Here is a 56,189-nt window from a genome sequence, read left to right on the forward strand (position 1 = left end):
GGCGGCACCCTGGCCGAGCACCTGGCCCGGGAGGAGAACGACATCACGGTGGTGGACACCGACGGCGAGCGCCTGCGCGAGCTGCATACCCGCCTGGACATCCGCACGGTCTCCGGGGCCGGCTCCTACCCCATGGTGCTTCGCCAGGCCGGCTGCGAGGACGCCGACATGCTGATCGCAGTGACCAACTCCGACGAGGTCAACATGATCGCCTGCCAGGTGGCCCACACCCTGTTCCGCACGCCGACCAAGATCGCCCGGGTGCGTGCCACCGCCTACCTGACCCGCAAGGGCCTGTTCGCCCACGAGGCGGTGCCCATCGACGTGCTGATCAGCCCCGAGCAGGTGGTCACCGACCATATCCGCCGGCTGATCGAGCATCCCGGCGCCCTGCAGGTGCTGGAGTTCGCCGGCGGCCTGGTGCAGCTGGTGGCGGTGAAGGCCTTCTACGGCGGCCCGCTGGTCGGCCAGGAGCTGGGCTTCCTGCGCCGCCACATGCCCAGCGTGGACACCCGGGTGGCGGCCATCTACCGCCAGAACCGGCCGATCATTCCCCGCGGCGACACCGTGATCGAGGCCGACGACGAGGTGTTCTTCATCGCCGCCCGGCGCGACATCCGCGCGGTGATGAGCGAGCTGCGCCGCCTCGACCGCGACTTCCGCCGGGTGATGATCGCCGGCGGCGGCAACATCGGCGAGCGCCTGGCCGAGCACCTGGAGCACAGCCACCAGGTCAAGATCATCGAGCACAACCTCGAGCGCTGCACCCAGCTCTCCGAACGCCTCGACCGCACCGTGGTGCTGCACGGCAGCGCCACCGCCAAGCGGCTGCTGGAGGAGGAGAACATCGAGGACTGCGACATCTTCTGCGCGCTGACCAACGACGACGAGGTCAACATCATGTCGTCGATGCTGGCCAAGCGCATGGGCGCCAAGAAGGTGCTGACGCTGATCAACAACGCCGCCTATGTCGACCTGGTGCAGGGCGGCGAGATCGACATCGCCATCTCGCCCCAGCAGGCCACCATCGGCAGCCTGCTGACCCACGTGCGGCGCGGCGACATCGTCAACGTCCACTCGCTGCGCCGCGGCGCGGCCGAGGCCATCGAGGCCATCGCCCACGGCGACACCCAGTCGTCCAAGGTGGTGGGGCGCGCCATCGGCGAGATCGACCTGCCCCAGGGCACCACCATCGGCGCCGTGGTACGCGGCAAGGAGGTGCTGATCGCCCATGACGACGTGGTGGTGGAGTCCGGTGACCACGTCATCCTGTTCGTGATCGACAAGCGCCGGCTGCGCGACGTGGAGCGGCTCTTCCAGGTCGGGTTGACGTTCTTCTGATGGCCTGTCACGTGACCACCGGCGACCCGAGGAGGGCCGCCCGATGAGCCTGCGCATGATCCTGCGCATCCTGGGCCTGCTGCTGATGATGTTCAGCCTGACCATGGTGCCGCCTATCCTGATCTCGCTGCTGTTCGCCGACGGCATGTGGGAGGCCTTCGCGGTGGCCATCGCCATCACCGTGGCCACCGGGGCGGTGATGTACCTGCCCAACCGCCATGCCCGCAAGGAGCTGCGCACCCGCGACGGCTTCCTGATCGCGGCGCTCTTCTGGAGCGTGCTGGGGCTGTTCGGCGCGCTGCCGCTGATGCTCACCGGTGACACGGCCCTGGCCCCGACCGACGCCGTCTTCGAGTCCTTCTCGGGCCTGACCACCACCGGCGCCACGGTGATCACCGGCATCGACTTCCTGCCCAAGGCGGTCCTCTACTACCGCCAGCAGCTGCAGTGGCTGGGCGGCATGGGGATCGTGGTATTGGCCGTCGCCATCCTGCCGACCCTGGGGGTCGGCGGCATGGCCCTCTACCGCACCGAGATCCCGGGGCCGCTGAAGGACTCCAAGCTCACCCCGCGCATCACCGAGACGGCCAAGGCGCTATGGTACATCTACGCCAGCCTGACCCTGGCCTGCATGCTGGCCTACATGGCGGCCGGCATGGACTGGTTCGACGCCCTGGGCCATAGCTTCTCCACCGTGGCCATCGGCGGCTTCTCCACCTACGACGCCAGCATCGGCCACTTCGACAGCGCACTGGTCGAGATGATCTGCGTGTTCTTCCTGATCGTCTCGGCGGTGAGCTTCAGCCTGCACTTCCTGGCCTGGCGCCAGCGCAGCGTGACGCACTACTTCCAGGACCCCGAGGCGCGGTTCCTGCTGCTCTTCCTGCTCGGCCTGACCGTGATCACGGTGCTCTCGCTCTGGCTGACCGACACCTACGGCACCGAACTGGGGCTGCGTCACGGCCTGTTCGAGGTGGTCTCGGTGGCCACCACCGCCGGCTTCGCCGTGGCGGACTTCTCCACCTGGCCCGGCGCCCTGCCCTTCCTGCTGTTCGTCGCGGCCTTCGTCGGCGGCTGCTCGGGATCGACCGGCGGTGGCATGAAGGTCATCCGCATCATCCTGATCCTCAAGCAGGGCATGCGTGAGGTGATGCGCCTGATCCACCCCAATGCGGTGATCACGGTGAAGATCGGCAAGGTCAGCGTGCCGGACGGCATCGCCCAGGCGGTGTGGGGCTTCTTCTCCGTCTACGTGATGCTGTTCTTCATGATGCTGGTGGGCGTGATGGCCACCGGCGTCGACCAGGTCACCGCCTGGTCCACGGTGGGGTCGGCGCTCAACAACCTGGGCCCGGCGCTGGGCGAGGCCTCCGCCCACTACGGCGACCTGCCGGACCTGGCCAAGTGGATCCTGGTGGTGGCCATGCTGCTCGGCCGCCTGGAGATCTTCACCGTGCTGGTGCTGTTCACCCCCGCATTCTGGCGCAAGTGAATGATCGAAGGCCGCGCCGAGCCTCGTGCGGATTGGCCGGGCCTCGTCCTTCATGGATAATCGCCCTTTCACTCCTACTGCCCGAGCGTCCATGACCGACTCCCAGGATTCCGTGATCACCGCCCGCCAGGACGACACCACCAGCGGCCCCCGCCGCGTCCTGCAGGTGGGCGAGACCCGCTACACCCTGCTGGGCACGGCCCATGTCTCCGCCGAGAGCGCCGCGGACGTGCGTGCGCTGATCCGCTCCGGCGAGTTCGATGCCGTGGCCATCGAGCTGTGCGACTCGCGCCACCACAGCCTCACCAACCCCGATGCCCTGGGCGAACAGGACCTGTTCCAGATCTTCCGCCAGGGCAAGGCCGGCATGGTGGCCGCCAGCCTGGCGCTGGGGGCCTTCCAGCAGCGCGTGGCCGAGCAGTCGGGCATCGAGCCCGGTGCCGAGATGCGGGCCGCCCTGGAGGAGAGCCGTGACGCCGGCCTGCCGCTGCTGCTGATCGACCGCGACGTGGGCATCACCCTCAAGCGCATCTACCACAATGTGCCCTGGTGGCAACGCTTCTCGCTGTTCTCGGGGCTGCTCGGCAGCGTGCTGTCGCGCCAGCAGGTCTCCGCCGAGGAGATCGAGCGACTCAAGGAGGGCGACGTCCTGGAGTCCACCTTCAGCGAGTTCGCCGCCGAATCGGAGTCTCTCTTCATCCCGCTGATCAGCGAACGGGACCGCTACATGGTCCTGCGCCTGGCCCAGGACGCCGGTCCCGGACGCTATCGCCACGTGCTGGTGGTGATCGGCGCCGGCCACATGAAGGGCATGGCCGAGCAGCTGGAACAGCCGCTGCCTGCCGACCCCGCGCCGGAGCGCGAGCGCCTCGAGGCCACCCCGCCGCCGTCGCGCCTGTGGCGGGCGCTGCCCTGGTTGGTCACGCTGCTGGTGCTGACCGGCTTCGCCATCGGCTTCTCGCGCAATACCGAGCTGGGCTGGCAGCTGGTGGGGGAGTGGTTCCTGATCAACGGCGTGCTCTCGGGGGCGGCCACCCTGGCGGCCCTCGCCCATCCGGTCACGGTGGCGGCGACCTTCTTCGCCGCCCCGCTCACCTCGCTCAACCCCACCATCGGCGCCGGCTTCGTCGCCGCCGGGGTGGAGCTGTGGATGCGCAAGCCCAAGGTGCGGGACTTCTCGACCCTGCGCCACGACGTCACCGAGCTCAAGGGCTGGTGGCGCAACCGGGTATCGCGCACCCTGCTGGTCTTCCTGACGGCTACCCTCGGCTCCGCTGCCGGGACCTGGATCGCCGGCTTCCGCATCGCCGGGGCCCTGTTCGGCGGCTGACCGCCCGATGGGCGCCCGCCGTCATCGCGCCAGAACGCGCGCGCGGGGTGATGGCGGACATCGGCATGAGACACGCTGAGCCCCGGCATGAGAGAAAGCATATCCCGCGCCCTGTCCCTCTGACCTATGTTCAAGGCAGCTGCAATGGTGGCGCCCCATTGGGCGCCATCGTTGCAGTCCTGTACGACCACCAAACTTGGCAAGCATCCGGAAGAAGGCCTCCGGATGAACAGGGGGAGCGAGGACATGAAAACGGCCATTGCATCCATGGCGCTGGTCGGCCTTTTGCTGGGTGCCTCCTCGGCATCTGCGGAGTCCGATGCCATCCAGCAGCTGGCAGAGGAGAAGCAGTGCCTGAGCTGCCACGCCCGGGACGATGACACCCCGCGGGCGCCGGGCTTCAACAGCATCGCCGCAAAGTACGCGGGGGGAGAGATGAGGGGCTACCTGGTCGAGGTCGTGATGACGGGGGGCGAGGATCACTGGGGGTCGGCGACCATGCCGGACGCCGACGAGCGTGTCGAGGTGAGCGAGGAGGAGGCCGGGCAGCTGGTCGACTGGATCCTGAGCAAGCACGAGGAGTGAGGCCGACGCCCGCCACGCGGCCACGCGGTCGCCCCAGCGGGAAAGGACGCAGGCTTAGCGGCCGGCCTTGGCCAGCAGACGCCGCATCGCCGCCGTCGGTGCCTCGAGCTTCTCGTGGCGCCGACTGGCGGCGTAGCTGTCGTTGAAGGCATCGAAATAGTCATCGAGCACCTCGGCCGCCCCCGTGTCTCCGCCCTGGCGCAACAGCTCGATGGCGACCTCGGCGGTACAGAGGTGGGCGGCGGAGGCCGGCTTGCGCAGCCGATAGCGGGTGAGCCGCTCGGTGGCCAGGGGCAGCACCGGCAGGCGGTCGAGGTAGGGGCTCTTGCGGAAGATCCGCCGTGCCTGCCGCCAGGTCCCGTCGAGGATGATAAAGACGGGGGTCCTGTTCGCGACCTGTTCCGACCTGACCCGCGCCATGCCCACCACCCGATCGGCATAGTCCGGCTGGTCGTCGGGGAAGATCACGAAGGGCGCGTAGCGGTTATCCTCGAGCAGCGCCAGCAGTCGCTCGTCGGGTGCCGTACGGTACCAGGTGAAGACCTCGGTGTCGGGCAGAACGTCCCCGATGAGCCGCCCGGTGTTGGTGGGCTTGTGGTGCTCCAGGGGGTGGGTGAGCAGCCATACCCTCGCCTCGCTCGTGGCGGTGACCCGGTAGGGGCAGAGGCAGTTGAGCACCGGCAGGTTGCAGCCCGCGCAGCGGGAGACGAAGCTGCCCCGTGCCTTGAACTCGCGGCGCGGCGGCCGCGGATGACCGGTAGCAGGGTCGCGATCGATGAGGGCGTCGTGGAAGGTGTCGTCCTGCATGTGTGCCATGGTCCCGGAGCCGAAGGGGCCGGCATTCTAGCATGCCACGCCTGTCACGCCTCACGCAGGAGCGTCTCCGGCAGCCAGAGCCGTCCCTCACGCTTCCAGTGGCGTACCAGCGCCGGCACCCCCTTCCCGGCCGACTGGCAGAGACGGGTGACGCCCGGCGGGGCAAGGACATCGGCCTCGGGGTCGACCAGCACGCAGGGGGCGTCCAGGGGCGCATGATCGAGCAGCGAGGCCGCCGGCATCACGGCAAGCGACGTCCCCACCACCAGCAGCAGATCGGCCTGGGCGGCGATCTCGCAGGCGTCCGCGAAGTGCGGCACGCTCTCACCGAACCACACCACGTCCGGACGCAGCTGGCTGCCCTTGTCGCAGATATCCCCCAGGCGGATGCCCCCGCGGGGCAGCGGGTAGTGCATGCGCGGGTCGACCGAGGAGCGCGCCTTGAGGATCTCGCCATGCAGGTGCAGCACGTGGCGCGACCCGGCGCGCTCGTGCAGGTCATCGATGTTCTGGGTGATGATGCTGACCCGGAAGCCCTGCTTCTCCAGCGCCGCAAGGGCCTTGTGGGCGGCGTTGGGGCGGGCCCGGCGTACCTGGTCGCGGCGCTGATCGTAGAAGCGCAGCACCCGCTCGGGATCCTGCCGCCAGGCCTGGGGCGTGGCGACCTCCTCGACGGGGTGATCCGCCCACAGGCCATCGCTGGCGCGGAAGGTCTGGATACCGCTCTCGGCGCTGATCCCGGCACCGGTGAAGACCACCAGGTGGGGGCATCTCGGGTCACCCATGGGGCCGCCTCCTGCTTGCTGTGCCTGTCGCGCCTCGCTCAGTAGGTCAGGCCATTGTCGTCGTCACCGGCGAAGCGCCGCTTGTTGCGATAGGGATAGACGTCGATGACCCGGCCGTCGAGGATCGCCTGCTGCAGCCCCTTCCAGTAGTCGGCATCGAACAGCTCCGGGTGGAGTTGATAGCAGAGCTTGCGCAGCCTGACATCAGCGAACAGGAAGGGACCGAATTCCTCGGGGAAAATATCATTGGGCCCCACCGAGTACCAGGGCTCGTCGGCCAGCTCCTGCTCGGGATAGAGCGGTTCAGGGATATGCCGGAAGTTGCACTCAGTGAGGTAGCACACCTCGTCGTAGTCGTAGAAGACCACCCGGCCATGGCGGGTCACCCCGAAATTCTTGAGCAGCATGTCGCCGGGGAAGATGTTGGCCGCGGCCATCTGCTTGATGGCGTTGCCGTAATCCTTGAGCACCGCCCTTGTCTCCACCTCGTCGCACTGCTCCAGGTAGAGGTTGAGCGGGGTCATCATGCGCTCGGTGTAGCAGTGCTTGATGATCACCTTGTCGCCGCGCAGGTAGACGGTCGAAGGGGCCACCTCCAGCAGGTGCGCCAGGCAGTCGGGATCGAAGTGGTCCTGGCGGGCGATGAAGTTCGAGAACTCCTGGGTATCGGCCATGCGCCCCACCCGGTCGTGGCGCTTGACCAGACGATACTTCTCGCGCACGTTCTCGCGGCTCATTGCCTTGGAGGGGTCGAAGCGGTCCTTGATGATCTTGAACACGGTGCGGAAGGAGGGCAGCACGAAGACCGCCATGACCATGCCACGCACCCCCGGGGCGATGATGAACTTGTCCTCGCGCCGGGCTACCTGGTGGTTGAGGGCGCGGAAGAACTCGGTCTTGCCGTGCTTGAAGAAGCCGATGGCGGCATACAGCTCGCCCTGGGGCTTGTCGGGCATCAGCTCCTGAAGGTAATGCACGAACTCGCTGGGCACCACCACCTTGACCTGGAAGTAGGCGCGGGTGAAGGAGAAGATGATCGATACCTCGTCGGGCTCGATCAGCACGGTATCCAGGTGCAGCCCCTCGCCCTCCTCATGCAGTACCGGCAGCACAAGCGGCACCTGCTGGCCGCCGCCCAGCACCCGGCCGACCAGGTAGGCGCCCTTGTTGCGGTAGAAGACGCTCTTGATCAGTTCGATCTCGGCCTCGGGATCCTCGAGGATGGCGCCGGGCAGCAGCCGCTGGAGCACCTCGCTGCCCAGGGCCACATCCCGCTCCAGGTCGACGAAGGGCGTCTCGAAGCGTGCCTCGCTCAGGGCCCAGCGCAGTCCCCCCGCCCAGTCGCCGTCCACCCGCTGGTGGCGGCAAAGCTCGAGGCCGGAGTGGTGCGCCGCCCGCTCCCGGGAGCTGTACACGAACATCCAGTCGTTGCGGATGTGCCGGTGATGGAAGAGCGAGCAGAACATCGAGTTGAAGAAGGTCTCGGCCAGTTCGTAGTCCAGCCGCTGGTCGATCAGCTCGGCATAGTGCCGCCGGGCCTCCCCCCAGCACTCGCAGTGGGTCAGCAGGTCATCGTCGAAGGTACGTCTCAGCCGTGCCAGCGTCTCCTGCACCTTCTCGTCATAGAGGTCGATGCGTTCCGCCGAGGCCTGCTGGGCCTCACGCCAGGCGGCATCCCGGAAACGGCGGCTGGCATCCGCGGTGATCTGCTTGAAGCGCGAACGGTACTCGTCGAAGCCATGCAGCACGGTGGCGGCGAGATGATAGGCGGGCGAATGCTTCATGATCGGGCTCCAGGCAGCGAGACGCCCAGCATGACGACTTGTGCACCGCAAGGCGAGCCGACCAAGGTGGCGTCCACCAGGCCTGCCATCGGCCTCATTCGCCCTCGCCCAGGGCCAGCACATGCACCAGCGCACGCCACAGGCCCCAGCCGTCCCGCCACCCGGGCGACACCGCCACATGCTGCAGCGCTCCGGCCTCGAAGAGACGCGCCTGACCCGGCGGCAGCGCATCGTGCAGGCGTCGGCTGTGGCTGAACGGGATCACCCGGTCCTGCGGGCCGTGGATCAGTACCAGCCTGGCTTGCAGGCTGTCGAGCGAGCGCCGCGAGGGGTCCAGCGCCTCGAGCTCCCTCACCAGCGATGACGGCAGCCTGCCGATCAGCGCCTCCACGCGACCCGGGTCCTGGTTGGTCACCAGATCAAAGAGCGCCCGGCCCGACGTCCCCAGCCGGCGGGCCTCCCCGGCCACCGGCGCCTCGGGGTCCGCCAACCGGCGCCGGGCGATGGTCTCCAGCAGCGCTCGATCCCGTTCATCATCCAGCCAGTGCAGCTGGCTCAGCAGCACGGCCCAGCGCGCCTCCCGCTGCGGTGGGGGTACCGCCCGGCCTGCCCCCCCGCGGTCCTCGCCGGTGGTCACATAGCGCAGCATGTCCGTCATGTCGTAGTAGCCGCCCACGGCCACCACGAAGCTCACCGCCGAGGCCACTTCCTCGTCCATGGCGGCGATCAGCGTCGGTCCCACGGCGAAGCTGACCGCCGCCACCGCCGTGTGCGACGGCGCCCCGGGCGCCGACCGGGTGGCATGGCGGATGGCATCGACGATCGCCTCCACCTCGCGAGTACTGATGGAGTAGTCTCGCAATCCGTCGAGTTCCGGCACCATCACCCTGAAGCCTACCCGGCCGAGGGTCTTCGCCAGCGCCACCAGGCGCGGGTCGCGACGGCCCTGTTCGGTGAAGCCGTGCACCAGGATCAGCGACCCCCGGCTGGGCACCCGGGGGTGGTAGAGATCCGCCTGATAGGCGCGGCCCTGGCGCACATAGTGGAGCCCCTCCCGGCGGGGCGGCTCGGTACGACGCTTCAGCCGGCTCTCCCCGCTGCCCGCCGACAGGTCACCCAGCACCAGCAGGGCCTGGTGGTGGCGTTCCAGGCTGGCACATCCCGACAGCAGGACGGGCAGCAGGCTCAGCGCCATCAGCAGGGTCCCCAGGCGTAGACGCGTTCTCATGTCGACCAGACTAGCGGCCATGTCGACCTCCCGCCGGACTTTCGCGGCCGCGACGGGGCACGGACGGGATGACAGCACGCTACCGGCCGGCGACAATGGCGCCCCCTTGACCCCGTGACGGTGCCCCGATGACGCCATCGCTGAGCCTTCTCCATCAGGATGACCACCTGGTCGCCGTGCACAAGCCGGCCGGCCTGCTGGTGCATCGCAGCCCGCTTGCCCGCGGCGAGCGTGAGTTCCTGCTGCAACGGCTCCGCGACCAGCTCGGTCGTCGGGTCTACCCGGTCCACCGCCTGGATCGCCCGACCTCCGGGGTAATCGTCTTCGCCCTCGACCCCGAGACCGCCGCGGCCCTCCAGGCGGCCTTCGCCGCTCGCCGGGTGGAGAAGCGCTACCTGGCGGTGGTGCGGGGCATCGGCCCGCACCAGGAGCGGCTGGACTACCCGCTGCGCGAGGAGGAGGGTCGCCGCCCCAAGGCCGAGATGCCGGCGATGGAGGCGGTGACCGAGGTCCGCCGGCTCGATAGCGTCGAGCTGCCCGTGCAGGTGGATCGCTACCCCCGGAGTCGCTACTCGCTGATCGAGGCACGGCCGCAGACCGGTCGCCGCCATCAGATCCGCCGCCACCTCTCCCGGCGTGGCTACCCGATCATCGGCGATGCCAAGCACGGCAAGGGCAACCATAACCGCTTCTTCGCCGAGCGCCTGGAATGCCCGCGCCTGCTGCTGGCGGCGGTGGGCCTGGCCTTCGACCACCCGGCGAACGGCCGACGCCTCGACCTCTGCTGTCCCCTGGATGCCTGCATGACGACGCTCTTCGAGCGCTTCGGCTGGACGGGCCACCTGCCGGCGCCACCCCGGCGCCACGACCGCCCGAGCGAGATGCCATGACCGATTCCGCTATCTCCACTGCCCCCACCGCTGTCCCGGACGACTACGATGCCCGTTTCGGCGGCATCCGCCGCCTTTATGGCCGACGTGCTGCCGAGCGCTTCCGCCGCGCCCATGTGGTGGTGGTGGGCGTGGGCGGCGTGGGCAGCTGGACGGTGGAGGCCCTGGCGCGCTCCGGCATCGGCAAGCTGACGCTGATCGACCTCGACGACGTCTGTGTCTCCAACGTCAACCGCCAGCTGCACGCCCTGGATGGCACCATCGGCCGCCCCAAGGTGGAGGTGCTGGCCGAACGCTGCCGGGCCATCCAGCCGGGCATCGAGGTGGTGGCCGACACCGCCTTCGTCACGCCCGCCAACCTGGCCAAGCGTATCCCCACGGATGCCGACCAGCTGGTGGACGCCATCGACAGCGTGGTCGCCAAGGCGGCGCTGATCGCCTGGTGCAAGCGTCGCAAGCTGCCGATCGTGGTGACCGGTGCCGCCGGCGGCCAGACCGATCCGACCCGCATCCGGGTGGCCGACCTGACACGCACCGAGCACGACCCGCTACTCGCCAAGGTGCGCGCCCGGCTGCGTCGCGACTTCGGCTTTTCCCGCAATCCGAAGCGACGCTTCTCGGTGGAGTGCGTCTACTCGGACGAGCAACTGGTCTACCCCGGCAGCGACGGCGAGGTGTGCTTCCAGAAGCCCGCCGACGGCGAGGCCACCCGACTCGACTGCGCCTCGGGCTTCGGGGCGGCGTCCTTCGTTACGGGCAGCTTCGGCTTCACCGCCGCCTCCCGGGTGCTGGCCCGGCTGGCGAAACAGGCCAGCGCCACACCCTGACACCGCGGTTCAGACCATGCCCTCGAGACCATGACCTTGTGACCTAGGAGCAGCCCCATGGAACATCACTCCCCTCGCCCCGGCATCTACCGCCACTACAAGGGCCCGCTCTACGAGGTGCTCGGCGTCGCCCGACACAGCGAGACCGAGGAGCCGCTGGTGGTCTATCGCGCCCTCTACGGCGACTACGGCCTCTGGGCGCGCCCGCTGGACATGTTCCTGGAGACCGTCGAGGTCCAGGGCGAGCCAGTGCCACGCTTTGCCCTGGAGAAAGCGTTCCCCTGACGCATGAGCGCCCCGTGGCTAGGCCACAGGGCGCTCATCTAGGCACGGGTCGGTGAGGGTTTGCGCGTTACTCCTCGCCGGCTTCCTGCATCTGCTTCTGCATGTAGTTCTCGATGCCGACCTTGTCGATCAGGCCGAGCTCGGTCTCGATATGGTCGATATGATCTTCCTCGTCGGCGAGGATGTCCCGGAAGAGGTCACGGCTGACGTAGTCCTTGACCTGCTCGCAGTAGGTGATGGCCTCGATGTAGTCGTTGCGGCCCTCGTGCTCGATCTTCAGGTCGCACTCGAGCATCTCGCGCACGTTCTCGCCGATGTTCAGCTTGCCGAGGTCCTGGAGGTTGGGAATACCCTCGAGGAAGAGGATGCGCTCGATCAGCTTGTCGGCGTGCTGCATCTCCTCGATGGACTCGTCGTACTCCCACTTGGCCAGCGCTTTCAGGCCCCAGTCCTTGTACATCTTGGCATGCAGGAAGTACTGGTTGATGGCCACCAGCTCGTTGCCGAGCGCGGTGTTCAGGTGTTCGATGACCTTGCTGTCGCCTTTCATCTCATTACCTCGATCAGGGTTGTCAGGGGGCTGGCTGCCAGCTTGGCACGGCCACCAGAGCCTGGCCAGCCCGCACCCCCACAGTCTAGGCAATGCTATAGATAACTCAATCGAATCATGGACTTGTTAAGGCAAAGACGAACGATAGCGATTGCCATCAGACGGCGTAGGCGAGCCCCTGGGCCGCTGCGCTCAACTCGTCCCTGATCGCCTCGCGGGTGATGTCCTTGCCGGTGCAGGCGCACTTGCCGCACTGGGTCCCGCAACCCGTCACCTGCTGGACCTCACGCCAGCTCCGCGCCCCGTCCTCGACGGCATGGCGGATCCGGTGGTCGGTCACGTTCTTGCAGAGACACACGTACATGTCATCACCTCACGCTGGTCATGAAGTAAATGTAAATGATTCGCATGGGTAATCGCAAGCGGATCCCGCAAAAACCTGACCGAGGTCAGGCCTGGCGCATCACGCCCCCTCAACGGCACTTGGGAAGGACCACGACCCGGGTGCCGGAGGCGATGTCCGGCCAGCTGCGTTTCTCGCCGTCGACGAGGATCCAAAGGTACCCCAGGCCGAAGGCAGCCAGCGAGATGCCGGCCACCAGGAAACGCTGCAGCGCCTGGAGACCCGTGATCGAGCAGCCGTCGAGGGTCTGCACCCGCAGCCGCCAGGCCTGCATGCCCAGGGTCATGCCGCCACGGGTCCAGAAGAAGGCAAAGAAGGCGAAGGCACTGACCGCCAGCAGCAGGCGCAGCGAAAGCACCTGGGCGAGCCCCGTGCCCACCTGCTCCGCCGGCACTTCCAGCACCAGCCGCACCACGGCCAGATGCGCCGAGACCATCACGATCCAGATCGCCAGCACCAGCAGGCCATCATAGAGCATGGCGCCCAACCGCCGGCCGAGGCCGGCCGGCCACACATCGTCGAGTTGGTCGAAACGTCGTTGCATCAATCCCTCGGCTCAGCCTGTACGGCGCAATAGATAGAACCCCAGCCCGGCACACAGCAGGGTCGGTGCCAGCACCGCCCAGGCCGGGGAGAAGCCGAACACCGTGGAAGCCGGGCCCAGCAGGTCCTGAAGGTACTTGAAGACCAGGCCGGTGATCACCCCGTAGAAGACCCGGGTACCGGCAGCCACGGTGCGCAGCGGGCCGAACACGAAGGAGGCGGCCACCAGCACCAGCGACGCCATGGTCAGCGGCATCAGCATCTTCTGCCAGAAATAGAGCAGCGGCTGGGTCGCCAGCTGGTCCTGATCGCGCAGGTAGCGGGCATAGGCCCACAGTTCGCTGGGTGCCTGGCTCTCCACGTCACGCAGCAGCCGGTTGAGCTGGGCCGGCGTCATGGCGGTCTCCCAGCCCAGGGTGTCATGGCGCTCGACCTCGGTGCGCGCCTCGAGAAAGCGGGTCACCGCCACATCCTCCAGTTCCCAGCGGTCATCGCGCCACACCGCCCGCCGGGCGCTCGTCGCCTCGCGCAGGGCCTTGTCCTCGAATCGGTAGCGGGTCAGGTCAAGCACGGTGTCATCGGCACGGATGGCACCGAAGCGATAGAAGCTGTCTCCCTCGCGCTGCCAGCCGCCGCGTTCGGTGAGCACCGCGCCCTCGCCCTGCATCTGCTCGAGGCGCCAGGCACTGGCGAACTGTTCGGTGCGCGGGCTGACGAACTCGGCGATGGCGAGCACGATCAGGACCACCAGGATAATGGGCTTCATCACGCCCCAGAGGATCCGTACCAGCGAGCGCCCGGCGGCGCGCATCACCGTCAGCTCATTGCTCGAGGCCATGCTGCCAAGGCCGATCAGCGCCCCGATCAGCACCCCCACCGGCGCGTACTGGAAGAAGCGCCAGGGCAGCCGCATCAACAGGTAGAGCAGCACCTGGAAGGCGCCATAGTCGCCCTCCACGTCGCCGAGGTCGTTGATGTAGGTGATCACCAGGTCCAGGCCCAGCAGCACCACCTGCACCACGACGATGGCGCCCAGCACGTTGCGGGCGATATAGCGATCGAGCCGGTCGGTGATCATCCGCTCATTCCCTTGTGCTGGGCCCGGGCCATCATCGCCAGGCCGATGGCCAGGAAGCCGCCATGGATCGGCCACATCCCCACCGCCACCGGCCAGCTGCCCCGGCCGATGGCGTCCAGGGCCGCCAGCAGCAGGCTGAGATAGGCCACGTAGAGAAAGATGGCCGGCAGCAGCTTGGCGAAGCGCCCCTGGCGCGGATTGACCCGGGAGAGCGGCATGGCCAGCAGGGTCAGGATGAAGACCATCAGCGGCAGGCCCAGCCGCCACTGCAGCTGGGCCCGCGCCGGCAGGGCGTCATCGGCGAACAGCGTGGGGGTGGTGGCGTACTCGGGCGCATCGAGCTCGGGGCTCTCGGCCGCCCCCGAGAGGCGCACCGCATAGGTGCCGAACTCCAGGCGCTCGGCCTCGGCCCGCCCGGGGTCGACGCTGTAGCGCTCGCCGTCGGCGAGCACCAGGAAGCGGCTGCCGGTCTCCGGGTCGACGGTCTGGTAGCCGGATTCGGCCCGGGTCACCACGCTCTCCGGGGTGCCGTCGCCGCGCGACTGTCGCTCGCTGATGAAGACCTCCTGCATCCGGCGCTGGTTCTCGTTCATGGCCTGGGTGTAGGCCGTGCGTCCGCCACCGAAGTCCTGGAAACGCCCCGGCGCCAGGGCGGAAAAGTCGAGCTGGCTGCGCTGCTCCTCGAGCAGCACCTCGTTGTGCAGGGCCCCGGCCGGCGTCAGCCAGAGGCTGCACGCCCCCACCAGGATCGCCACCACAGTCGCGGGCACCAGGCTGACCTGCAGCAGGCGGTTGGGGCTGGTGCCGCAGGCCACCAGCACGGTGATCTCGCTGTTGAGATAGAGCTGGCCATAGGCCAGCAGGATGCCCAGGAAGAACGCCAGCGGCAGGATCAGCTCGAGGAATCCCGGAAGGTGGAAGAGCATCAGGGTGCCGAGGATGCTCGCCGGGATCTCCCCTTCGGCGGCATTGGAGAAGTAGCGGATGAAGCGACTGCCCATGATCACCAGCAGCAGAACGCCGGCCACGGCGGCCATGGTCAGCAGGATCTCGCGGGTCAGGTAACGGAATATGATCAACGCTGTCTCCTGGCCCGGCACCCCGCGGGGCCCGGCCATCTTCCATGCAATGACGCCTTGCCTTGGGTACACTGGGATGACTCGGCAACGTGCCGGCATTATCCAGAATCCCCCATCGCTTGTCTTGTGGAGACACCATGGAATTCCCCGTTCAGACGGCCAATCCCGCCAAGGCCGAGACGGCCTGCCTCGTGGTACCGGTGTTCAAGGATGGCGAGCTGCTGCCCGCTGCCGCCAAGCTCGACGATGTCAGCGAGCGGCTGATCGGCCAGCTGATCGAGCGCGGTGATTTCGATGCCAAGCTGGGCAATGTGCTGATGGTCCCCTTCGCCCCGGGGCTCAATGCCGACCGCCTGATGCTGGTGGGCCTCGGCGAGCGCGAAAGGTGCCGGGAAGGCGCCTTCCGCAAGGCGCTCGATGCCGCCTTCACCGCCCTGGCAGCGCTGCCCGTCGAGGACGTCGCCGTGGCCTTCACCGACGTGCCGGTGCCCGAGCGCGCCTGCGACTGGAAGGCCCGAATGGTGGCCGAGGCCGCCCATCGCGCCGTCTACCGTTTCGATACGTTCAAGTCCGAGAAGGCCCCCGCACCGCAGCTCGCCCGCGTCACCCTGCTGGTCAGCGAGCAGGGCGATGCCGAAGCGGCCCGCCAGGGCGGGCGCATCGGCGACGCGATCGGCCAGGGGGTGGCCACCACCCGCACCCTGGGCAACCTGCCCGGTAACATCTGCACCCCGAGCTACCTGGCCGAGCAGGCCGAGGCGCTTGGCCAGGGCTCCGGCGGGGCGCTCTCCGTGGAGATCCTCGACGAGGAGGCCCTGGAACGCCTGGGCGCCCACAGCCTGCTCTCCGTCGGCCGCGGCAGCGAGCAGCCCTCGAGGCTGATCGTCATGACGTACCAGGGCGCCGAGGACCCCGACGAGTCGCCCCACGTGCTGGTCGGCAAGGGCATCACCTTCGACACCGGCGGCATCTCGCTGAAGCCGGGCGAGGCCATGGACGAGATGAAGTTCGACATGTGCGGGGCGGCCAGCGTGTTCGGCACCGTCACCGCGGTGCTGGCCATCCGGCCGAAGATCAATCTGGTGGCCATCGTCGCCGCCGCCGAGAACATGCCAGACGGCCGTGCCACCAAGCCCGGCGACATCATCAGGACCCTCAAGGGACTCTCCGTGGAGGTGCTCAACACCGACGCCGAGGGCCGCCTGGTGCTGTGCGACGCCCTGACCTACGCCGAGCGCTTCGAGCCGGCAAGCGTAGTGGACATCGCCACCCTCACCGGCGCCGCCATCATCGCCCTGGGCCACCATGCCACCGGCCTGCTCGCCAACGACGACGACCTGGCGCTGGACCTGCTGGATGCCGGCGAGACCGCCTGGGACCGCGCCTGGCACCTGCCGCTGTGGGACGAGTACCAGGAGCAGCTCGACTCCAACTTCGCCGACCTGGCGAACATCGGCGGCCGCCCGGCGGGCACCATCACCGCCGCCTGCTTCCTCTCCCGCTTCGCCGACAAGTTCCCGTGGGCGCACCTGGACATCGCCGGCACGGCCTGGACCTCCGGCAAGGAGAAGGGCGCCAGCGGCCGCCCGGTGGGACTGCTGACCCAGTACCTGCTGGACCGCGAGACCGATAACGAGGTCGAGATCACCGACGACTGATTTCGCGCCCGGCAGGGTTGCCTTTTTGCGGTGGTGACCTTTTCATGTGGGATGTCGACTTCCATGCACCGGGCCCTCGCCGGCCCGGTAACCTGTTTCGTGCCGCGGGCGCCCGGATGCGCCCCGCCAGTAGCGGAGACCTCTTGCCGTGTCCCTTGAACGCTTTTCCGTGAGCCCCTCCACCCGCCCCACCGCGGAAACGATCCGCAATGACATCCTCGACAACCCGGGCTTCGGTCGCTACTTCACCGACCATATGGCCCATGTCCGCTGGACCCTCGATGCCGGCTGGCACGGCCATGAGGTGCGCCCCTATGGCCCCCTGACGCTGGACCCGGCCGCCGCGGTGCTGCACTACGGCCAGGAGATCTTCGAGGGCATCAAGGCCTACCGCCACGCCGACGGCTCGGTCTGGACCTTCCGTCCGGAAAAGAACGCCGAGCGCTTTCGCCGCAGCGCCCGTCGCCTGGCCCTGCCGGAGCTCTCCGACGAGGACTTCATCGACTCGCTCAAGGCCCTGCTCGCCCGGGACCACGCCTGGGTGCCGACCCCGGCCAGCGAGGCCGAAGAATCGAGCCTCTACCTGCGCCCCTTCATGATCGCCAGCGAGACCTTCCTCGGCGTACGCCCGTCCCATGAGGTCGACTACTACGTCATCGCCTCGCCGGCGGCCGCCTACTTTCAGGGCGGCGTGAAGCCGGTATCCATCTGGCTCTCCTCGCACTACAAGCGCGCCGCCCCGGGGGGCACCGGCTACGCCAAGTGCGGCGGCAACTACGCCGCCTCGCTGGCCGCCCAGAAGGAAGCCGCGGCCCATGAATGCAGCCAGGTCGCCTTCCTCGACGCCGCCGAGAACATGTGGGTCGAGGAGCTGGGTGGCATGAACCTGTTCTTCGTGTTCCGCGACGGCCGCATCGTCACCCCCCGCCTCACCGATACCATTCTCGAGGGCGTGACCCGCGACTCGGTGCTGACCCTGGCCAGGGACGAGGGGCTGACCCCGGAGGAGCGCCCGATCAGCATCGAGGAGTGGCGCGAGGGCGCTGCCTCCGGCGAGATCACCGAGATCTTCGCCTGCGGTACCGCCGCGGTGATCACCCCGGTGGGCGAGCTGGTCACCGAGAGTGACCGCATCCGCCTCTCCGCCCAGGGCGACAACGAGGTGGCCAAGCGCCTGCGCACCCGCCTGCTCGACCTGCAGTACGGCCGCAGCGAGGACACCCGCGGCTGGCTGACGCGCCTGGCCTGAGCCACCCGAGTTTACGCCTCCTTCCGCTCAAGGGGCGCCGGGGACAGGGCGAAGAGGGGGTCCGATGCCAGGGATGGCATCGGTAGCGCCCAGGGAAGGGTTCACAGCGCCCCCTCGTGCCCTGTCGCCGGATCAGCCCCGCGACGAGTTGCTCTGCGATAACCCATGACCCAAGTTGACTTCTATATCCTCCCCGATACCACGCTCGAGGCCCGGCTGCTCTTCGCCTGCCGGCTGGCCGAGACGATCTATCGCAAGGGCTACCGGCTGCACCTACATGCCGAGGACGAGGCCATGGCCCGGGAGCTGGACGACCGGCTCTGGACCTTCCGGGACGATGCCTACGTGCCTCACGCACTGGCGGGAAGCGAGACAGCGGACGGCGTGCCGGTGACCATCGGCTGGCAGGACCTGCCGATGGACGGCGAACCGCCCCAGGCGCTGCTCAACCTGCATCCCGGAATCCCCGAATGGTTCTCGCGCTTCGAGCGGGTCGCCGAGATCATCAACCAGCACCAGGACGTGCTCACCGCCAAGCGCGAGTGCTGGCAGACCTACCGAAAGCGCGGCTATCCGGTCACCCCGCACCAGCTCAAGGGCCAGGCGGGCTGACGCCTCCCCCGGCATCACGCTATAATCGGGCCCATTTTTCAGCATCCCCGGCACCCTGGCAGCACCCTCGAGGCGCCCTGCCATGGGTCGGTGCCACCTCCTCGACCCGGAATGCCCATGGACAAGACCTACCAACCCGAGCAGATCGAATCCCGCTGGTACGAGCGCTGGGAAGCCGACAACCGCTTCGCCCCCTCGGGCGAGGGCGAGCCCTACTCCATCATGATTCCGCCGCCCAATGTCACCGGCAGCCTGCACATGGGCCATGCCTTCCAGGACACCATCATGGACACCCTCATCCGCTGGCGGCGCATGCAGGGGCACAACACCCTCTGGCAGGTGGGCACTGACCACGCCGGCATCGCCACCCAGATGCTGGTGGAACGCAAGGTCGCCGCGGAAGAGGGCAAGACCCGCCACGACCTGGGGCGCGAGGCCTTCATCGACAAGGTATGGGAGTGGAAGCAGGAGTCCGGTGGCCATATCACCCGCCAGCTGCGCCGCATGGGGGCGAGCGTCGACTGGTCGCGCGAGCGCTTCACCATGGACGACGGCTTCTACAGGGCGGTGCAGGAAGTCTTCGTGCGCCTCTTCGAGGAGGACCTGGTCTACCGCGGCAAGCGGCTGGTCAACTGGGACCCGACCCTGCATACCGCCATCTCGGACCTCGAGGTCGAGAACCGCGACCAGCAGGGCAGCTTCTGGCACTTCCGCTACCCCCTGGCCGACGGCGTGACCACCGATGACGGCAAGGATTACCTGGTCGTCGCCACCACCCGCCCCGAGACCCTGCTCGGCGACACCGGGGTGGCGGTCAACCCCGAGGATGCCCGCTATGCGTCGCTCATCGGCAAGTTCGTGGAGCTGCCGCTGGTGGGGCGGCGTATCCCGATCGTGGCGGATGAGCATGCCGACATGGAGAAGGGCTCGGGCTGCGTGAAGATCACCCCGGCCCACGACTTCAACGACTACGAGGTGGGCCGCCGCCAGGACCTGCCGCTGATCAACGTCTTCACCCAGGACGCGGCCATCCTCGCCCGCGCCGAGGCCTTCGACATCCAGGGCCGGCCGCTGCTCGATGTCGACCCGACCCTGCCCGAGGCCTATGCCGGCCTGGACCGCTTCGAGGCACGGCAGCGCATCGTCGCCGACATGGACGCCGCCGGCCTGCTCGAGCAGGTGGAGACGGTCAGCAACACCCTGCCCTATGGCGACCGCTCCGGTGACGTCATCGAGCCGCTGCTCACCGACCAGTGGTTCGTGGCCGTGGAGCGCCTGGCCAGGCCTGCCATCGAGGCCGTGGAGAAGGGCGACATCCAGTTCGTGCCGAAGAACTACGAGAACATGTACTTCGCCTGGATGCGCGACCTCCAGGACTGGTGCATCTCCCGCCAGCTGTGGTGGGGCCACCGCATTCCCGCCTGGTACGACGCCGAGGGCAACGTCTACGTGGCGAGAAGCGAGCAGGAGGCCCGCGAGACGCATGGCCTTCCCGCCGAGGTCGAGCTGACCCAGGACGAGGACGTGCTGGACACCTGGTTCAGTTCGGGGCTCTGGACCTTCGGCACCCTGGGCTGGCCGGAAGAGACCCCGGAGCTGGCGACCTTCCACCCCTCCAGCGTGCTGGTCACCGGCTTCGACATCATCTTCTTCTGGGTCGCCCGGATGATCATGCTGACCGGCAAGTTCATGGGCGAGGTGCCCTTCAAGCAGGTCTACGTGCATGGCCTGGTGCGCGACGGCCAGGGCCAGAAGATGTCCAAGTCCAAGGGCAACGTGCTCGACCCCATCGACCTGATCGACGGCATCGACCTCGAGACCCTGGTGGCGAAGCGCACGGCCAGCCTGTTGCAGCCGCAGAAGGCCAAGGCGATCGCCAAGGCGACCCGTGACGAGTTCCCCGAGGGCATCGAGCCCCACGGCACCGACGCCCTGCGCTTCACCTTCCTCTCCCAGGCCACCACCGGGCGCGACATCAAGTTCGACATGGGCCGCCTGGAGGGCTACCGCAACTTCTGCAACAAGCTGTGGAACGCCTCGCGCTACGTGCTGATGAATGCCGAGGGCGAGGACACCGGGCTCTCTCTCGAAGGGCAGTGCAGTGAGCCGGTCGAGCTGTCGCTGGCGGACCGCTGGATCGTCTCGCGCCTGCAGCAGACCGAGGTCCAGGTGACGAAGGCCCTGGAGGAGTTCCGCTTCGACCATGCCTCCCAGGCGCTCTACGACTTCGTCTGGAACGAGTACTGCGACTGGTACCTGGAGCTCTCCAAGCCGGTGCTGTGGGACGAGGCGGCCTCCGCGGACGCCAAGCGCGGCACCCGCCGCACCCTGGTCCGCGTGCTGGAGGCGATCCTGCGCCTGGCCCACCCGATGATGCCCTTCATCTCCGAGGAGATCTGGCAGCGCGTCGCCCCGCTGGCCGGCACCTGCCAGGGCGAGGGGGACTCCCTGATGGTCCAGCCCTGGCCGCAGGCCGATGACGGCAAGGTCGACGAGTCGGCGACGCGCGATATCGAGTGGCTCAAGGGCGTGATCGTCGCGGTTCGCAACATCCGCGCCGAGATGAACATCGCCCCGGGCAAGCCGCTGGAGGTACTGCTCACCAAGGGCAGCCCGGAAGACGCCAGGCGCCTGGCCGCCAACCGGCCCTTCCTCGCCAAGCTGGCCAAGCTGGAGCGCGTCGAGTGGCTCGACGACCCCGAGCAGGCCCCGCTCTCGGCCACCCAGCTGGTGGGCGAGATGGAGGTGCTGGTGCCCATGGCGGACCTGATCGACAAGCAGGCCGAGCTCGCCCGCCTGGCCAAGGAGATCGACAAGCAGGACAAGCTGATCGGCGGCATCGAGAAGAAGCTTGGCAACGAGAGCTTCGTCGCCAAGGCCCCCGAGGCGGTGGTCGAGAAGGAGCGCGGCAAGCTAGCGGACTTTAAGGCCTCGCGCCGCCTGCTGGTCGAGCAGCGCGAGAAGATCGCCGCGCTCTGATCGTAATCCACTCCCCCAGCCGCAAGGGCCCGCCACTGGCGGGCCCTTGTCGTTTACGGGTCGGTCGCTATCGGGTCAGTCGACGCGGCGCCAGCCGCCCAGCACCCGCTGGTCGGGCCCGAAGAACACCAGCCGGTCATGGTCGATCAGGTAGCGGTAGGCGTTCTCCAGCATGCCGGTCACCCGGGCGGCATCCTCGGCCTGGGGGCAGGCGCGACGGGTGGTGGCCAGGTCCGAGAACGCGATGCTGTTGTTCTCGCCCAGCGCGGCCCGGCCGGTCAGCCGGTTGCAGCCGTCGCTGCCGCTCACCCGGCCATCGCGGTCGATCACGAAATGGGGGCGCTCCGGCATCTCGAGGCGCTCATTGGTGCCCACCAGCAGCAGGTTCCAGCGCTGGTCGACCACCGGTCCCTCGAGCCGGGCCGCGGGCTCGTCGAGCTGGGGAGCCGGGCGGCTGCTGCAGGCGGCGAGCAGCAGGGCGCCGGCCGCGAGCAGCAGTGTGTTGCGTAACGGTTTGATCATCATGGTATCTTCCTTGAGGCACGAGGCGATTGCCCAGGCGCCAAGCTTGCCCCAGCCGGGGCATCGAGACAATTCCCCACTCCACCGCTCCTTGTTCCCCCATGAGGCCCCGCATGCTTCACGCGCTCCACAACGATGCCCTCGGCAAGCTGATCCTGCGACTCACCGTGGCCGGCCTGCTGCTGCCTCACGGGCTGACCAAGCTGCTCAACCCGGGCAGCCTGACCTGGATCGGCAACACCCTGGCCGGCCAGGGCCTGCCGACCGTGCTCGCCTACGGCGTGCTGGTCGGCGAGGTGGTGGCGCCGCTGATGGCGCTGGTCGGCTGGCGAAGCCGCGTGGCGGGGCTGCTGATGGCCGCCAACATGGTGGTGGCCATCTTCCTGGTGCACATGGGGGAGATCACCGCCTTCAAGGACAACGGCGGCTGGGCCCTGGAGCTGCAGGGCTTCTTCCTGTTCGGCGCCCTGGCGCTGGTCTTCCTGGGCAGTGGACGGATGGCCTGGCGGCCAGATTGACCCTCGACCTTTGACCCACACCGTCGTCATGCTGTTTGCCAAGTTTTCAACGAGGAAGGATAGATTTCCGTCGCGAGCGAAGAGAGGCTGGTCGACGCCGGAGCGCAGCTACCGGAGTGTAGCCTGCTACTTGAGGATGGCGACGGTCCGACGCTTCGGCACCGCCGGCTGCCAGCATATCGAGCGCAGCAGGAAATCCGTTCTTCCTCACCAGGTCCCGGTGTTCTCCATCGACGCCCAGGGCTCCTTGGGCGGCAGCGCTTCGCCCGCCTGCAGCAGCTCCACCGAGATGCCGTCGGGGCTCCTGACGAAGGCCATGTGGCCGTCCCGGGGCGGACGGTTGATGGTCACACCGTTCGCCTGCAGGTGCTCGCAGAGGGCATAGATTTCGTCCACGCGGTAGGCCAGGTGGCCGAAGTTGCGCCCCCCGCCATACTCCTCGGGATCCCAGTTCCAGGTCAGCTCCAGCTCCGGCGCCTTGAGCTCGGCGGAACGGGCCTCGTCCTCCGGGGCCGCCAGGAAGACCAGGGTGAAGCGGCCCTTCTCGCTCTCCTTGCGACGCACCTCGGTCAGGCCGAGCAGGTCGCAGTAGAAGTGCAGCGAGGCGTCGAGGTCGCTGACGCGCACCATGGTATGCAAGTACTGCATGGCCAACTCCTTGTCGTTTACAGCGAAACTATCTAGCGGAACGGGGCTTTACTGGCGACAAGCCTTTCCGGAGGCGCTGTGAATACCTCCCTGTACGCTACCGACGCCATCCCTGGCGTAGGACCTCCTCCAAGGCTTGTCCCCAGCGCCCCTCTCTATCGCTGGGTCAGTTCGGATCAGTGAGTGTACTCGCTGAAGATCTCCGGCGTGCGATCGTCATGCCGCCAGCCCAGCACCGCGTAGTCGTCCTGGCGACCTGTTTCCATGCCGGGGGAGCCGTGGGGCATGCCCGGCACTGCCAGGCCCGCCAGGTCGGGCCGCTCGTCCAGCAGGCGACGGATGTCGGCGGCCGGCACATGGCCCTCGATCACGTAGCCGTCCACCACCGCGGTGTGGCAGGAGGCGAGCTCGGGCGAGACGCCATGCTCGATCTTCACCGCCCGCATGTCGCGGGTCTCGTGCTGTGTGACCTCGAAGCCCTCGGCCTCCAGGTGCTCGGCCCAGGCGATGCAGCAGCCGCAGTTCGGGTCCTTGTGCATCTCCACCACGGGCGTCTCGGCCCAGGCGGGGATGGCGATGGCGGCCAGCAGGGCGCCGGCGAGGGTCAGGCGTAGCGGTGATGTCATGATGGGCACTCCCCGGTATAAGGTATCGGCACGATTGTCGGCCATCTCCCGGCCCCCCTGCCACCCCGGAGCGACAGCATGAGCCATTACTGCGACCTGGCCCCCGGGCATCCGTTCCACGGGCCCTATCACGACCACGAATACGGCTTCCCGGTGGACGACGACGCGACCCTCTTCGAGCGCCTGGTGCTGGAGATCAACCAGGCGGGGCTCTCCTGGCTTACCGTGCTGAAGAAGCGCGAGGCCTTCCGGGCCGCCTTCGAGGGCTTCGACATCGACCGCATCGCCGGCTATGGCGACGCCGAGCGGTCGCGGCTGCTGGCCGATGCCGGCATCATCCGCAACCGTCTCAAGGTCGATGCCGTGATTCACAATGCCGGGGTGGTGCAGGCGCTGCAGGCCGAGCACGGAAGCCTGCGCGCCTGGCTCGACCACCACCATCCGCTGGACCATGCGGCCTGGGTGCGCCTCTTCCGGCGCACCTTCCGCTTCACCGGCCCGGAGATCGTGGGCGAGTTGCTGATGAGCACCGGCTACCTGCCGGGCGCCCACCGCGACGACTGCCCGGTGCAGGCACGCATCCTAGCCGCCTCACCGCCCTGGGCACGGCCCGACTGAGCGCCGCCCGGGGGAACCCCCGGCATACCCGGGCGTCACAGGAAAGGCTTACCGCTGACCAAGGACCTCCTGATGGACTCGATTACCCAGGCCGCCCTGGGCGCGGCAATCGGCGGCACCGTGCTCGGCCGGCGGCTGGGCCGCAAGGCGGTCCTCCTCGGCGCGGCCCTCGGCACCCTGCCCGACCTGGACGTGGTCATCGATTACGGCGATGCCGTGGCCAACGTCACCGAGCACCGCGGCTTTTCCCACTCGCTGTTCGTGCTGGCGGGGCTGGCCACCGCCCTGGCCCTGCTCTCGGCGCGCCTTGCCCCGGCCCGGGACATCTCCCTGCGCCGCTGGGGGCTCTTCTTCGGGCTCATCCTGCTGACCCACCCGCTGCTCGACGCCCTGACCACCTACGGCACCCAGCTCTGGTGGCCGCTGGAGGTGCGCCCCGCGGCCTGGCCCGTCGTGTTCATCATCGACCCGCTCTACAGCCTGCCGCTGCTGGCAGGCGTGGGGGTGGCGCTGGCCACCGGCAGGACGCAACGGGCACCCCGCTGGGGGCTGGCCCTCTCCTGCGCCTACCTGGTGTTCGCCCTCGGGGCCAAGCAGCTGGTCGAGGCGCGCATCGCCCCGGTGCTGGCCGAGCAGGGCCTGCAGCAGGCGCCGCGACTCGTCCAGCCGACACCCTTCAACACCCTGCTGTGGCGGGTCACGGTGGCCGACGGCGAACACCACCACGAGGCCCTGGTGGGCGTGTTCGACGGTGACCGCTCCCCGGCGCTGGAGACCTATGCCCGCGGCGCCGACCTGGAGGCGACGGCACTCGACAGCGGACGCGGCCGGCGCCTCGACTGGTTCGCCGGGCCCTTCCTGCGCTACGAGACCCGCCAGCGAGACGGTGTCGAGACCCTGGTCGCCACCGACCTGCGGCTCGGCTTTCCGGGCTTCCACCCCTTCGCCTTCACCCTGGCCACCCGCGACGACGGCGACTGGCAGCCGGTCGAGGTCTCCGAGCAGCTGCCCTCCCCTTCCCGCGGCAACCGGGATGCCCTCTCCCGGCTGGGATCCCGCATCCTCACTCCGGAGCCAGGGCTGTGCACCAGCGACTTCGTGTCCCGTCAGTGGCTGGTCAGCACGCCCGGCCAGTGCTGACGACCGGCAGCAATGCAAACGGGGGCAGCCATCCGGCTACCCCCGTTGTTTCTCGCGCTGTCGGCGGTGACGGTCAGAGGCGGGCCACCAGACCGTCGATGGCCTGACGCGCCTCCTCGATCGCCGCGTCGCGCTTGCCCATGTTGAGCCCCTCGGCGAACACCACATCCACCTCGGTGATGCCGATCAGCCCCAGCATGCCCTTCAGGTGCGGGGTCTGGCTGTCCATCTCGGTGCCGGCATACTGGCCGCCGCGGGCCGCCAGGATCACCGCCCGCTTGCCCTCGACCAGTCCCTGCGGACCGCTCTCGGTGTAACGGAAGGTCTCGCCGGCCCGCAGCACCCGATCGAACCAGGCCTTGAGCTGGGAGGGGATGCCCAGGTTGTAGAGGGGCACCGCCAGCACCAGGACGTCGTGGTCGAGAAGCTCACGGATCAGGGCGTCGGAGCGCTCAGCCAGCTCGCGCTGTTCGGCCGAGCGCTCCTCGGCCGGCACCTGCCAGGCGCCCAGCTCACTGGCCTCGAGGTGCGGCAGCGCCTCGGCGACCAGGTCTCGGTGGGTCACCGCCAGCCCCTCGCGTTCGGCGGCGCGGGCCTGGAAGTGTTCGGCCAGGGCGATGGACTGGCCCTTCTCGCCGAGGATGGACGCGGTGAGGACGAGGGCACGGGTGGTCATGGCGATCTCCTTCGATTCGGTCTCGAGTGACTGATCGCCATTTTACGTGCACGAACTGCAACGAAAAGCGCAAAGTTCCGCCGATTCCGTTCTATAAAATCGAAAAATAGGCTGAACTTCTGGGCGCGTCGCGAGCGAACACGGGGCGCGTGCGGCCGGAGCGCAGTTACCGGCGTTGACCGGATGCTCATTGAGGATGCGACCGCACCGGCGCACCTGGACCGTCCCGCGCGAGCTGTGGAGCGCAGTAGCGCCCAGGCGTTTCAGGGCGCGATGCCCTGGCCGCAGCCCCGATACTGCTCGCCGTCGATGCTCAGGGTGACCCGCGCCGGGAAGGGCTGACCGCTCATGCTGTCGAAGCAGGCGCGTGCCTCGAGGCGCAGCTCGAAGGGCGTATCGGCCCGGCCACTGGCCAGGATCATGCGTCCCTCGCCGTTGTCCAGGGTGGTCACCCGGTAGGGCAGGGTCATCTCGCGCTCGCCGTAGTCCAGCACCAGGGTCGCCTCGGGCCGGTCGCTGGCCAGGTTCACCACCCAGCCCGGCTCGTTGCCGCGGGCGTGGAACATGGTGCCCGGCCGCTGGCGACGGGTGAGCACGTCCTGGGACAGGTCGCGGGTGCAGTCGAGCCGCCCGGTGGCGCTCTCCACCACTGCCTGGTCGCCCTTGTGCCAGAAGCTGAGCTCACCCTGCTGGTAGCGGGCACCGCTGGCCACCACCGCCGGCGGCAGCCGGTAGGCCCCATGGGCGGACCAGAGTCGCAGCTCCTCCTCGGCCGCCGCGGTGACCAGGTCCTGGGCCGGCGTGCAGCGCCAGGCGGTCAGCGCCCTGGCATCGCCGGGGAAGAAGAGCGAGGGCATCAGCGGCGCGGCGAGCGACGCCTCGGACACCGCATCCTCGCGGGAAGCCCCACGATCGCTGACCTCGGGGCGTGTCGCCGCGCCGTCCGGGGAGGCGGCGCAGCCGGCAAGCCACAGGGCCGCCCCCAGCAGGGCGAGGGGACGGGCAGCGGAAACGGTATGACGAGACATGGCGGCTCCTTGCGTGTCGGCGATTTACCCCGGGGAGCATACCAGCCGCCCTGCCCCGGCGCGCCAGCACCCGGCTCAACGCTGGGCGTCAGCCATGGCGACGCCTCAGCTCCCGCGCCGCCTCGACCATGTTCGCCAGGGCAGGCTCCACCTCGGCCCAGCCGCGGGTCTTGAGGCCGCAGTCCGGGTTCACCCAGAGCCGCTCGACCGGGATGCGCTCGGCGGCCTTCTCCATCAGCGCCACCATCCAGGCCACCTCGGGAATGTTGGGCGAGTGGATGTCGTAGACTCCCGGCCCGATGGCGTTGGGGTAGGCGAAGTCCTGGAAGGCATCGAGCAGCTCCATGGCCGAGCGCGAAGTCTCGATGGTGATGACATCGGCATCCAGCGCCGCGATGGAGGCAATGATGTCGTTGAACTCCGAGTAGCACATGTGGGTGTGGATCTGGGTCTCGTCGCGCACCCCCGAGGCGGCCAGGCGGAAGCAGGCCACGGCCCAGTCGAGGTAGCCCTGCCACTCGGCGCGGCGCAGCGGCAGCCCCTCGCGCAGCGCCGGCTCGTCGATCTGGATGGCGCGGATGCCCGCCGCCTCGAGGTCGACCACCTCGTCGCGCAGCGCCAGGGCGATCTGCCGGCAGGTGGTTTCCCGGGGCTGGTCGTCGCGCACGAAGGACCACTGCAGCAGGGTGACCGGCCCGGTGAGCATGCCCTTCATGGGTCTGTCGGTAAGCGACTGGGCATATTCGCTCCAGCGCACCGTCATCGCCGCCGGGCGGACCACGTCACCGAAGAGGATCGGCGGCTTGACGCAGCGTGTCCCGTAGCTCTGCACCCAGCCGAAGCGCGTGAAGGCATAGCCGTCGAGCTGCTCGCCGAAGTATTCCACCATGTCGTTGCGCTCGGGCTCGCCGTGCACCGGCATGTCGATGCCCAGCGCCTCCTGGCGGGCCACCACCCGGGCGATCTCCTCGCGCATCCGCGCCTCATAGGCCTCGCGCGAGAGCTCGCCGGCCTTGAAGGCACGCCGGTCGGCGCGGATCTCCGCCGTCTGGGGGAAGGAGCCGATCGTCGTGGTGGGGAACAGCGGCAGCGCGAGATGGCGCTGCTGGGCCACGGCACGCTCGGCGAAGGGGGACCGGCGCCGGGTATCGTCCGCCGTGACCCCGGCCAGCCGCTCGGCCACCTCGGGGCGCTGCAGGCGAGGCGCCTCGCGACGCGACTGCAGGGCCCGGCTGGCGGCCTCCACGCGGTCGCGGTCTGCCGCGCCGGCGCGGCCATCCAGCAGACGCGCCAGGGTCGCCGTCTCGTCGAGCTTCTGCCGGGCGAAGGCCAGCCAGCTCCTGAGCTCGTCGTCCAGGGTGGTTTCCGCGGCCAGGTCCACCGGCACGTGCAGCAGCGAGCAGTTCGTCGCGATCCACAGCCGCTCGCCCAGGCGCATGCGCGCCGTGGCCAGGCGCTCGCGCCACAGCGCCAGGTCGGCGCGCCAGACATTGCGCCCATCGATGGCCCCCACCGAGAGCACCTTGTGGGGCAGCAGGCGATCCAGCACGGCCTCCAGCTGCGCCGGGGCCCGCACCACGTCGATGTGCAGGCCATCCACCGGCAGGCCCACCGCCAGGGAGAGGTTGTCGCCCAGGCCACCGAAGGGGCTTGCCAGCAACAGCTTGACCGGGGCGGCCTGCAGGCGATGGTAGGCGCGCTCGAAGGCCTGCCGCCAGGCCAGGGGCAGGTCCTGCACCAGCGCCGGCTCGTCGAGCTGGACCCACTCGACGCCCTGCCCGGCCAGCCGCTCCAGCACCTCGGCATAGACATCGAGGACACCGTCGAGCAGCGAAAGTCGGTCGAAATCCTCGCGGGCCTCGCCGCGTCCCTTGCCCAGCCACAGCCAGGTCAGCGGACCGGTCAGGGCAACCTTGACCGGATAGCCGGCGTCCCGGGCCTCGTCCACCTGATCGAACAGGCGGCGGCTGGCCAGGCGAAAGGTCTGGCCGGCGTGCAGTTCCGGGACCAGGTAGTGATAGTTGGTATCGAAATACTTGGTCATCTCGCAGGCCGCGGCCGGCTCGCCGCTGGGGGCCCGTCCCCGGGCCATGCGGAAGGCGGTGTCCAGCGACACCTCGCCGCGTGCCACCTCCTCCTCGGCACCGAAACGCGCCGGCACCGCCCCCAGCAGTACCGAGACGTCGAGCACCTGGTCGTAGAAGGCGAAGTCCCCCACCGTCACCAGGTCGAGTCCTGCCTCGCGCTGGGCGGCCCAGTTGGCCAGGCGCAGCTCGCGCCCGGTGGCCTCCAGAGCCTGGCGGTCGAGCCCTCCCTGCCAGTAGGCCTCGGTGGCACGCTTCAGTTCGCGGTCCGCGCCGATGCGCGGATAGCCGATGACATGAGCCAGCGTCATGATGACGTCCTTTCTGCATGAATGATGCCGGGAAGTCTCGCTGGCCAGCCGATGTGAATCAAACTAAACTTCCTAATCTTTAAGATGAATCAGGCTCACTCGAATGCTCGAACTTCGCCACCTGCGCACCTTGGTCGCCCTGCGCGATGCCGGCTCCCTGGTGGAGGCTGCCGAACGCGTGCACCTGACCCAGTCGGCCCTCTCCCACCAGATCAAGGACCTGGAGGAGCGCTTGGGCAGCCCGCTGTTCCTGCGCAAGACCCGGCCGGTGGAGTTCACCCGGGCCGGGACGCGCCTGCTGACCCTGGCCGAGCAGGTCCTGCCGCTGGTGCGCATGGCCGAGCGCGACCTGGCCCGGCTCGCCGGCAACGAGCAGGGGCGTCTGCACATGGCCATCGAGTGTCACAGCTGCTTCCAGTGGCTGATGCCCACCATAGACCATTTCCGCAACCACTGGCCGGAGGTGGAGATCGACATCCCCGGCGGCCACCACTTCGATCCCCTGCCGGCGCTGGCCCGCGAACAGCTCGACCTGGTGATCACCGCCGACCCCCAGCCGCTGCCCGGCATCCACTACGAGCCGCTGTTCCGCTACGAGGGCCTGCTGGCGGTGGCCCGCCAGCACCCCCTGGCGGGCCGCCCCTTCGTCACCCCCGAGGCGCTGGCCGAGGAGACCCTGATCACCTATCCGGTGGAGCATTCCCGGCTGGACGTCTTCACCCAGTTCCTCGACCCCGCCGGGGTGCGGCCGAAGGAAGTGCGCACCGCCGAGCTGACGATCATGATGATGCAGCTGGTGGCCAGTGGACGCGGCGTCTGCGCCCTGCCCAACTGGGCCCTCACCGAGTACCTGGAGCGCGACTACGTCAAGGCCGTGCCCCTGGGCGAGAAGGGGGTATGGAGTACGCTGTTCGCGGCCATCCGCGAGGAGACCCGCGGCGCGCCCTGGATGGACGACTTCCTGCGCACCGCCCGGGAGACCTCCTTCGCGGTGCTGGAGGGGATCAGGCCGGCGTAGCGTTGCGCCGCGGCAGCAGCAGGGTGAAGCGCGCCCCGCCCAGCGTGGCGCTGGCATCCACCATCACGCTGCCGCCGTGCCAGGCCATGACCTTCTGCACGATCGAGAGCCCCAGGCCATAGCCGCCGGAGCGGCGGGTGCGGCTGTCGTCCAGGCGGGCGAAGGGCTTGAAGACCTCGCTGCGCGCCGCGGCGGGAATGCCGGGGCCGTCATCCTCCACGTCCAGGCGCACCAGCCGAGGTTCGCTCTGCAGGCGGATAATGACCCGGCCACGGGCATGGCGACAGGCATTGGCCACCAGGTTCTGCAGCGCCCGCTGCAGGTAGCGCGGCTCCGCCTGGACCTCCACCTCCGGTCCCGCGTCCAGTTCGATGCGAATGTCACGATGCAGCGGTCGCAGCGCCTCGATGACCCGCTCGGCCATGGCGCGGCAGTCGACCAGCGAGGTCTCGAGCTCGGCACCATTGGCCGTCTCGCTGCCCAGCCGGGCATAGGTGAGGATCTCGTCGATCAGCTCGTCGAGCTCGGTGATGTCGCCATCGACGCCCTCCAGCTGCCGACGGATCGCCGGATCGTCGGTCATGTCCTCGACCATCTGCACCGCGAAGCGGATGCGCGCCACGGGGGTGCGCAGCTCGTGGGAGACGGCGCGGATCATGTCCTGCTGCGCGCGCAGCAGCGACTGCACCTGGGCGGCCATGCCGTTGAAGGCCATCCCCAGGCGCCCCAGGAAGTCGCCGCTCTCGACCTTGACGCGGGTATCAAGGCGTCCGCCGGCAATGCGGGTCGCCGCCAGTTCCAGCCGCGCCATGCGGGCCTCCACGCCACGCACGATCAGGTAGATGATCGCCGCCAGCACGCCAAGCAGCAGCACCAGCAGCAGCAGCTGCAGCGAGACCGGCAGCGGCTCGAAGGCCTTCACCGGGCCGATGGCCAGCCAGCGGGTCTGCGGATCGCTGCCGGGCAGCAGCCGGTACATCGCCATGGACCAGCGCCCGGGCAGCAGCCGGATCACCACTTCCCCCTCGGCCAGGCGCGCCAGCTGGCGGCTATCCAGCCCCTCGGGCGGGGACTCGCTCAGCTGCAGGGGAATGCCGTCACCGGCGACCCGCTCCAGCTGGGCCCGGCGCTCGCCACCCGACACCTGGGCGAGCCACTCGGCGAGCAGCTCGGTAAGCCCGCGCAGCTGCTGCTCACTGAGGCTCGCCACATCGACCTCCAGCAGCTGCTCACCACCGGGCAGCAGGCGCTGCAGGCGCCAGCCGTGCTCGCCACGGGGCATGACCAGCACGCGGCCACGCTCGAGGCGCGAGCGGGAGAAGTAGTTCAGGGAGAGGTCGTCGACCGACACCAACCGGAGGGTCATGTCGAGCTGCCCGGAGCGGCTCGCCAGCCACGCCTCGCGCCCGACCTCGGGCAGGGAATCGACCCAGGCGGTCAGCACCCGCATGGGAGGCTCGACCAGCTGCTCGCGATAGTGCTCGCGCCGCACCTGATCGACCATGGCCAGTCCCAGCAGGGCCAGGCCGAAGGTCAGCAGCAGCGCCAGCGCCAGCAGGACATAGACGCGCAGGAAGGTGCTGTCGGCCAGGGTCCGACGCATGGCTCAGCCATCCCTGACGAAGAGGTAGCCCTTGCTGCGCACCGTCTTGATGCGGTGCGGCTGGTTGGGATCGTCGCCGATCTTGGGGCGAATGCGCGAGACACGCACGTCGATGGAACGATCCTGTCCGTCGTACTTGATGCCGCGCAGGCGGTCGAAGATCTCCTCGCGGGTCAGCACCCGGCCGGCGTTGCTGGCCAGCAGCCAGAGCAGGTCGAACTCGGCACTGGTCAGGTCGATGCGCTCGCCATCCAGCCAGGCCTCGCGGGTGGCGTTGTCGATGACCAGGTCGGCGAAGGTCAGGCGGGTCTCCTCGCCGGCCTCGGCCGGCTCGGCGCGCCGCAGCAGGGCGCGCATGCGCGCCAGCAGCACCCGCGGCTGCACCGGCTTGGGCACGTAGTCGTCGGCGCCCATCTCCAGGCCCAGCACCTGGTCCATGTCGTCGGTGCGGGCGGTGAGCATCATGATCGGGCCGGGGTATTCGCTGCGCACCCGGCGGCAGATCGACAGGCCATCCTCGCCAGGCAGCATCAGGTCGAGGATCACCAGGTCCGGCTGCAGGGAGAGGATCCGCTCCACCCCGCGGGCGCCGTCGGCCTCCACCGTGACCCGGAAACCGTTCGCCTCCAGGTAGTCGCGGGTCAGGCCGGCCAGCCGCTCGTCATCCTCGATGATCAGCACATGATCCTGTTCCTGGGCTTGCAAGCTGTCGTCCATCCTCTGTTCCATCCTGGCGGGCAGGTGAGCGGTCGCGGGGCTCCCGTTGTAGAGAGCCAACGCCAATGGCTAAAGGATACCCGAAATCCGGCATTCCGCCTTCCCGTCTCCGCATGACGACAGCAAGTGTCTCCGAGGCCTAACGACGGGGCCTGGCGAGGGACCTCATTCTGCCCCCCGGATGGCCACAGCCGATCCACAGGTTATCCACTTGATGGGGCCCGAAAAGCACACTATCTTGTGTCTCGACCCGGCACGAACACTACATCATGTGCCTTAGCAACCGACACCATGCCTGTCAACCGTCGCCCGAGAGGCGGCCTTACGACCATTCGACTCACCAGTCAGGGACCCCCGGCGCCATGGATATCACTGTCACACCGGACGAGCCGTCCGTTTCCGTCACCGCACCCAAGGCCCTGCGCGTCATCAAGCGCAACGGCGACGTCGTGGCCTTCGATGCCGACAAGATCGCCGTCGCCATGAGCAAGGCCTTCATCGGCGTGGAGGGTGACAACGCCGCCACCTCCTCGCGGGTACGCGACTTCGTCCGCCAGTCCACCGAGAGCATCGAACAGGCCTTCCTGCGCCGCATGCCCGACGGCGGCACCCTGCACATCGAGGACATCCAGGACCAGGTCGAGCTGGCACTGATGCGCGCCGGCGAGCAGCGGGTCGCCCGGGCCTACGTGCTCTACCGCGAGGCGCACGCCCGGGCGCGCGCCGCGGCCGGCGGTGACATCGTCAAGCCGCATCCCAGCCTCAACGTGACCCTTGCCGACGGCAGCACGCGTCCGCTGGACCTGGGCCGCATCGAGACCCTGGTGTCGGATGCCTGCGAGGGGCTGGCCAACGTCGATGCCCAGAAGATCGTCGACGACTCGCTGAAGAACCTCTACGACGGGGTCACCGTGGACGGCGTCTCCCAGGCGCTGATGATGACCGCCCGCACCCTGGTGGAGAAGGATCCCGACTACACCTACGTCACCGCCCGGCTGCTGCAGGACAACCTGCGCCGCGAGGCGCTCTCCTTCCTCGGCATCGCCGACGAGGCCACCTACGGGGAGATGGCCGAGCTCTATGCACCGGCCTTCAAGGCCTATATCGCCAAGGGCATCGAGTTCGAGCAGCTCGACCCGGCGCTGGCCGAGTTCGACCTCGACCGCCTGGGCGAGGCCCTGGACCACCATCGCGACAACGCCTTCACCTACCTGGGCCTGCAGACCCTCTACGACCGCTACTTCATCCACCGCGACGAGGTGCGCTACGAGCTGCCCCAGGTGATGTTCATGCGGGTCGCCATGGGCCTGGCGCTGGGCGAGGACGACTGCGAGGCGCGGGCCATCGAGTTCTACGAGCTGCTCTCGAGCTTCGACTACATGGCCTCCACGCCGACCCTGTTCAACGCCGGCACCGTGCGCAGCCAGCTCTCCAGCTGCTACCTGACCACCGTGCCCGACGAACTCGACGGCATCTACAGCGCCATCCGCGACAACGCCCTGCTCTCCAAGTGGGCCGGCGGCCTGGGCAACGACTGGACCCCGGTCCGCGCACTCGGCTCCTGGATCAAGGGCACCAACGGCAAGTCCCAGGGCGTCGTTCCCTTCCTCAAGGTGGTCAACGATACCGCCGTGGCGGTCAACCAGGGCGGCAAGCGCAAGGGGGCGGTCTGCGCCTACCTCGAGACCTGGCACCTCGATATCGAGGAATTCCTGGAGCTGCGCAAGAACACCGGCGACGACCGCCGCCGCACCCACGACATGAACACCGCCAACTGGGTGCCCGACCTGTTCATGAAGCGGGTCTTCGATGACGGCGAGTGGACGCTCTTCTCCCCCGCCACCTGCCCGGACCTCCATGACCTCTACGGCGCGGCCTTCGAGCAGCGCTACGAGGAGTACGAGGCGATGACCCGCACGGGAGAGCTCAAGCTCTACAAGCGGGTCCGCGCCAAGGACATGTGGCGCAAGATGCTCTCGATGCTGTTCGAGACCGGCCACCCCTGGATCACCTTCAAGGACCCGTGCAACCTGCGCAGCCCCCAGCAGCATGCCGGCGTGGTGCACTCCTCCAACCTGTGTACCGAGATCACTCTCAACACCTCGGCCGACGAGATCGCGGTATGCAACCTGGGCTCGGTCAACCTGGCCCAGCACGTGGTCGACGGCAGGCTCGACGGCGAGAAGCTGAGGAAGACCGTGCGCACCGCCGTGCGCATGCTCGACAACGTCATCGACATCAACTATTACGCGGTGCCCCAGGCCAGCCACTCGAACGCCAAGCACCGTCCGGTGGGGCTCGGCATCATGGGCTTCCAGGACGCGCTCTACGCCCAGGACATCGCCTACGCCAGTGACGCGGCCGTCGAGTTCGCCGACCGCTCCATGGAACTGGTCAGCTACCATGCCATCGAGGCCTCCAGTGACCTGGCCGCCGAACGTGGCCCCTACCGGAGCTTCGAGGGCTCGCTGTGGAGCCAGGGCATCCTGCCCATCGACTCCATCCAGAAGCTCAAGACCGAGCGCGGCGAGAAGTACATCGAACTCGACGAGAGCGTCACCCAGGACTGGGACCGACTGCGCGACAAGATCGCCGGCCAGGGCATGCGCAACTCCAACGTGATGGCGATTGCCCCGACCGCCACCATCTCCAACATCTGTGGTGTGACCCAGTCCATCGAGCCCACCTACCAGAACCTCTACGTGAAATCGAACCTCTCCGGCGAGTTCACGGTGGTCAACGCGCCCATGGTCAACGACCTCAAGGCACGCGGGCTGTGGGACGAGGTGATGATCAATGACCTCAAGTACTACGACGGCTCGGCCCAGCCCATCGACCGCATCCCGGACGACCTCAAGGCCAAGTACGCCACCGCCTTCGAGGTGGAGCCCAAGTGGCTGGTCGAGGCCGCCGCACGCCGCCAGAAGTGGATCGACCAGGCCCAATCGCTGAACCTCTACATCAAGGGGGTCTCCGGCAAGAAGCTCGACGTGACCTACCGCATGGCCTGGTTCCGCGGCCTGAAGACCACGTACTACCTGCGCGCCCTGGGCGCCACCTCGGTGGAGAAGTCCACCGTCGACCGCGGCACCCTCAATGCCGTGAGCAATGGCGCTCCTGCTCCCTCGGCCAGCCCTGGACCGGCCGCCGAGCCTCCCCGCCGGGAGCCGAGAGGCGTCGAGGACTTCCTGCAGGGCAAGGGCGGCCAACGCGCACCGAGTGCCGGCGAGATCGACGAACTGGGCTGCGAGGCCTGCCAATAACCCCGGACGCTGTAAGCCGGAAGCTGGAAGGAACATCCCGTTTCTTCCGGCTCATCGACCAGAGATCGAAAGGTGGATAGAGATGCTTAACTGGGACGAGTTCCACGAGGACGAGACCGCGGTCGCCGAGCAACCCAAGCCGGCTCCCGCGCCGCAGCCCGCCGCCGAGCCCCGGGCCGACGCCGTGCGTGAAGAGGCCGTGAAGGAGAGTGCCGGTCGCTACGCCGCGGCCGACGAGGACCGCCTGGCCCGTGCCCGCCGGTCGCTGGAGGAGCTCGACGTGGCCGCCGGCCTCGAGGAGCTGGAGATGGGTGCGGCGCGCATCGAGGTCGACGACAAGCAGATGATCAATGCCCGCGCCGACCTCAACCAGCTGGTGCCCTTCAAGTACGAGTGGGCCTGGCAGAAGTACCTGGACGGCAGCGCCAACCACTGGATGCCCCAGGAAGTGAACATGAACGCCGACATCGCGCTTTGGAAGAGCGCCGAGGGGCTCACCGCGGACGAGCGACGCATCGTCGAGCGCAGCCTGGGCTACTTCTCCACGGCAGACTCGCTGGTGGCCAACAACCTGGTGCTGGCGCTCTATCGCCTGATCACCAACCCCGAGTGCCGCCAGTACCTGCTGCGCCAGGCCTTCGAGGAGGCGATCCATACCCACGCCTACCAGTACTGTGTGGAGTCGCTGGGCATGGACGAGGGCGAGGTCTTCAACATGTACCGCGAGGTGCCCTCGGTGGCCGCCAAGTCCGCCTGGAGCCTCAAGCATACCCAGTCGCTTGCGCGCCCCGACTTCAACACCGGCACCACCGAGACCGACCAGGAGCTCTTGCGCAACCTGATCGCCTTCTATTGCGTCACCGAGGGCATCTTCTTCTACTGCGGCTTCAGCCAGATCCTCTCCATGGGCCGGCGCAACAAGATGACCGGGGTGGCCGAGCAGTTCCAGTACATCCTGCGCGACGAGTCCATGCACCTGAACTTCGGCGTGGACATGATCAACCAGATCAAGATCGAGAACCCGCAGCTGTGGACGCCCGAGTTCCAGGACGAGGTCACCCAGATGATCCTCGAGGGCACCGAGCTGGAGATCGCCTACGCCCGGGACACCATGCCCCGCGGCGTGCTGGGCATGAACGCGGCGATCATGGAGGAGTACCTGCACTTCATCTGCAACCGCCGCCTGGCCCAGATCGGCTTGAAGGAGCAGTTCCCCGGGGCGCAGAACCCCTTCCCGTGGATGAGCGAGATCATCGACCTGCGCAAGGAGAAGAACTTCTTCGAGACCCGCGTCACCGAGTACCAGGTGGGCGGCGCACTGAGCTGGGACTGATCCCGTAGACGCAAGGCCGGGGCCGTCCGTCCCGGCAAGGATGGAGGGAGGCCTCGTCATGATGGAGAAGCCCATCGCGACCCGTGAGACGCGACGTGCCCGCGCCCACCGGCCTGCCGCCACCCCAGATGATGACGCCCTGTCCGGCCATGCCGGGCGGGGCGTTTTTCATGGCCCGGCAACAGGCAAAACAACGGAGGGCAATCCGATGCAAGCAACCCAAGCCGTAGCACATCGCGAGTCGCGGGCGTGGCAGTCCGCCCTGGACCGGGCGCTGAGCGCCCATGACAGCGAAGACGCCCTGGCCCGCTATCCCCATGTGGCCTTCGCCTTCCCGTCAACGGCCCCCAATCCCTACTCGCGGGACTACCCGCTGCTCGACTACCGGGAACTGAAGGAGTGGGCGACCTCGCGAGGCTGGCGGGTCCGGCCCGCCCCCGAGCGCGCCCCCGCCGGCGAGAAGTACAGTCCACCGGTCCGCTTCACCCGGCTGCACCAGGGAAACGCACGCACCCCTGCAGGGCCGAGAAGCCATTGAGCCAGGCCGCCCGGGGCCGCTGGCCCCGGGCGATACCCGGTGAGTGCGATACGCCGGACGGGGCACCGGACCGGCATTGATTCCCGATGGGCGCGAGCGCTAACGTGGGGTACGACATCCAGGGATGACACAGAGGGTTCACCCATGACCGAGCGCAACGCCAGAAGCGTGATCACGCGGGTCTTCGTGCCCGCCCATGTCCGCGACCTGCCCAACGGCGAACGGGTTAAGGTACCGGGCCATTACAAGGCCCCGCCACGCCGACGATAGCCTCCCGCCATGCAGCAGCCCATCATCGGCTATCACCTCGACGAGGAAGGCCACTGGGTCGCGGAACTCGCCTGCGGCCACAACCAGCACGTGCGCCACCAGCCGCCCTGGACCGAACGCCCCTGGGTGACCACCGAGGCCGGGCGACGCTCGCGACTCGGCCTCGCCCTCGAGTGCGTCAAGTGTGATCGTGGCGAGCCTCGGGACAACTAGACTGGGGGTAGCGACCGTCTGGCTGGAAGGCAAGAAGCTGCGCGGGGGCTATGCGCTGATCCGCACGCCCCTGGGGCAGGGAGAAGGCTGGCTGCTGGTGAAGATGGACGACGAGGTCGCCGATGCAAGGCGCAACCCCACCTCGACCGAACCCGAGTCCGTGGTGTCGGGACGCACGCTGACGGAGGTCGCCCGCGAGGCGAGCCAGGGCTGAGCCCGGGAGAAGTCGGTTTGCCTCGCGGGACACTCGCGGCCCGGAGGGACCGCGAAGCGCCCGCCGACGAGGAGGGTGGAAGGCCGGGGAACCGCTACCCCTTGGGCCCGAACAGGAACCAGATGATCAACCCGATCAACGGGAAGAACAGCAGGACCAGGATCCAGATCAGCTTGGACAGCCCGCCGGCCGAACTCTTGGCCACCTTGACGATGGCCCAGATGACGATGATCAGCCAGATCAGGCCCAGCAGGCCGCCTACTTCGATACCCATGCGACGTCTCCTTGTCGGTTTCCATTCGGCGAAGTGCCGCTCTTAGAGGTAGCACAGCGGCCGCGAAACGCACAATCGCGGCCGGTAGCGATTTGTCAGCACGGGTAACGGTCTCGCCACTCATTCGGGCAGCAGGTGCCCGACCTTGACATAGATCAGCGCACCATCCTCCCCCGTGAAGGGCGTGTGCTCGCTGCGATGGGGGCTGCGCAGCCAGCTGCCGGCGGGATAGGCCCCATGCTCGTCGTGAAAGGTGCCCTCGAGGACCAGGATCTCCTCGCCGCCCCAGTGGTCATGGGTCTGGAAGCGGGTGTTGGGCGCCCAACGCACCAGCGCCACGTGCTCGCCTTCGAAGTCGTGAAGCGGCAGCACCTCGAGCCCGTCGACGAGCCCGGGCCGCCACGTCTCGGCGCGGGTATCGATGACCTTCTGTGCGGTGTCGTCCGGCGAGAACTGGTGCAGCTTGACGAAGATAACCGCGCCCTGTTCGCCCACCCGCGGGGCGTGTGCGGTGCCGATGGGGTTGCGCAGGTAATGGCCCGCGGGGTAGCGGCCATGCTCGTCGGCAAACTCGCCCTCCAGTACCAGGATCTCCTCGCCGCCGCCGTGCTCATGGGTCGGGAAGGTGCTGTCGGGCGCATAGCGCACCAGGGAGGTGGCCCGGGCCACCTCGTCGCCGACCCGGTCCAGCATCATCCGCTCGACCCCCGGGGTGGGTGACTCCACCCAGCGGTACTGGTCGGGAGTGACCACCGCGCGGCGACTGAAATCGGCATTGAGTCGCATGACGCTCTCCTTCTGACAGGGCCTCCGGGACTGGGGCCTCTCGTTGTCGAGCCCGCTCACCTGGCCCGACGCTTGCATGACCACGACGTGGCCTCCATCGGTTAGGATGGGGCTCCCCACCGCCAATCGCAAGGAGGTCCCTTGGCCACCGACCTGCTGCTCAATGCGCTGATCTTCCTTGCGGCGGCGGTGCTGATCGTGCCGGTCTTCAAGCGCCTGGGGCTGGGCGAGGTCCTGGGTTACCTGGCCGCGGGGGTGGTCATCGGTCCCTCGGCCCTGGCCCTGGTGGCCGACGCCGAGGCGGTGCTGCAGTTCTCTCAGGTCGGCATCGTCTTCCTGCTGTTCGTGATCGGCCTGGAACTCAAGCCCTCGCGCCTGCGCGTGATGCGCAAGGCGGTGTTCGGCTTCGGCAGCCTGCAGGTAGTCATCACCACGGCCCTGCTCTCGCTTGCCGCCTGGTGGCTGGGGCTCTCCCCCGCCGCGGCCCTGGTCGTGGGCTTCAGCCTGGGGCTCTGCTCCACGCCACTGGTACTGCAGCTGCTCGGCGAGCGCCGGGAACTGCAGACCCGCCACGGCCGCAATGCCTTCGCCCTCCTGCTGTTCCAGGACCTGGCGGCGATCCCGGTGCTGGCGATCATTCCCATGCTGGCCGCCGACGCCCTGATGGCGGACGGCGTCATGCCCCTGCTCAAGGGCGTGCTGGTGGCCATCGGTGCCTTCCTCGGCCTGATCGTCGGCGGCCGCTACCTGCTGCGCCCGCTGTTTCACTATGCCGCGGCCACCCGCAGCCGTGAGATGTTCGCCGGCACCGTCCTGCTGGTGGTGATCGGCGCCGCCCTGCTGATGGAACTGGCCGGGCTCTCCATGGCCCTGGGGGCCTTCATCGCCGGCGTGCTGCTCGCCGACTCCAAGTACCGCCACAACATCGAGGCCGATATCGAACCCTATCGCGGCCTGCTGCTGGGGCTGTTCTTCATGGCGGTGGGCATGACGGCCGATATCCGCCTGCTCGGCGAGATGCCGCTGGTCGTGCTCGGCCTGACCCTGGGGCTGGTACTGCTCAAGGCGCTGGCCATGCTGGTCGCCGCAAGGGTCCACGGCACCGGCTGGAAGGACGGACTCAACCTGGGGGTGCTGCTCTCCCAGGGTGGCGAGTTCGGCTTCGTGCTGCTCTCCGCGGCGGCGGCCGCCGCCCTGCTCGACACCCAGCTGGTCAGCCTGCTGATCCTGGTGATCTCGCTCTCCATGGTGACCACCCCGCTGCTCTTCCAGCTGCATGTGCACGGCCTTCGCCGCCTCTTCACCCGCCCCCGGCCCAAGCGCGCCTTCGATACCCTGCCCGACGACGCCCCGCAGATCATCATCGCCGGGTTCGGCCGTTTCGGGCAGATCATGGGGCGTGCCCTGCAGGGGCTGAAGATCCCCTACACGGTGCTCGACATCAACGCCGACCAGGTCGAGGTGGTGCGCCGCTACGGCAACCAGGTCTACTACGGGGATGCCTCGCGCATCGACCTGCTCAAGGCGGCCGGGGCCGACCGGGCCCGGGTGATGGTGGTGGCAGTGGGCGACCCCGAGGCCTCGATGCGCATCGTCGGCCAGGTGCGCCGTCAGTTTCCCCACCTGAGGCTCTATGCCCGGGCACGCAACCGCCACCACGCCCACCTGCTGATGCGGGCCGGGGTCACCCATATCGTGCGCGAGCTGCTGCCCGCCAGCCTCGAGCTGACCCGTGACGCCCTGATCGGCCTGGGCATTCCCCGGGAGCAGGCCCAGCACACCATCGATACCTTCCGCCCCCACGACGAGCAGGCGTTGCTGCGCCAGCTCGAGGTATTCGGCAACGAGACGCAGCAGATCCAGACCATCCAGGACGCCGCCCGGGAGCTCGAGGCCCTCTACGAGGCGGACGAGGACATCACCACCCGGGTGGAGGAGATTCCGCGCTGGCAGCGGTGAGGCGCGATCACTCGATGCTCCACCACCCCGGCAGCCGGTCCCGCACGTCGCGGCGAGCGAAGCGGTCGTCCATCAGCACCACCGTGCCCTCGTCGTCGGGGCCGCGGATCACCCGGCCCGCCGCCTGCACCACCTTGATCAGCCCCGGGATGCGGTAGGCGTAGTCGTCGCCACGGCCGAAGCGCGCCGCCAGCCGCACCTTGAGTGCCTCGTTGAAGTCGTCGAAGGGCGGCAGCCCCAGGGTGGCGATGAAGGCCCCGATCAACCGCTCACCGGGCAGGTCGATGCCCTCGGCGAAGGCCCCGCCCAGCACCGCGAAGCCGATCCCCTGCCCGCCCGGCGCGAAGCCGGCAAGAAAGGCGTCCCGAGCCTCCTCGCGCATGCCGCGGGTCTGGGCGCGCACGGGAATCGCCGGATGGGCCTCCTGCAGCCGTGCCCGGGCCGCCTCCAGATAGGCGAAGCTGCTGAAGAAGGCCAGGTAGTGGCCCGGCCGACGGCGGTACTGCTCGGCCAGTTCGGCGACGATGGGCGCCAGCGACGCCTCCCGGTCGCGCAGCCGGGTGGAGATGTCGGCGCGGATGCGTACCTCGAGCTGCTCGGCGGCAAACGGCGAGGCGACCTCCCGCCAGACCGTGGCGGCCGGCAGGCCCAGCAGGTCCCGATGGTAGTGGGCGGGGCTCAGGGTCGCCGAGAAGAGCACCGCAGACCGGGCCGCCGCGAAGCGCGGCGCCAGGAAGTCCGCCGGCACGAGGTTGCGCAGCCCCAGCACGGCACGGCCGCGACCGTGACGGGCCAGGTCGCACAGCGAGTGCTCGCCGAAGCGCTCGGCCAGGCGGGTAAAGGCCAGCGCCTCGAAGAGCAGCTCCTGGAGCGCGAGGGAGGCCTGGTCGGGATGTTCTCCCAGGTACTCGGTGATGGCGCTGGCGACCCCCTGCAGGGCCGCGACCATCCCCTCGGGCAGGCCGTCGAGCACCCGGTAGGCCGGTCGGCCCGGCTCGCCGGCCTCGCTCATCCCCGCCTCCTTGACCAGCGTCTGCCACTGCCGGGCCAGGCGCCCCAGGGGACGCGTCAGGGCCCCGGGCGCCTCTCGGCGCAGGCGGGCGAGGCGGTGCTGGTCCAGTTCGGCGCTGTACATGCCCCGGGCCCGTTCCACCAGGTTGTGGGCCTCGTCCACCAGCAGGCCCAGGCGCCAGCCGTTGGCCCGGGCGAGCCCATGCAGCAGGGCATTGGCATCGAACCAGTGGTTGACGTCCCCGACGACCAGGTCACACCAGCGCGCCAGCTCCTGCCCCAGGTAGTAGGGGCAGACGCCGTGGTCGAGGGCCACCTCGCGCAGCGCCTCGCGGTCCAGCCAGCCACGCGCCACCGCGGCCTGTCGTGCCGCCGGCAGTCGGTCGTAGAAGCCCGCCGCCAGCGGGCAGGCCTCGCCGTGGCAGGCCCGGTCGGGATACTCGCAGGCCTTGTCCCGGGCGGTGAGCTCAAGCACCCGCAGCGGCGCGGGCTCGGCGTCCGAGCTCGGGGCGGTCCCCTCCTCGGCCCCCAGGGCGAGCAGGGCATCCAGCGCCAGCCGGCGCCCCGGCGTCTTCATGGTCAGGAAGGCCAGGCGGTCGAGTCCCTGGCGGGGCATGGCCTTGAGCAGCGGGAAGAGGGTACCGAGGGTCTTGCCGATGCCGGTGGGGGCCTGGACCAGCAGGCAACGGCCGGTGCTGGCGGCCTTGTAGACGCTCTCCGCCAGGTCACGCTGGCCGGGACGGAAGCGGTCGTGGGGAAAGGCGAGCTCGCCGAGCGCCTCGTCACGACGCTCGCGATGCCGGACCTCCTGCGCCGCCCAGGACAGGAAGCGCCGGCATTGGGTCGCGAAGAAGGCCTGCAGCTCGTTGGCGCTCGCCTCACGGGTCAACACGGTCTCCCGGCCGGTGGTGACGTCCAGGTAGACCAGCGCCAGGGTCAGCGAGGCAAGGCCGCGCTCGGCACACAGCAGCGCGCCGTAGACGGTGACCTGGGCCCAGTGCAGGGCCCGCTGGTTGTCGGCCATGCGCTCCAGACGACCGCGGTGGGTCTTGACCTCCTCCAGGCGGTTGGCCGCCGGGTCGAAGCCGTCGGCGCGGCCGCCCACGCTGAGCCCCTCGAAGCAGGCGGAGAGCGGCAGCTCGGCCTCGTATCCCTCGCCCCGCCGCCTTGACACCAGGGCATGGCCCTCGATGCCCTCCCGGGCGCTGGGGGCCGGAGTGAAGCGGTGGTCCAGGTCCCCCTCCCGGGCGGTGAAGTCGCACAGCGTCCGCACCGCCACGCGATAGCGCGTCACCTCGCTCATTCGCCGTCCATCGCCCAGCGCACATGGCAGACCACGGCGGGCATGCCCCGGGCATGGAAGAAGGCCAGCCAGCGCCGCTGGTTGTCCTGCAACCGGTCGCCCGGCCCCTTGACCTCGATCAGCCGGTAGCGTGGCTCACCTTCCGAGGCCTCGGGGAGGAACTGGATCAGGTCCGGCAGGCCGGCCCGGTTGGCCTTGAGGTCACCGAGCAGCCGCTCGAAGCAGGCCCGCAGGTGGGCGGCCGGCAGGCAGGCCAGCGCCTGGTCGAGCAGCCCCTCATCGAGCACTCCCCAGTGCACGAAGGGCGAGGCCAGCCCCTGCTTCTCTCGCCAGGTGGCACGGATCACCTCGCGATACCCGCCATCGTCGAGCCGGGCCAGGCAGGCATCGAACAGGGTACGGCGGCGGGCCACGAAGTCCTCGCGGTAGAGGTCCGCCGGGCCGTGGTGAAAGGGGTGGAAGAAGGCCCCGGGCAGGGGCGCGAAGAGCGCCTCCCAGCAGAGCAGCCCGAAGAGCCCGGTGAGCAGGGTGTTTTCCACATAGTGCACCGGTGCCGCCTCGCGATGCAGGTGGTCGCGCACCGTGGCCTCCACCGGGCCGGGCGGCAGAGTCAGGGTCCACGGTCGAGGGTCCGGCTCACGGCATGACGCCGGCGGGGGAAGCCCCAGCCGACGGCGCAGCCGCGGCACCAGCCGTCCCAGCGCCTGGACCTCCTCCTCGCTGGCCGGAGCCTGGGCCAGGGGCTCGGCCAGCGCCAGGGCCGAGGCGTGCTCCCCACGTCGTTCCTGCAGGCGCAGGTGGCGGATGCGCGCCTCGACGCTGCCCACCTGGCCTGCTTCCGGCCAGCCAGCCCCGGCATAGAGGGCAAGGGCCGACTCGCCCAGCCCATCCCGCTCCGCCTGGCGCCCCAGCGCCACGCAGAGTCGCCGATGCCGCGCCGCCAGCCAGGCGTTGTCGGCCAGCGGCGCGGGCAGTTCGGCACGCAGTGCCGATACCGCCTCCCCGGCCTCGAGCCGCTCGCGAAGGCGGTGCAGGGCCAGGTAGGCATCCACCTCCGTGCGGCGCCGGAAGGCCCGGGAGTCGGGGGTGATCGCCACCCGCTCGAAGCACTGCAGGCCGAGTTCGGTGAGCACGAACTCCGCCCAGTCCTGGCGCAGGTTGCCGAAGAACATCAGCCGCAGCCGGTCGCAGGTCGCCATCACGGCGAGGCGCACGACCCGGTCCGGCGCTTCGGGCCACCAGTCGTCGAGCGGGCGAGGCTCGCTGAGCCGCGGCGCCAGCGCCTCGTGCAGCGCGGCCTTGCCGGTGGCGGCGGGCAGTCCCGCGGCGGCGATCTCGCCGGCCAGGGCGCGGCGCAGCTCGGGAAGGCGCAACTGACGGAACAGCTCCGCCAGGCCAAGTTCGGGGGCGGCCTCGACCAGGCCCGCCTCGACCAGGGGCGCGAGGGCCGCCTCGGGATCGCCGATCTCGGGATAGCGCAGGCGCGAGGTGCGAAAGTGCTCCCCCTTGCGCATCACCATGCGCACCAGCAGCGCCTGAGAGGCCTCGGGCAGGCCGGCGAAATCCGCCAGGAAGCCCTGCTCGGCCGCGTCCAGCAGGTCACCATGGCGCTCGGCGACCCACGTCAGCACGAAGCGGAAGTTCGCCAGATAGTAGCGCGGGTCGTCCAGGGAAGCGGTGACCGGCGCGGCGCCAGGAATACTGTTCATGCATCCATGGTATCAGGGCCGAGGAGGTAGCGTCAGCGCGGCAGGCCTCGGGCCAGCTCGCGTACCACCTCGGCGGCGGGAACCTCACGGCAGCGGCTGGCGTTCTGCCCGGCCCACAGCGGCGAGAAATCGCCACTCCCTTGCGCCTCGGCGGCGGCCCGCAGCGGGGCGATGGCCGCGGTGGCCAGCGGAAAGGCCGGCGCCGCCTCGCTGATCGGCCCCAGCTCGCGCATCAGCCGGGTGACGATGCCTCGGGCCGGACGGCCGCTGTAGAGGTTGGTGAGCGCCGTATGGCGGGCCGCCTCGCTCATCAGCGCCCGGCGATGGATGGCCGAGGCGCGGGATTCCGGGCAGCAGAGGAAGGCGGTGCCGGCCTGGACGGCCTCGGCGCCCAGCGCCAGCGCGGCCGCCACGCCCCGGGCATCGGCGATGCCGCCGGCGGCGACCACCGGTACCTCCACCGCCTGCCGGACCTGGGGCAGCAGCGCCAGGGTCCCCACCTGGGTGGTCAGGTCCTCGGTCAGGAAGAGGCCCCGATGGCCGCCGGCCTCGAGCCCCTGGACGATCACCGCATCGGCCCCGTGGGCCTCGAGCCAGCGCGCTTCCTCCACCGTGGTGGCCGTGGAGAGCACCATCGCGCCCCAGGCCTTGACCCGCGCGAGCAGCTCCGGCGCCGGCAGACCGAAGTGGAAGCTCACCACCGCCGGACGGAAGGGCTCGAGGACATCGCAGGCTGCATGGTCAAAGGGACGCCGCCCGGCACCGGCCGGCACCGCCTCGATGTCGAGGCCGAACTCGGCATACCAGGGCGCCAGCGCCGCGTGCCAGCGCGCCTGACGCGCAGGGTCGGGTGCCGGGGACGTGTGGCAGAAGAAGTTGACGTTGACCGGCCCCGAGGTCGCGGAGCGGAGTGTCTCGAGCTCCTCCGCCATCGCCTCGGGCGAGAGCATGGCGCAGGGCAGGGCCCCGAGGCCGCCGGCACGGGAGACGGCAATGGCCAGCTCGCTGCCCTGGGCGCCCGCCATGGGGGCCTGGAGGATAGGCAGGTCGAGGCCCAGTCGCTCGGGCAATGTCATGGGGTATCTCCTTGATCGGTGGCATCGTTATCGGAGGAATTGCGCTTCCGGCCGATGCGTCGCCAGGGCCACTTGTGGCCCAGGGTGTCGGCAGCGTAGGCGTCTCGATCCCCCGGCGGGCGGGCGGCGCCGACGGTGGTATCGCGATAGGTCTGGCGCTCCATTTCCGCGTTGAACTCTGCGCCCAGCAACACGACGAACGCCGACAGCCAGAACCATAGCATCAGCATCACCACCGCCCCCAGCGAGCCATAGACCTCGCTCAGATTGATCACGCGGCTGAAGTAGAACGACAGGGCGGCCGAACCGATCAGCCATAATAGCGTTGCGACGACGGAGCCGACGCTGATCCACTTCCAGCGCGGCGGCCGCCTGTCGGGCCCGAAGCGATAGAAGACGGCGATGACCAGCATCATCACCAGCAGGAGCACCGGCCAGCGCAGCCAGACGATTACCGTGACCAGCAATGTATCGAGACCCAGCATGCCGATGGCCAGCGGAAAGAAGGCGATAAAGGCGATGCTGATCAGCAGGACCAGCATCAACCCCAGCGTCAGCGCCGCGACGATCAAGCCACGCTGCAGCGACCCCCGGCGGTCCACCTCGCCATACACCACGTTCAGCCCCAACACCATCCATAGCACGCCCTTGGAGGCGACGAACATGGCCACTGCCACGCTGCCCAGGGCCGTCAGGCTGAGGCCAGTACCGGTGCTCTCGCCTATCTTGCGGGCCTGATCATTGATCAGGCTGGAGGCCTCGGGCGGCAGGTAGCGGCTGAGCTCCACGATCTGGCTCGCCAGGTCCTGAGGGTCCATCACCAGCGCCCAGATCGAGATGATCGCGGCGATCGTCGGAAAGAGCGCCAGCATGGCATTGAAGGCGATGCCGGCGGCCATCATGGCGACGAGGTCCTGAAGGGTCTCCTGCTTGACGCGCCAGGCGATATCCAGCCATCCGGCAGCGGGGATCTGCTTGGGCTCGTCGGCGCAGCGACCACGTTTCGGCTTGGCCATGAGTGCCTCAGGGCCGCTCCGCGGGGCGCAGCATCATGCGCGCATCACGGATCTCGATGTCGAAGCGGTCGAGGAAGCTCATGCCCAGCAGGGCCGCCTCGCCGGTGAGGCCCGGACTGATGGACCCGCGCACGTCCCGGGCGGTGAACCCGCCCAGGCTCACCTCGTCGAGCAGCGTCAGCTCGCCGCGCACCCGGCCGTTGGCGGTATTGAACCAGGCGCTGCCGGTACTCTCGAGCCCCAGCCTCGCGGCCATTTCGGCCGGGACCGCCACATAGGTGGCGCCGGTGTCGAGCAGGAACTCCACCGGCTGGTCGTTGATGCGCCCGGTGGCCACGAAGTGGCCGGCGCGGTTGCGCTCCAGCACCAGCGGCTCGCCCTCCCCCACCGCGACATTGGCGAGGTGGGCATTGGGGTTCCGCTGCGCCTCCAGGTAGCCGTGGAACCACCAGGCCCCACCCCCCAGGAGGAGCACCCAGAACAGCAGCATCATGCCCAGGCCGGCACGCCGCGAGACGTCTTCGTCGCTCATTTGCCGTCCTCTCCGTATCGCCCCGGCGACAACGTCGGCGCCCATGCCGGCATAATCTGCCTACCGACAAGGATACCCCCTGGCCAAGATGCCTTGCCTCCCCACGCCCGGAAACCTTGTCACTGACACGGATAACCGGTGATGAGGAGTCAGTGTGCCTCCTCGCGCCACAGTTCCCAATAGCCGCCATCGTCGGTGGAGCGCTCCCTCCCCCAACTGCCGTGCAGTCGTCCATCGCCTGCCGTCACCTCGAGCACGCCCAGCCCCTGCTCCAGACCGAGGGTCCAGCCGAAATGCAGGCGCCCCGCCTGCACCTCTCCCTCCAGATGGCCCAGCCCCAGCCCGTAGGTGAACACCCCCTGGACCCGGCTGCCCTGTCGTTCGAGCACCAGACGCACCGGCAGCTCCCCCGAGACATCGCCTAGCTTGCCCCGGAAGGTGCCCTCGAAGGGCTGTACGCCGTCCGGAGTCGCCCGGTCGATAACCGGCTCGCCCGCTCGCCGGGGCTGCAGGACTGCCGGGTCGGTGGCACGACCCAGCCGCACGATACCCTCCTGGATGTCGCGGTCGTCCATGAAGCCTGCCAGGCGGCCGATCTCCTCGGCCACGCCGAGGACCCGCTCGCGGGCCGCCACGAAATCCGGCTCGGCCCGGGCGAAGGCGTCACTGTGCCCGGCCAGGGTCGAGGCCAGCCCGCGCAGCCGGTCCGACGTCAGCGGGTGGGTGGCCTCGGCCAGGTGTGCCCGATAGGCCGCCTCGTCGGCGAAGTGCCAGCGATTGGGCTCCCAGTGGGCCAGCAGCGTGAAGAAGACGCTCATGCCCAGCGGCGGATAGGCGAGCCGGGCCATGACGTCCAGAGCGAAATCGTCGGCTTCGGCCTCGTGACGGCGGGCCGCCTCCCGGGACACCTCGGGCCCGTAGCCCGGATGGCGGTGCAGGGCGTGGCCAAGTTCGTGAAGCAGCACGAACACCACCGAGGAAGTGAATATCTTGCCGTACAGCTCCATTACCTCCGTCCGCTCCCGGACCTCGTCGGGCACACCCAGCGCCTCCATGGGCGGCGGGTAGCGCCCCTCGGGAAACGACTCGGACCCTCGGTGACGCAGCATGGCCAGGTACTGGCCGGGCGTCTCGATCGACAGCCCCTCGAGCTGCAGCCAGGCCATGGACAGGGCGAGGTCGCCGAACAGACGCAGCGAGGCCACCGACATCACCACCTGTCGCCGGCCATCGACAAGGGTCTGCTGGTAGTAACAGAAGGGCTCGCTGGCAGGCACGGGGCAGCGCAGCGGAAAAGTCAGCTCGACGCCTGCCAGCTGCGCACGTTCCTCGGCCTCGAGGGCCGGCAGCAGGCTCTCGTGATGCACGCGGCGGATATCCTGCGGCGTGATGCGCGACCAGTACGTCAGGGTCGCATCGCTGTAGAGTGTCGCCATGCCTGCGGCCGGTGAGGCCAGCAGCCAGCAGGACAGGGCCAGACCAAACTGCCAGCCGGCGTTCACGGCCGTTCCCTGCCCTGATGGTAGAGGGCCGCAGGCTCGGAGAAACGGGCATCCGGCGGTTCTCCCCGGGCATCGGTGGCGTTGGCCCAGTCGCTGAAGGCGGCATAGTCGCCCCAGGCACCCAGCCAGGCGGGACGCATCAGCCGCAGCTTCGCCTGGCGCAGATCACCGCGCTCGGCCACGGCCTGACTGCCTTCCGTGGAGGAGGCGTCACCCAAGGCATTGAGGGTGAAGAAGAGACGACGCAGCTGGGCCTGCTCCAGTGTAGGGTCGATCCCGCCGGCCTCCGGGGCGAGTCCGGAGTAGCTGGTGAGCGTCGCGGCATCGCCCGCCATCATGGCCGGCGTTGAGGTGGCCTGGACGGCGCTGTGCAGCGAGATGCCCAGGGCCACGCTGCCGAACAGGGCGAAGAAGAGTCCCGGCGCGGCGCGGTTTAGAACCACCTCGGCACCGCCGGGCAGGGTCACCTTGCCGTCGCTGTCACGCTGGGCGGGTACCGCCAGAAACAGCCTATAGCCCAGATAGATGGCCATGCCGGCAAACAGCACGACCAGGATGCGCTCGATGGCGCGCAGTGTGACGGGATCCATGGCAGCAGCCTCCCGGCCCCGCGAAACGCGGTCTTGCCTTCAGTCTAGCCGCCCCTCGTCGGCCTCACCTGCCGTTGCGCGCCTCCCAGTCGCGGGCCGCCTGCTGACCGCGGGCCTGGTCGACGAAGAGGCACACCAGGATGGCGATGACGAAGAGCACCGCGCAGAGCAGGATCGACGCCTTGAGCCCCACCAGCGACTGCAGCAGCCCCAGGCCGATGATACCGATCACCCCGGCGAGCTTGTTGGCCAGCCCCCAGAAGCCGAAGAACTCGGCGGCCTTGCGACTCGGCGAGAAGAGCCCCACCAGGGCGCGGCTGGCGGACTGGCTGGAGCCCAGGGAGAGCCCCGCCAGGCAGCCCACTACCAGGAAGAGGTGCTGGGCCTCCCAGTCCAGCCCGAACCGGGCATGCAGGAAGGCGGTGACCTCCGGCGTGGCCCAGATGGCCAGTATCGCCGCCACCCAGAGCCCCAGGGTGAAGAGGTAGGTGACCCGGGTGCCGATGCGGTCCTGGATGAAGCCGAAGCCCAGCGCCCCGACCGCCGCGGTGATCTGCACGATGATGAACATGATATTGCGGACCGACTCGTCCCAGCCGATCACCTGGGCGCCATAGATGAAGGCGAAGGCGATGATGATGTAGACGCCGGCCATGGAGAAGAGCAGCGAGACCAGGAAGATGCCGAGGTCGCGGAAGCGCCGCAGCTCGTGCAGGGTCGTCGCGACGCGTTCCAGGGCGATCTCGCGATAGGGCTTGCCGGGGGGCTGAGGCGTGCCGCGCTCCTTCACCCACAGGAAGGTGGGGATGGCGGTGACCAGGAAGAAGCCCGCCGCGAAGGGCCCCACCCAGCGGATGCGCTCGAAGTTCTCCGCCGTGGCCTCGCCCAGCACCACCAGGGTGAAGCCCGCCGCGAAGAGCCCGCCGACGTAGCCCAGCGCCCAGCCGAAGCCGGAAATCTTGCCCAGGTCCTCGGGCGGGCCGAGGTCCGGCAGGAAGGCGGCAATGAAGGACTCGCCCATGGAGTAGGCGTAGTTGGAGACCACGATCAGCAGCAGGCCCAGCACCACATAGCCTGGCGCCACGAAGTAGAGCATGGCGGTGGTGGCCACGGTGGCCAGGTAGCTGACGAACAGGAAGCCCTTCTTGGCGGCCTGATAGTCCATCACCGCACCGCACAGCGGGCCGGTCACCACCACCAGCAGATAGCTGACCGCCAGCGCCAGGCTCCACAGGAAGTTGGCCAGGCGGTAACCGTCGCCGCGATCACCGACGATTACCGTGGTGAAGAGCTCACCGAACACCACGGTGATGATCAGCAGCGTATAGGCCTGGTTGGCGAAGTCGAACATCGCCCAGCCGAGGATCTCCCTGCGCGAAGCGCGGGGTGTCGTCGGCACGGCAGCGGGGATCGGGCTCATGCGGGACGTCCCTGTGGCATCAGGACGTCACCATAGCAGCCCCTCCTGCACTAGACGAGATCGCGGGGAATGGTCTCGTCCCAGGTCCGCGCAAAGATCCGGGTATCCCCCTCCCACGCGTCCAGGGTAGCCCGAATGCGGAAGTTGTCGGCGTCGCTGGTCAGCAGGGTGCGGGTCAGGGTGCTGACCTCCCAGTCGCCGCGCTTGAAGCTGCGCTGCCACTCCGTCCAGCCGCTGACGCTGTCGTAGCTACCGTAGGCGTAGGTATAACGCTCGGTAACCCGGGCGGCGATCTCCAGGTCGATATCATCGATCCGGTAGCGCCCCTCGTCGTTGATCACCTCCAGGGTGGTCCTGTCGTTGGCCAGGTCGCGGATCACCTGCCAGGTCTCCTGGGTCGGTTGCAGCAGCGTCTTGGCCAAGGGAGGCGCGCCCTCCGGCTCGCCGAAGGCCGGCAGGGCTGCGTCCTCCTCGGGTCGTGGCGCCCGCACCGGCAGGATCAGGCGGCAGCGGCTCGGCTGAATGGCCAGTCTGACCGGCTGGGGGGCCGGCCAGGCCAGCGGCCAGTAGCTGGTGGAGAGGGACAGGCGGATGGCGTGTCCTGCGGCGAACTGCTGGGCGATATGCTTGAGCGGGATCCTGACCCGATAGCATCGCCCCGGCTCCAGCGGCTCGGGGTATTCGTCGCTCTCGCGGTGGGTCAGGTTGAGCAGTCCGTAGGAGACCCGGGTGGCCTTGTCGTCCTCGCCGATATCCGAGAGGCGCAGGGCCACCATGGCCACCGGCTGGTCGGCCGCGAGTTCGAGCTCGACCATCGGCGACCCGCAGATCTCCAGCGGCGCCTCGAGGCGGGATGTCTGGAAGATCAGCGAGCCACCGTCCTCGTCGCGCTGGTCGTGGGGGAGGTCCGGCGGCGCATTGTAGGAGCACCACTTGCCGGCATAGAGCCCCACCGAGAGCGGGGAACGGATGTCCAGGCAGGCCTCGTCGTCCTCGCTTCCCTCGTCTTCCGGCAACAGGTCGTGGCCGATGGTAAGTCGGAAGGAGGTCGGCAGGATGTTCGGTGATGGCCAGTCGGGCTCGGCGATCCAGCGCCCGGGGCGCTCCTCGTAGCGCGCCGAGGGCGGCACCGACTCCTGCATCCAGACACGCAGCATGGGCTCGTCCATGATCCCGGTGTCGATGCCCTTGAGCCACCGGTCCCACCACCGTAGCGACTCCTGCAGGAAGCCGATGGCCGGCCCCGGCACCCCCAGGTGCGGGTACTTGTGGGCCCAGGGGCCCACCAGCCCCTTGCGCGGCACGGATAGCCCGGCCAGAAGCCGGAAGACGGCATTGCAGTAGCCGTCGGCCCAGCCGCTGACGGCATAGACCGGGCACTGGATGCGTGAGTAGTCCTCGCAAACCGAGCCGTGTTTCCAGTAGGCATCGCGGCGCTGGTGCTCGAGCCACTGGGCGAGCCACAGGCCACTGCCGTCCAGGCGCTCGAGCCACATGTCCCGCCAGCGCTCCCCTACCAGCTCGGGGTCGGGCGGGCAGGCGTTGCCGTCGAACATGGTCGAGGCCCAGGAGAGGTTGTCGCCCAACAGACAGCCGCCCATGTGGTGGATGTCGTCGGCGTAGCGGTCGTCGGTGAAGCAGAGGGTGATCACCGCCTTGAGCTGCGGCGGGCGCAGGGCGGCGATCTGCAGGCCGTTGAAGCCGCCCCAGGAGATGCCGATCATCCCGACGTCGCCGGTGCACCAGGGCTGGGCCTCCAGCCAGGCAAGGATCTCCAGCCCATCGTCCAGCTCCTGGGGCAGGTACTCGTCGGTGAGCACGCCATCGGACTCGCCGGTGCCACGGATGTCGACCCGCACCCCGGCATAGCCATGGCCCGCCCAGTAGGGATGGCTCTGGACGTCGCGCTCGGCAGTGAGGTCGCGCTTGCGATAGGGCAGGTACTCGAGGATCGCCGGCACGGGATGGATCTCGGCGTCTACCGGTCGCCAGATGCGCGCCGCCAGCCGGCTGCCATCGGGCAACGGGATCCAGGTCTCTTCCTCCATGATTCGGCGGGGAAAATCGTTGACGATGCGCATGGTCCTGCTCTCCTTGTCCCGTGTGGCCTTGCCCGGCCCCGGATCTCCTCAGCCCTGGACGTCGTCGAACTCGAACGCCAGTTGCGCCACCAGACGGTCGAAGTCGGCAAGCAGCTGCTCGGCCGATGACGCGCCCAGATAGACATGGGCCAGCGCAAAACTGTAGGCGTCCTGCTCGGGCAAGGAGGAGAGCCGCTGCCCCTCCTCCACCTGCACGGCGATCTGGCAACCGGGGAAGTCGGCCAGGAGTTCCGCGAGCTCCGCGTCGGTGGGGACCCGTGTCACCACCGCATCGGTAAAGAATACCCGGTGGAAGAACTTGGCCGCCATGGGAAACTCGCCCTCGCGATGGGGCATGTCGGGACGCAGGCCCAGACCCAGGTCGATGGTGACCTGCTGGTTGCTGACGCCATCGACCTTCTCGAAGAGGTCGCAATGCGACTGGGAGATGCGCGTGTTGATCTCCAGCAGCCAGATGCGCCCCTGCACTTCGTCCCAGAAGTACTCGACGTTGAAGGCGGCGTTGTCATAGCCGATATGGGTCATGATGGTGTCGGTCAACTCGACCATGGTGGCCTGGACATCGTCGGGCAGCCCCGAGGGGTAGCGGTAGTGGAAGAAGCTCAGCACCTGCGGGTAGCGCAGGGAGTCGACGATACCGTAGCTGACCACCTCCCCCTGGAAGACGTAGCCCTCCACCGTGCACTGCCAGCCACCGATGATCTCCTCGGCCATGCAGTAGTGGCCGTCCACGGCGGCGATCTCCGGGGGCAGCCGGGCATGCTCGAGTACCGTGTTGAAGGGGTCGGCGATGCTCCCGATGGAGTCCCGAAGCTGCTCGATGGCGTGATAGAAGTCCTCGGGCGTCTCGATGCGAAAGCCCAGTCGCGAGCCCGAGGACTTGATCGGCTTGACGAAGAAGGGAAAGTAGAGCCCGGCCTCGCCGATGCGGGTCATCGCCTCATCGTCGAAGGGATCGAAGGCGGCGAACGCCGGGATATGGGCGGGAATCACTTCGCGCTGGACGCGGCGGCTCCAGTACTTGTGCTCGCACTTGAGCAGGCTCGTTAGCGAAGTGCTGCGGGTGCCGAAGCGCTCGCAGAGGATCGGCAGCATGGTCGAGACGGGAAAGTCCATGTAGCCGACGATGGCGTCGATGGTGCCCTCGAAGGCTTCGAGCTGTGCCGTGGCCTCCGCCAGCATGGCGGCGATGTCGAATTCTTCCGTGTCATAGACCGCCTCAGGGGCGATCACCCCGTGGAAACGCCACTGCCCGGCACCGCGTAGCGTCTCGAGACGCTGGCGGTTGAAGTCGTTGAGCCCCACCACGAAGATGTTCTTGACCTCGGCCATTGTCCTGCCCCCTCTGTCGCGCGCCGGACCCGGCGCCTTCGAGCAGCATAGTCCAGTGCGCAAGGGATGCAGGGTCAGCCATGCCGATCGGGACCAATGGCGTCCTCTCCTTCTCTGCCGCGCTGCAGGCGGTCGATGGCCTCGCCGCCCTGGCCGGCCAGGGCCGCCAGCCGATCGATCTGGTCGTCCAGCCTCGGCAGGGCCTCGCGGCGATAGCGGGACAGGTCGTCGATGGCTCCCATCACCTCGCCGAAGGCCTGCTCCAGGGCCTCCATGTCGAGCATCGCCGACGAGGCCCGCTGCTGGATGTCCACACCCTGCTGGCGCAGCGCCCGCGCGGTCCCCCCGATCATCTCCGAGGTCGTGGTGTTGAGCGCCTCGACGCGGTCCAGCACCAGGCGCTGGTTGGCGATGGCCAGGGCGACGGTGACCGCCACGGTGAGCGCCGAGACGGTGACGTTGATGGCGCGGTCGACGCCCCGGATCAGCTCGCGGTTGTTGCGGATGATCACCTCCAGCGCCAGCACGCCCTGCTGGCTCACCGCCAGCTGCTGCTGCAGGTCGACGATGCGCTGGCGCAGCGGGAACAGCAGCTCCTCCTCGAGGAAGCGCCGCTTGGGATCTTCCTCGTCGCGACGGGCGATGGCGGTCTGCAGCCGCTCGTCGATCAGCCGCCCCAGGGCGACCTGGCGCTCCAGCTGGTCGAGGCTCTCGCGCAGGGAC

The 56,189-nt window shown here is 68.7% G+C and carries 52 protein-coding genes (1 of these 52 running past the window's edge); 22 read left to right on the forward strand and 30 right to left on the reverse strand.

The features are described from left to right. The 4 genes from trkA to QLQ83_RS15010 all read left to right on the forward strand — a co-directional run. Positions 1–1,341: Trk system potassium transporter TrkA (trkA, locus tag QLQ83_RS14995; RefSeq protein ID WP_282736324.1), on the forward strand; the 1,341-nt coding region annotated here is incomplete at its 5' end. Between the two features lie 43 nt (positions 1,342–1,384). Continuing rightward, positions 1,385–2,833, forward strand: coding sequence for a TrkH family potassium uptake protein (locus QLQ83_RS15000; protein ID WP_282736325.1), 1,449 nt, complete (start codon positions 1,385–1,387; stop codon positions 2,831–2,833). A gap of 91 nt (positions 2,834–2,924) precedes the next feature. Further along, on the forward strand, positions 2,925–4,163 hold the full coding sequence (locus QLQ83_RS15005; RefSeq protein WP_282736326.1) for a TraB/GumN family protein: 1,239 nt from the start codon (positions 2,925–2,927) through the stop codon (positions 4,161–4,163). A 246-nt stretch (positions 4,164–4,409) separates the two neighbouring features. Beyond that, a complete protein-coding gene (locus QLQ83_RS15010; RefSeq protein WP_282736327.1) occupies positions 4,410–4,748 on the forward strand; it encodes a c-type cytochrome in 339 nt (112 codons plus the stop codon). A gap of 54 nt (positions 4,749–4,802) precedes the next feature. Here the strand turns inward: QLQ83_RS15010 and QLQ83_RS15015 are convergent, their stop codons facing one another. The 4 genes from QLQ83_RS15015 to QLQ83_RS15030 form a co-directional block, all read right to left on the reverse strand. Continuing rightward, on the reverse strand, positions 4,803–5,555 hold the full coding sequence (locus QLQ83_RS15015) for a tRNA-uridine aminocarboxypropyltransferase (protein ID WP_282736328.1): 753 nt from the start codon (positions 5,553–5,555) through the stop codon (positions 4,803–4,805). Between the two features lie 53 nt (positions 5,556–5,608). Beyond that, positions 5,609–6,349 carry an SIR2 family NAD-dependent protein deacylase gene (locus QLQ83_RS15020; RefSeq protein ID WP_282736329.1) on the reverse strand — a complete coding sequence of 247 codons (741 nt, stop codon included), beginning with the start codon at positions 6,347–6,349 and terminating at the stop codon, positions 5,609–5,611. Between the two features lie 38 nt (positions 6,350–6,387). Next, on the reverse strand, positions 6,388–8,133 hold the full coding sequence (gene aceK, locus QLQ83_RS15025; protein ID WP_282736330.1) for a bifunctional isocitrate dehydrogenase kinase/phosphatase: 1,746 nt from the start codon (positions 8,131–8,133) through the stop codon (positions 6,388–6,390). A 94-nt stretch (positions 8,134–8,227) separates the two neighbouring features. Next, positions 8,228–9,382 (reverse strand): alpha/beta hydrolase family protein, encoded by a 1,155-nt coding sequence (locus QLQ83_RS15030; RefSeq protein WP_282736331.1) that lies wholly within the window; start codon positions 9,380–9,382, stop codon positions 8,228–8,230. A gap of 107 nt (positions 9,383–9,489) precedes the next feature. Between QLQ83_RS15030 and QLQ83_RS15035 the strand changes: the two genes are divergently transcribed. The 3 genes from QLQ83_RS15035 to QLQ83_RS15045 are packed head-to-tail and all read left to right on the forward strand — an operon-like array spanning position 9,490 to position 11,363. Then, positions 9,490–10,251, forward strand: coding sequence for a pseudouridine synthase (locus QLQ83_RS15035; RefSeq protein WP_282736332.1), 762 nt, complete (start codon positions 9,490–9,492; stop codon positions 10,249–10,251). Then, positions 10,248–11,078, forward strand: a complete 831-nt coding sequence (tcdA, locus tag QLQ83_RS15040) for a tRNA cyclic N6-threonylcarbamoyladenosine(37) synthase TcdA (RefSeq protein ID WP_282736333.1) — start codon at positions 10,248–10,250, stop codon at positions 11,076–11,078. Before QLQ83_RS15035 ends, tcdA begins: the two co-directional genes overlap by 4 nt. Positions 11,079–11,135: 57 nt before the next feature. After that, positions 11,136–11,363 carry a DUF1653 domain-containing protein gene (locus QLQ83_RS15045; protein ID WP_282736334.1) on the forward strand — a complete coding sequence of 76 codons (228 nt, stop codon included), beginning with the start codon at positions 11,136–11,138 and terminating at the stop codon, positions 11,361–11,363. Positions 11,364–11,430: 67 nt separating this feature from the next. Here QLQ83_RS15045 and bfr read toward each other — a convergent pair whose 3' ends face one another. The 5 genes from bfr to lptF form a co-directional block, all read right to left on the reverse strand. Continuing rightward, positions 11,431–11,913 (reverse strand): bacterioferritin, encoded by a 483-nt coding sequence (gene bfr / locus QLQ83_RS15050; RefSeq protein WP_282736335.1) that lies wholly within the window; start codon positions 11,911–11,913, stop codon positions 11,431–11,433. A gap of 157 nt (positions 11,914–12,070) precedes the next feature. Continuing rightward, positions 12,071–12,277 (reverse strand): (2Fe-2S)-binding protein, encoded by a 207-nt coding sequence (locus tag QLQ83_RS15055; RefSeq protein ID WP_282736336.1) that lies wholly within the window; start codon positions 12,275–12,277, stop codon positions 12,071–12,073. A gap of 109 nt (positions 12,278–12,386) precedes the next feature. Further along, complete coding sequence (locus QLQ83_RS15060) at positions 12,387–12,860, reverse strand: RDD family protein (protein ID WP_282736337.1); 474 nt, start codon at positions 12,858–12,860, stop codon at positions 12,387–12,389. Positions 12,861–12,872: 12 nt separating this feature from the next. Beyond that, positions 12,873–13,937, reverse strand: coding sequence for an LPS export ABC transporter permease LptG (gene lptG, locus QLQ83_RS15065; RefSeq protein WP_282736338.1), 1,065 nt, complete (start codon positions 13,935–13,937; stop codon positions 12,873–12,875). Next, positions 13,934–15,016 (reverse strand): LPS export ABC transporter permease LptF, encoded by a 1,083-nt coding sequence (gene lptF, locus QLQ83_RS15070; protein WP_282736339.1) that lies wholly within the window; start codon positions 15,014–15,016, stop codon positions 13,934–13,936. Before lptF ends, lptG begins: the two co-directional genes overlap by 4 nt. A gap of 137 nt (positions 15,017–15,153) precedes the next feature. Between lptF and QLQ83_RS15075 the strand changes: the two genes are divergently transcribed. From QLQ83_RS15075 to QLQ83_RS15090, 4 genes are all read left to right on the forward strand, one after another. Beyond that, positions 15,154–16,674: a leucyl aminopeptidase gene (locus tag QLQ83_RS15075; RefSeq protein WP_282736340.1), complete on the forward strand. Its 1,521-nt coding sequence runs from the start codon at positions 15,154–15,156 to the stop codon at positions 16,672–16,674. Between the two features lie 148 nt (positions 16,675–16,822). After that, a complete protein-coding gene (locus QLQ83_RS15080; protein WP_282736341.1) occupies positions 16,823–17,923 on the forward strand; it encodes a branched-chain amino acid aminotransferase in 1,101 nt (366 codons plus the stop codon). A gap of 165 nt (positions 17,924–18,088) precedes the next feature. Then, a complete protein-coding gene (locus QLQ83_RS15085) occupies positions 18,089–18,535 on the forward strand; it encodes a DNA polymerase III subunit chi (protein ID WP_282736342.1) in 447 nt (148 codons plus the stop codon). 117 nt (positions 18,536–18,652) lie between these two features. Continuing rightward, on the forward strand, positions 18,653–21,514 hold the full coding sequence (locus QLQ83_RS15090; RefSeq protein ID WP_282736343.1) for a valine--tRNA ligase: 2,862 nt from the start codon (positions 18,653–18,655) through the stop codon (positions 21,512–21,514). Positions 21,515–21,589: 75 nt separating this feature from the next. Here QLQ83_RS15090 and QLQ83_RS15095 read toward each other — a convergent pair whose 3' ends face one another. Then, on the reverse strand, positions 21,590–22,039 hold the full coding sequence (locus QLQ83_RS15095; protein ID WP_282736344.1) for an META domain-containing protein: 450 nt from the start codon (positions 22,037–22,039) through the stop codon (positions 21,590–21,592). A 110-nt stretch (positions 22,040–22,149) separates the two neighbouring features. On the opposite strand from QLQ83_RS15095, the gene QLQ83_RS15100 reads away from it, so the two are divergent. Continuing rightward, complete coding sequence (locus QLQ83_RS15100; protein WP_282736345.1) at positions 22,150–22,554, forward strand: DoxX family protein; 405 nt, start codon at positions 22,150–22,152, stop codon at positions 22,552–22,554. Positions 22,555–22,761: 207 nt separating this feature from the next. On the opposite strand, the gene QLQ83_RS15105 is transcribed toward QLQ83_RS15100, so the two are convergent. Together QLQ83_RS15105 and QLQ83_RS15110 are read right to left on the reverse strand one after the other, a co-directional pair. Then, positions 22,762–23,202, reverse strand: a complete 441-nt coding sequence (locus QLQ83_RS15105) for a VOC family protein (protein WP_282736346.1) — start codon at positions 23,200–23,202, stop codon at positions 22,762–22,764. Between the two features lie 176 nt (positions 23,203–23,378). Next, the gene (locus tag QLQ83_RS15110; protein WP_282736347.1) at positions 23,379–23,828 is read right to left on the reverse strand and encodes a DUF411 domain-containing protein; all 450 of its coding nucleotides are present in this window, start codon (positions 23,826–23,828) and stop codon (positions 23,379–23,381) included. Positions 23,829–23,906: 78 nt separating this feature from the next. Between QLQ83_RS15110 and QLQ83_RS15115 the strand changes: the two genes are divergently transcribed. After that, entirely contained in the window at positions 23,907–24,446 is a 540-nt protein-coding gene (locus QLQ83_RS15115) for a DNA-3-methyladenine glycosylase I (RefSeq protein WP_282736348.1), read from the forward strand. Positions 24,447–24,518: 72 nt separating this feature from the next. After that, positions 24,519–25,586, forward strand: coding sequence for a metal-dependent hydrolase (locus QLQ83_RS15120; RefSeq protein ID WP_282736349.1), 1,068 nt, complete (start codon positions 24,519–24,521; stop codon positions 25,584–25,586). Positions 25,587–25,659: 73 nt separating this feature from the next. Here QLQ83_RS15120 and QLQ83_RS15125 read toward each other — a convergent pair whose 3' ends face one another. The 3 genes from QLQ83_RS15125 to metE form a co-directional block, all read right to left on the reverse strand. Continuing rightward, positions 25,660–26,262: an FMN-dependent NADH-azoreductase gene (locus tag QLQ83_RS15125; protein ID WP_282736350.1), complete on the reverse strand. Its 603-nt coding sequence runs from the start codon at positions 26,260–26,262 to the stop codon at positions 25,660–25,662. 263 nt (positions 26,263–26,525) lie between these two features. After that, positions 26,526–27,290, reverse strand: a complete 765-nt coding sequence (locus tag QLQ83_RS15130; RefSeq protein WP_282736351.1) for a COG3650 family protein — start codon at positions 27,288–27,290, stop codon at positions 26,526–26,528. Between the two features lie 88 nt (positions 27,291–27,378). Beyond that, the gene (gene metE, locus QLQ83_RS15135; protein WP_282736352.1) at positions 27,379–29,685 is read right to left on the reverse strand and encodes a 5-methyltetrahydropteroyltriglutamate--homocysteine S-methyltransferase; all 2,307 of its coding nucleotides are present in this window, start codon (positions 29,683–29,685) and stop codon (positions 27,379–27,381) included. Positions 29,686–29,788: 103 nt separating this feature from the next. Between metE and QLQ83_RS15140 the strand changes: the two genes are divergently transcribed. Next, positions 29,789–30,703: a LysR family transcriptional regulator gene (locus QLQ83_RS15140; RefSeq protein ID WP_282736353.1), complete on the forward strand. Its 915-nt coding sequence runs from the start codon at positions 29,789–29,791 to the stop codon at positions 30,701–30,703. Here QLQ83_RS15140 and QLQ83_RS15145 read toward each other — a convergent pair. Next, positions 30,690–32,306 (reverse strand): ATP-binding protein, encoded by a 1,617-nt coding sequence (locus QLQ83_RS15145; RefSeq protein WP_282736354.1) that lies wholly within the window; start codon positions 32,304–32,306, stop codon positions 30,690–30,692. The two genes, QLQ83_RS15140 and QLQ83_RS15145, sit on opposite strands and share 14 nt — an antisense overlap. A gap of 3 nt (positions 32,307–32,309) precedes the next feature. Next, entirely contained in the window at positions 32,310–33,023 is a 714-nt protein-coding gene (locus tag QLQ83_RS15150) for a winged helix-turn-helix domain-containing protein (protein WP_278032655.1), read from the reverse strand. A gap of 362 nt (positions 33,024–33,385) precedes the next feature. Here QLQ83_RS15150 and QLQ83_RS15155 point away from each other — a divergent pair, with 362 nt between their 5' ends. From QLQ83_RS15155 to QLQ83_RS15180, 6 genes are all read left to right on the forward strand, one after another. Then, entirely contained in the window at positions 33,386–36,286 is a 2,901-nt protein-coding gene (locus QLQ83_RS15155) for a ribonucleoside-diphosphate reductase subunit alpha (protein WP_282736355.1), read from the forward strand. 82 nt (positions 36,287–36,368) lie between these two features. Then, on the forward strand, positions 36,369–37,619 hold the full coding sequence (locus QLQ83_RS15160; protein ID WP_282736356.1) for a ribonucleotide-diphosphate reductase subunit beta: 1,251 nt from the start codon (positions 36,369–36,371) through the stop codon (positions 37,617–37,619). 208 nt (positions 37,620–37,827) lie between these two features. Further along, positions 37,828–38,157 carry a hypothetical protein gene (locus tag QLQ83_RS15165; RefSeq protein ID WP_282736357.1) on the forward strand — a complete coding sequence of 110 codons (330 nt, stop codon included), beginning with the start codon at positions 37,828–37,830 and terminating at the stop codon, positions 38,155–38,157. Between the two features lie 144 nt (positions 38,158–38,301). Continuing rightward, on the forward strand, positions 38,302–38,427 hold the full coding sequence (locus tag QLQ83_RS15170; RefSeq protein ID WP_282736358.1) for a hypothetical protein: 126 nt from the start codon (positions 38,302–38,304) through the stop codon (positions 38,425–38,427). Between the two features lie 9 nt (positions 38,428–38,436). Further along, positions 38,437–38,640 (forward strand): DUF3565 domain-containing protein, encoded by a 204-nt coding sequence (locus QLQ83_RS15175; protein ID WP_282736359.1) that lies wholly within the window; start codon positions 38,437–38,439, stop codon positions 38,638–38,640. Further along, a complete protein-coding gene (locus tag QLQ83_RS15180; RefSeq protein ID WP_282736360.1) occupies positions 38,618–38,854 on the forward strand; it encodes a hypothetical protein in 237 nt (78 codons plus the stop codon). The genes QLQ83_RS15175 and QLQ83_RS15180 overlap by 23 nt, the downstream gene beginning before the upstream one ends. A gap of 94 nt (positions 38,855–38,948) precedes the next feature. On the opposite strand, the gene QLQ83_RS15185 is transcribed toward QLQ83_RS15180, so the two are convergent. Both QLQ83_RS15185 and QLQ83_RS15190 read right to left on the reverse strand, forming a co-directional pair. Beyond that, positions 38,949–39,128 (reverse strand): PLDc N-terminal domain-containing protein, encoded by a 180-nt coding sequence (locus QLQ83_RS15185; RefSeq protein WP_282736361.1) that lies wholly within the window; start codon positions 39,126–39,128, stop codon positions 38,949–38,951. Between the two features lie 120 nt (positions 39,129–39,248). Next, the gene (locus QLQ83_RS15190) at positions 39,249–39,914 is read right to left on the reverse strand and encodes a cupin domain-containing protein (protein ID WP_282736362.1); all 666 of its coding nucleotides are present in this window, start codon (positions 39,912–39,914) and stop codon (positions 39,249–39,251) included. A gap of 141 nt (positions 39,915–40,055) precedes the next feature. Here QLQ83_RS15190 and QLQ83_RS15195 point away from each other — a divergent pair, with 141 nt between their 5' ends. Then, the gene (locus QLQ83_RS15195; RefSeq protein ID WP_282736363.1) at positions 40,056–41,873 is read left to right on the forward strand and encodes a monovalent cation:proton antiporter-2 (CPA2) family protein; all 1,818 of its coding nucleotides are present in this window, start codon (positions 40,056–40,058) and stop codon (positions 41,871–41,873) included. 7 nt (positions 41,874–41,880) lie between these two features. Here the strand turns inward: QLQ83_RS15195 and QLQ83_RS15200 are convergent, their stop codons facing one another. From QLQ83_RS15200 to QLQ83_RS15250, 11 genes are all read right to left on the reverse strand, one after another. Then, positions 41,881–44,187, reverse strand: coding sequence for an ATP-dependent DNA helicase (locus tag QLQ83_RS15200; protein WP_282736364.1), 2,307 nt, complete (start codon positions 44,185–44,187; stop codon positions 41,881–41,883). Then, positions 44,184–45,896: a VRR-NUC domain-containing protein gene (locus QLQ83_RS15205; protein ID WP_282736365.1), complete on the reverse strand. Its 1,713-nt coding sequence runs from the start codon at positions 45,894–45,896 to the stop codon at positions 44,184–44,186. Before QLQ83_RS15205 ends, QLQ83_RS15200 begins: the two co-directional genes overlap by 4 nt. Before the next feature lie 32 nt (positions 45,897–45,928). Next, complete coding sequence (locus QLQ83_RS15210) at positions 45,929–46,972, reverse strand: NAD(P)H-dependent flavin oxidoreductase (RefSeq protein ID WP_282736366.1); 1,044 nt, start codon at positions 46,970–46,972, stop codon at positions 45,929–45,931. Continuing rightward, a complete protein-coding gene (locus tag QLQ83_RS15215) occupies positions 46,969–47,988 on the reverse strand; it encodes a YihY/virulence factor BrkB family protein (RefSeq protein WP_282736367.1) in 1,020 nt (339 codons plus the stop codon). The genes QLQ83_RS15210 and QLQ83_RS15215 overlap by 4 nt, the downstream gene beginning before the upstream one ends. A gap of 7 nt (positions 47,989–47,995) precedes the next feature. Next, on the reverse strand, positions 47,996–48,520 hold the full coding sequence (locus QLQ83_RS15220; RefSeq protein ID WP_282736368.1) for a retropepsin-like aspartic protease family protein: 525 nt from the start codon (positions 48,518–48,520) through the stop codon (positions 47,996–47,998). Between the two features lie 149 nt (positions 48,521–48,669). Further along, complete coding sequence (locus QLQ83_RS15225) at positions 48,670–50,022, reverse strand: hypothetical protein (RefSeq protein WP_282736369.1); 1,353 nt, start codon at positions 50,020–50,022, stop codon at positions 48,670–48,672. Then, a complete protein-coding gene (locus QLQ83_RS15230) occupies positions 50,019–50,612 on the reverse strand; it encodes a hypothetical protein (RefSeq protein WP_282736370.1) in 594 nt (197 codons plus the stop codon). Before QLQ83_RS15230 ends, QLQ83_RS15225 begins: the two co-directional genes overlap by 4 nt. 64 nt (positions 50,613–50,676) lie before the next feature. Next, positions 50,677–52,032 (reverse strand): MFS transporter, encoded by a 1,356-nt coding sequence (locus QLQ83_RS15235; RefSeq protein WP_282736371.1) that lies wholly within the window; start codon positions 52,030–52,032, stop codon positions 50,677–50,679. 50 nt (positions 52,033–52,082) lie between these two features. After that, positions 52,083–54,113, reverse strand: a complete 2,031-nt coding sequence (locus QLQ83_RS15240) for a CocE/NonD family hydrolase (RefSeq protein WP_282736372.1) — start codon at positions 54,111–54,113, stop codon at positions 52,083–52,085. Between the two features lie 48 nt (positions 54,114–54,161). Next, positions 54,162–55,466, reverse strand: coding sequence for an ATP-grasp domain-containing protein (locus QLQ83_RS15245; protein ID WP_282736373.1), 1,305 nt, complete (start codon positions 55,464–55,466; stop codon positions 54,162–54,164). Positions 55,467–55,540: 74 nt separating this feature from the next. Further along, positions 55,541–56,189, reverse strand: partial view of a toxic anion resistance protein gene (locus QLQ83_RS15250; RefSeq protein WP_282736374.1) — the 3' portion only. 536 nt of this gene lie beyond the right edge of the window; only the last 649 of its 1,185 coding nucleotides appear in the window; the start codon falls outside the window, past its right edge — the gene reads right to left on this strand; the stop codon is at positions 55,541–55,543.

This window comes from Halomonas rhizosphaerae (genome assembly GCF_030010555.1).
GTDB lineage: Bacteria > Pseudomonadota > Gammaproteobacteria > Pseudomonadales > Halomonadaceae > Halomonas > Halomonas rhizosphaerae.

Excerpts from the sequence above, each read along its gene's own strand:
- QLQ83_RS15085 (WP_282736342.1), top strand. The coding sequence starts at position 18,089 with ATGACCCAAGTTGACTTCTATATCCTCCCCGATACCACGCTCGAGGCC.
- QLQ83_RS15190 (WP_282736362.1), bottom strand. The coding sequence starts at position 39,914 with ATGCGACTCAATGCCGATTTCAGTCGCCGCGCGGTGGTCACTCCCGAC.
- QLQ83_RS15015 (WP_282736328.1), bottom strand. The coding sequence starts at position 5,555 with ATGCAGGACGACACCTTCCACGACGCCCTCATCGATCGCGACCCTGCT.
- QLQ83_RS15030 (WP_282736331.1), bottom strand. The coding sequence starts at position 9,382 with ATGGCCGCTAGTCTGGTCGACATGAGAACGCGTCTACGCCTGGGGACC.
- tcdA (WP_282736333.1), top strand. The coding sequence starts at position 10,248 with ATGACCGATTCCGCTATCTCCACTGCCCCCACCGCTGTCCCGGACGAC.
- metE (WP_282736352.1), bottom strand. The coding sequence starts at position 29,685 with ATGACGCTGGCTCATGTCATCGGCTATCCGCGCATCGGCGCGGACCGC.
- QLQ83_RS15095 (WP_282736344.1), bottom strand. The coding sequence starts at position 22,039 with ATGATGATCAAACCGTTACGCAACACACTGCTGCTCGCGGCCGGCGCC.
- QLQ83_RS15205 (WP_282736365.1), bottom strand. The coding sequence starts at position 45,896 with ATGAACAGTATTCCTGGCGCCGCGCCGGTCACCGCTTCCCTGGACGAC.
- bfr (WP_282736335.1), bottom strand. The coding sequence starts at position 11,913 with ATGAAAGGCGACAGCAAGGTCATCGAACACCTGAACACCGCGCTCGGC.
- QLQ83_RS15105 (WP_282736346.1), bottom strand. The coding sequence starts at position 23,202 with ATGCAGTACTTGCATACCATGGTGCGCGTCAGCGACCTCGACGCCTCG.
- lptG (WP_282736338.1), bottom strand. The coding sequence starts at position 13,937 with ATGATCACCGACCGGCTCGATCGCTATATCGCCCGCAACGTGCTGGGC.
- QLQ83_RS15220 (WP_282736368.1), bottom strand. The coding sequence starts at position 48,520 with ATGAGCGACGAAGACGTCTCGCGGCGTGCCGGCCTGGGCATGATGCTG.
- QLQ83_RS15155 (WP_282736355.1), top strand. The coding sequence starts at position 33,386 with ATGGATATCACTGTCACACCGGACGAGCCGTCCGTTTCCGTCACCGCA.
- QLQ83_RS15055 (WP_282736336.1), bottom strand. The coding sequence starts at position 12,277 with ATGTACGTGTGTCTCTGCAAGAACGTGACCGACCACCGGATCCGCCAT.
- QLQ83_RS15160 (WP_282736356.1), top strand. The coding sequence starts at position 36,369 with ATGCTTAACTGGGACGAGTTCCACGAGGACGAGACCGCGGTCGCCGAG.
- QLQ83_RS15075 (WP_282736340.1), top strand. The coding sequence starts at position 15,154 with ATGGAATTCCCCGTTCAGACGGCCAATCCCGCCAAGGCCGAGACGGCC.
- QLQ83_RS15210 (WP_282736366.1), bottom strand. The coding sequence starts at position 46,972 with ATGACATTGCCCGAGCGACTGGGCCTCGACCTGCCTATCCTCCAGGCC.
- QLQ83_RS15140 (WP_282736353.1), top strand. The coding sequence starts at position 29,789 with ATGCTCGAACTTCGCCACCTGCGCACCTTGGTCGCCCTGCGCGATGCC.
- aceK (WP_282736330.1), bottom strand. The coding sequence starts at position 8,133 with ATGAAGCATTCGCCCGCCTATCATCTCGCCGCCACCGTGCTGCATGGC.
- QLQ83_RS15035 (WP_282736332.1), top strand. The coding sequence starts at position 9,490 with ATGACGCCATCGCTGAGCCTTCTCCATCAGGATGACCACCTGGTCGCC.
- QLQ83_RS15240 (WP_282736372.1), bottom strand. The coding sequence starts at position 54,113 with ATGCGCATCGTCAACGATTTTCCCCGCCGAATCATGGAGGAAGAGACC.
- QLQ83_RS15130 (WP_282736351.1), bottom strand. The coding sequence starts at position 27,290 with ATGTCTCGTCATACCGTTTCCGCTGCCCGTCCCCTCGCCCTGCTGGGG.
- QLQ83_RS15215 (WP_282736367.1), bottom strand. The coding sequence starts at position 47,988 with ATGGCCAAGCCGAAACGTGGTCGCTGCGCCGACGAGCCCAAGCAGATC.
- QLQ83_RS15060 (WP_282736337.1), bottom strand. The coding sequence starts at position 12,860 with ATGCAACGACGTTTCGACCAACTCGACGATGTGTGGCCGGCCGGCCTC.
- QLQ83_RS15150 (WP_278032655.1), bottom strand. The coding sequence starts at position 33,023 with ATGGACGACAGCTTGCAAGCCCAGGAACAGGATCATGTGCTGATCATC.
- QLQ83_RS15165 (WP_282736357.1), top strand. The coding sequence starts at position 37,828 with ATGCAAGCAACCCAAGCCGTAGCACATCGCGAGTCGCGGGCGTGGCAG.
- QLQ83_RS15005 (WP_282736326.1), top strand. The coding sequence starts at position 2,925 with ATGACCGACTCCCAGGATTCCGTGATCACCGCCCGCCAGGACGACACC.
- QLQ83_RS15120 (WP_282736349.1), top strand. The coding sequence starts at position 24,519 with ATGGACTCGATTACCCAGGCCGCCCTGGGCGCGGCAATCGGCGGCACC.
- QLQ83_RS15110 (WP_282736347.1), bottom strand. The coding sequence starts at position 23,828 with ATGACATCACCGCTACGCCTGACCCTCGCCGGCGCCCTGCTGGCCGCC.
- QLQ83_RS15000 (WP_282736325.1), top strand. The coding sequence starts at position 1,385 with ATGAGCCTGCGCATGATCCTGCGCATCCTGGGCCTGCTGCTGATGATG.
- QLQ83_RS15245 (WP_282736373.1), bottom strand. The coding sequence starts at position 55,466 with ATGGCCGAGGTCAAGAACATCTTCGTGGTGGGGCTCAACGACTTCAAC.
- QLQ83_RS15145 (WP_282736354.1), bottom strand. The coding sequence starts at position 32,306 with ATGCGTCGGACCCTGGCCGACAGCACCTTCCTGCGCGTCTATGTCCTG.
- QLQ83_RS15200 (WP_282736364.1), bottom strand. The coding sequence starts at position 44,187 with ATGAGCGAGGTGACGCGCTATCGCGTGGCGGTGCGGACGCTGTGCGAC.
- QLQ83_RS15170 (WP_282736358.1), top strand. The coding sequence starts at position 38,302 with ATGACCGAGCGCAACGCCAGAAGCGTGATCACGCGGGTCTTCGTGCCC.
- QLQ83_RS15020 (WP_282736329.1), bottom strand. The coding sequence starts at position 6,349 with ATGGGTGACCCGAGATGCCCCCACCTGGTGGTCTTCACCGGTGCCGGG.
- QLQ83_RS15090 (WP_282736343.1), top strand. The coding sequence starts at position 18,653 with ATGGACAAGACCTACCAACCCGAGCAGATCGAATCCCGCTGGTACGAG.
- QLQ83_RS15045 (WP_282736334.1), top strand. The coding sequence starts at position 11,136 with ATGGAACATCACTCCCCTCGCCCCGGCATCTACCGCCACTACAAGGGC.
- QLQ83_RS15010 (WP_282736327.1), top strand. The coding sequence starts at position 4,410 with ATGAAAACGGCCATTGCATCCATGGCGCTGGTCGGCCTTTTGCTGGGT.
- QLQ83_RS15125 (WP_282736350.1), bottom strand. The coding sequence starts at position 26,262 with ATGACCACCCGTGCCCTCGTCCTCACCGCGTCCATCCTCGGCGAGAAG.
- QLQ83_RS15115 (WP_282736348.1), top strand. The coding sequence starts at position 23,907 with ATGAGCCATTACTGCGACCTGGCCCCCGGGCATCCGTTCCACGGGCCC.
- QLQ83_RS15235 (WP_282736371.1), bottom strand. The coding sequence starts at position 52,032 with ATGAGCCCGATCCCCGCTGCCGTGCCGACGACACCCCGCGCTTCGCGC.
- QLQ83_RS15175 (WP_282736359.1), top strand. The coding sequence starts at position 38,437 with ATGCAGCAGCCCATCATCGGCTATCACCTCGACGAGGAAGGCCACTGG.
- QLQ83_RS15100 (WP_282736345.1), top strand. The coding sequence starts at position 22,150 with ATGCTTCACGCGCTCCACAACGATGCCCTCGGCAAGCTGATCCTGCGA.
- QLQ83_RS15185 (WP_282736361.1), bottom strand. The coding sequence starts at position 39,128 with ATGGGTATCGAAGTAGGCGGCCTGCTGGGCCTGATCTGGCTGATCATC.
- QLQ83_RS15230 (WP_282736370.1), bottom strand. The coding sequence starts at position 50,612 with ATGGATCCCGTCACACTGCGCGCCATCGAGCGCATCCTGGTCGTGCTG.